This is a genomic window from Priestia sp. FSL H7-0729, from assembly GCF_038005685.1.
GTDB lineage: Bacteria > Bacillota > Bacilli > Paenibacillales > Paenibacillaceae > Paenibacillus.
The window spans coordinates 57672-115342 of record NZ_JBBOTQ010000009.1; the positions used below are offsets into that span (position 1 = coordinate 57672).

General features: G+C 46.2%; 51 protein-coding genes (1 of these 51 only partly in view). 6 read left to right on the forward strand and 45 right to left on the reverse strand.

Features of this window, described 5'->3' with window-relative positions; translation table 11 throughout:
• Positions 1-184, forward strand: partial view of an ROK family protein gene (locus MHH93_RS19650; protein WP_500055388.1) — the final stretch only. 983 nt of this gene lie to the left of the window's left edge; only the last 184 of its 1167 coding nucleotides appear in the window; the start codon falls outside the window, past its left edge; it ends in the stop codon at positions 182-184.
• Between the two features lie 147 nt (positions 185-331).
• The gene (locus tag MHH93_RS19655) at positions 332-529 is read left to right on the forward strand and encodes a hypothetical protein (RefSeq protein ID WP_440391984.1); all 198 of its coding nucleotides are present in this window, start codon (positions 332-334) and stop codon (positions 527-529) included.
• Positions 530-646: 117 nt separating this feature from the next.
• Here the strand turns inward: MHH93_RS19655 and MHH93_RS19660 are convergent, their stop codons facing one another.
• The 3 genes from MHH93_RS19660 to trxB all read right to left on the reverse strand — a co-directional run bounded on the left by MHH93_RS19660 (position 647) and on the right by trxB (position 4141).
• Entirely contained in the window at positions 647-2626 is a 1980-nt protein-coding gene (locus tag MHH93_RS19660) for an AraC family transcriptional regulator (RefSeq protein ID WP_500055389.1), read from the reverse strand.
• A 280-nt stretch (positions 2627-2906) separates the two neighbouring features.
• Complete coding sequence (locus tag MHH93_RS19665; protein WP_036668031.1) at positions 2907-3137, reverse strand: glutaredoxin family protein; 231 nt, start codon at positions 3135-3137, stop codon at positions 2907-2909.
• A 62-nt stretch (positions 3138-3199) separates the two neighbouring features.
• Entirely contained in the window at positions 3200-4141 is a 942-nt protein-coding gene (gene trxB / locus MHH93_RS19670; RefSeq protein WP_047841589.1) for a thioredoxin-disulfide reductase, read from the reverse strand.
• A 256-nt stretch (positions 4142-4397) separates the two neighbouring features.
• Between trxB and MHH93_RS19675 the strand changes: the two genes are divergently transcribed.
• Positions 4398-5129, forward strand: coding sequence for a ZIP family metal transporter (locus MHH93_RS19675; protein WP_253440965.1), 732 nt, complete (start codon positions 4398-4400; stop codon positions 5127-5129).
• Positions 5130-5252: 123 nt separating this feature from the next.
• Here MHH93_RS19675 and MHH93_RS19680 read toward each other — a convergent pair whose 3' ends face one another.
• The 24 genes from MHH93_RS19680 to MHH93_RS19795 all read right to left on the reverse strand — a co-directional run bounded on the left by MHH93_RS19680 (position 5253) and on the right by MHH93_RS19795 (position 39791).
• Positions 5253-6062, reverse strand: coding sequence for an alpha/beta fold hydrolase (locus MHH93_RS19680; RefSeq protein WP_017692232.1), 810 nt, complete (start codon positions 6060-6062; stop codon positions 5253-5255).
• Between the two features lie 142 nt (positions 6063-6204).
• On the reverse strand, positions 6205-8154 hold the full coding sequence (locus MHH93_RS19685; protein WP_500055390.1) for a heavy metal translocating P-type ATPase: 1950 nt from the start codon (positions 8152-8154) through the stop codon (positions 6205-6207).
• Positions 8155-8584: 430 nt separating this feature from the next.
• Complete coding sequence (locus MHH93_RS19690) at positions 8585-9892, reverse strand: homocysteine synthase (RefSeq protein ID WP_500055391.1); 1308 nt, start codon at positions 9890-9892, stop codon at positions 8585-8587.
• 239 nt (positions 9893-10131) lie between these two features.
• Positions 10132-10977 carry a sugar phosphate isomerase/epimerase family protein gene (locus tag MHH93_RS19695; RefSeq protein WP_500055392.1) on the reverse strand — a complete coding sequence of 282 codons (846 nt, stop codon included), beginning with the start codon at positions 10975-10977 and terminating at the stop codon, positions 10132-10134.
• Positions 10978-11014: 37 nt separating this feature from the next.
• On the reverse strand, positions 11015-11767 hold the full coding sequence (kduD, locus tag MHH93_RS19700) for a 2-dehydro-3-deoxy-D-gluconate 5-dehydrogenase KduD (protein WP_500055393.1): 753 nt from the start codon (positions 11765-11767) through the stop codon (positions 11015-11017).
• Positions 11768-11845: 78 nt separating this feature from the next.
• On the reverse strand, positions 11846-12604 hold the full coding sequence (locus MHH93_RS19705) for a DeoR/GlpR family DNA-binding transcription regulator (protein ID WP_500055394.1): 759 nt from the start codon (positions 12602-12604) through the stop codon (positions 11846-11848).
• A gap of 86 nt (positions 12605-12690) precedes the next feature.
• Positions 12691-13530, reverse strand: a complete 840-nt coding sequence (kduI, locus tag MHH93_RS19710) for a 5-dehydro-4-deoxy-D-glucuronate isomerase (protein WP_124118136.1) — start codon at positions 13528-13530, stop codon at positions 12691-12693.
• Positions 13531-13748: 218 nt separating this feature from the next.
• Positions 13749-14732, reverse strand: coding sequence for a zinc-dependent alcohol dehydrogenase family protein (locus MHH93_RS19715; protein WP_500055395.1), 984 nt, complete (start codon positions 14730-14732; stop codon positions 13749-13751).
• A 226-nt stretch (positions 14733-14958) separates the two neighbouring features.
• Entirely contained in the window at positions 14959-15288 is a 330-nt protein-coding gene (gene cyoD, locus MHH93_RS19720; RefSeq protein ID WP_091019256.1) for a cytochrome o ubiquinol oxidase subunit IV, read from the reverse strand.
• Positions 15289-15909 carry a cytochrome o ubiquinol oxidase subunit III gene (gene cyoC / locus MHH93_RS19725; protein ID WP_278298254.1) on the reverse strand — a complete coding sequence of 207 codons (621 nt, stop codon included), beginning with the start codon at positions 15907-15909 and terminating at the stop codon, positions 15289-15291.
• Complete coding sequence (locus MHH93_RS19730; protein ID WP_124118137.1) at positions 15910-17880, reverse strand: cbb3-type cytochrome c oxidase subunit I; 1971 nt, start codon at positions 17878-17880, stop codon at positions 15910-15912.
• A gap of 21 nt (positions 17881-17901) precedes the next feature.
• Complete coding sequence (gene cyoA / locus MHH93_RS19735; protein ID WP_500055396.1) at positions 17902-18876, reverse strand: ubiquinol oxidase subunit II; 975 nt, start codon at positions 18874-18876, stop codon at positions 17902-17904.
• Between the two features lie 319 nt (positions 18877-19195).
• Complete coding sequence (locus MHH93_RS19740) at positions 19196-19459, reverse strand: hypothetical protein (RefSeq protein ID WP_091038518.1); 264 nt, start codon at positions 19457-19459, stop codon at positions 19196-19198.
• Positions 19460-19817: 358 nt separating this feature from the next.
• Entirely contained in the window at positions 19818-21179 is a 1362-nt protein-coding gene (locus MHH93_RS19745; RefSeq protein ID WP_500055397.1) for a GH1 family beta-glucosidase, read from the reverse strand.
• A gap of 16 nt (positions 21180-21195) precedes the next feature.
• Positions 21196-23577, reverse strand: a complete 2382-nt coding sequence (locus MHH93_RS19750) for a glycoside hydrolase family 95 protein (protein ID WP_500055398.1) — start codon at positions 23575-23577, stop codon at positions 21196-21198.
• Between the two features lie 205 nt (positions 23578-23782).
• The gene (locus MHH93_RS19755) at positions 23783-25480 is read right to left on the reverse strand and encodes an ABC transporter substrate-binding protein (RefSeq protein ID WP_500055399.1); all 1698 of its coding nucleotides are present in this window, start codon (positions 25478-25480) and stop codon (positions 23783-23785) included.
• A gap of 321 nt (positions 25481-25801) precedes the next feature.
• Positions 25802-27505, reverse strand: a complete 1704-nt coding sequence (locus tag MHH93_RS19760; RefSeq protein ID WP_500055400.1) for an ABC transporter substrate-binding protein — start codon at positions 27503-27505, stop codon at positions 25802-25804.
• Between the two features lie 376 nt (positions 27506-27881).
• Positions 27882-29570, reverse strand: coding sequence for an ABC transporter substrate-binding protein (locus MHH93_RS19765; protein WP_500055401.1), 1689 nt, complete (start codon positions 29568-29570; stop codon positions 27882-27884).
• 187 nt (positions 29571-29757) lie between these two features.
• Positions 29758-30660: a carbohydrate ABC transporter permease gene (locus tag MHH93_RS19770; protein WP_036606894.1), complete on the reverse strand. Its 903-nt coding sequence runs from the start codon at positions 30658-30660 to the stop codon at positions 29758-29760.
• A gap of 15 nt (positions 30661-30675) precedes the next feature.
• Positions 30676-31659 (reverse strand): ABC transporter permease, encoded by a 984-nt coding sequence (locus MHH93_RS19775; RefSeq protein WP_036606891.1) that lies wholly within the window; start codon positions 31657-31659, stop codon positions 30676-30678.
• A gap of 278 nt (positions 31660-31937) precedes the next feature.
• Complete coding sequence (locus MHH93_RS19780) at positions 31938-34847, reverse strand: glycoside hydrolase family 2 protein (protein WP_500055402.1); 2910 nt, start codon at positions 34845-34847, stop codon at positions 31938-31940.
• A gap of 175 nt (positions 34848-35022) precedes the next feature.
• On the reverse strand, positions 35023-36624 hold the full coding sequence (locus MHH93_RS19785) for a response regulator transcription factor (protein ID WP_500055403.1): 1602 nt from the start codon (positions 36622-36624) through the stop codon (positions 35023-35025).
• Positions 36617-38407: a sensor histidine kinase gene (locus tag MHH93_RS19790; protein ID WP_500055404.1), complete on the reverse strand. Its 1791-nt coding sequence runs from the start codon at positions 38405-38407 to the stop codon at positions 36617-36619. The genes MHH93_RS19785 and MHH93_RS19790 overlap by 8 nt, the downstream gene beginning before the upstream one ends.
• Positions 38408-38612: 205 nt before the next feature.
• The gene (locus MHH93_RS19795; RefSeq protein ID WP_500055405.1) at positions 38613-39791 is read right to left on the reverse strand and encodes an MFS transporter; all 1179 of its coding nucleotides are present in this window, start codon (positions 39789-39791) and stop codon (positions 38613-38615) included.
• A 141-nt stretch (positions 39792-39932) separates the two neighbouring features.
• Here MHH93_RS19795 and MHH93_RS19800 point away from each other — a divergent pair, with 141 nt between their 5' ends.
• On the forward strand, positions 39933-40544 hold the full coding sequence (locus tag MHH93_RS19800) for a TetR/AcrR family transcriptional regulator (protein ID WP_500055406.1): 612 nt from the start codon (positions 39933-39935) through the stop codon (positions 40542-40544).
• A 96-nt stretch (positions 40545-40640) separates the two neighbouring features.
• On the opposite strand, the gene MHH93_RS19805 is transcribed toward MHH93_RS19800, so the two are convergent.
• From MHH93_RS19805 to MHH93_RS19825, 5 genes are all read right to left on the reverse strand, one after another.
• On the reverse strand, positions 40641-41063 hold the full coding sequence (locus tag MHH93_RS19805; protein WP_500055407.1) for an OsmC family protein: 423 nt from the start codon (positions 41061-41063) through the stop codon (positions 40641-40643).
• A 278-nt stretch (positions 41064-41341) separates the two neighbouring features.
• Positions 41342-42088: an amino acid ABC transporter ATP-binding protein gene (locus MHH93_RS19810; RefSeq protein ID WP_500055408.1), complete on the reverse strand. Its 747-nt coding sequence runs from the start codon at positions 42086-42088 to the stop codon at positions 41342-41344.
• Positions 42089-42104: 16 nt separating this feature from the next.
• Positions 42105-42749, reverse strand: coding sequence for an amino acid ABC transporter permease (locus MHH93_RS19815; RefSeq protein WP_017692207.1), 645 nt, complete (start codon positions 42747-42749; stop codon positions 42105-42107).
• A 32-nt stretch (positions 42750-42781) separates the two neighbouring features.
• On the reverse strand, positions 42782-43633 hold the full coding sequence (locus tag MHH93_RS19820; RefSeq protein ID WP_091019240.1) for a substrate-binding periplasmic protein: 852 nt from the start codon (positions 43631-43633) through the stop codon (positions 42782-42784).
• A gap of 162 nt (positions 43634-43795) precedes the next feature.
• Entirely contained in the window at positions 43796-44428 is a 633-nt protein-coding gene (locus tag MHH93_RS19825) for a TetR/AcrR family transcriptional regulator (RefSeq protein WP_500055409.1), read from the reverse strand.
• Between the two features lie 213 nt (positions 44429-44641).
• Here MHH93_RS19825 and bacA point away from each other — a divergent pair, with 213 nt between their 5' ends.
• A complete protein-coding gene (gene bacA / locus MHH93_RS19830) occupies positions 44642-45451 on the forward strand; it encodes an undecaprenyl-diphosphate phosphatase (RefSeq protein WP_315939421.1) in 810 nt (269 codons plus the stop codon).
• A 283-nt stretch (positions 45452-45734) separates the two neighbouring features.
• Here the strand turns inward: bacA and MHH93_RS19835 are convergent, their stop codons facing one another.
• The 6 genes from MHH93_RS19835 to MHH93_RS19860 form a co-directional block, all read right to left on the reverse strand.
• Positions 45735-45917 carry a hypothetical protein gene (locus tag MHH93_RS19835; protein WP_500055410.1) on the reverse strand — a complete coding sequence of 61 codons (183 nt, stop codon included), beginning with the start codon at positions 45915-45917 and terminating at the stop codon, positions 45735-45737.
• A gap of 211 nt (positions 45918-46128) precedes the next feature.
• Complete coding sequence (locus MHH93_RS19840; protein WP_145325850.1) at positions 46129-46455, reverse strand: thioredoxin family protein; 327 nt, start codon at positions 46453-46455, stop codon at positions 46129-46131.
• An 85-nt stretch (positions 46456-46540) separates the two neighbouring features.
• Entirely contained in the window at positions 46541-47449 is a 909-nt protein-coding gene (locus tag MHH93_RS19845; RefSeq protein WP_500055411.1) for an aldo/keto reductase, read from the reverse strand.
• A gap of 191 nt (positions 47450-47640) precedes the next feature.
• Entirely contained in the window at positions 47641-47811 is a 171-nt protein-coding gene (locus MHH93_RS19850) for a hypothetical protein (protein WP_190945097.1), read from the reverse strand.
• Positions 47812-48031: 220 nt separating this feature from the next.
• On the reverse strand, positions 48032-48775 hold the full coding sequence (gene gpmA / locus MHH93_RS19855; RefSeq protein ID WP_500055412.1) for a 2,3-diphosphoglycerate-dependent phosphoglycerate mutase: 744 nt from the start codon (positions 48773-48775) through the stop codon (positions 48032-48034).
• A gap of 63 nt (positions 48776-48838) precedes the next feature.
• Positions 48839-49411 carry a DUF420 domain-containing protein gene (locus tag MHH93_RS19860; RefSeq protein WP_017692198.1) on the reverse strand — a complete coding sequence of 191 codons (573 nt, stop codon included), beginning with the start codon at positions 49409-49411 and terminating at the stop codon, positions 48839-48841.
• A 379-nt stretch (positions 49412-49790) separates the two neighbouring features.
• On the opposite strand from MHH93_RS19860, the gene MHH93_RS19865 reads away from it, so the two are divergent.
• Entirely contained in the window at positions 49791-50981 is a 1191-nt protein-coding gene (locus tag MHH93_RS19865; protein WP_500055414.1) for a cation:proton antiporter, read from the forward strand.
• A gap of 359 nt (positions 50982-51340) precedes the next feature.
• On the opposite strand, the gene MHH93_RS19870 is transcribed toward MHH93_RS19865, so the two are convergent.
• The 7 genes from MHH93_RS19870 to MHH93_RS19900 form a co-directional block, all read right to left on the reverse strand.
• Positions 51341-51826, reverse strand: a complete 486-nt coding sequence (locus MHH93_RS19870) for a DedA family protein (protein ID WP_500055415.1) — start codon at positions 51824-51826, stop codon at positions 51341-51343.
• Between the two features lie 13 nt (positions 51827-51839).
• Positions 51840-52385 carry a CDP-diacylglycerol--serine O-phosphatidyltransferase gene (gene pssA / locus MHH93_RS19875; protein WP_278298231.1) on the reverse strand — a complete coding sequence of 182 codons (546 nt, stop codon included), beginning with the start codon at positions 52383-52385 and terminating at the stop codon, positions 51840-51842.
• 21 nt (positions 52386-52406) lie between these two features.
• A complete protein-coding gene (locus MHH93_RS19880) occupies positions 52407-54155 on the reverse strand; it encodes a sensor histidine kinase (protein ID WP_500055416.1) in 1749 nt (582 codons plus the stop codon).
• The gene (locus tag MHH93_RS19885) at positions 54152-54832 is read right to left on the reverse strand and encodes a response regulator transcription factor (protein ID WP_500055417.1); all 681 of its coding nucleotides are present in this window, start codon (positions 54830-54832) and stop codon (positions 54152-54154) included. The genes MHH93_RS19880 and MHH93_RS19885 overlap by 4 nt, the downstream gene beginning before the upstream one ends.
• Before the next feature lie 250 nt (positions 54833-55082).
• Positions 55083-55895 (reverse strand): bifunctional hydroxymethylpyrimidine kinase/phosphomethylpyrimidine kinase, encoded by an 813-nt coding sequence (thiD, locus tag MHH93_RS19890; RefSeq protein WP_433747375.1) that lies wholly within the window; start codon positions 55893-55895, stop codon positions 55083-55085.
• A gap of 105 nt (positions 55896-56000) precedes the next feature.
• Positions 56001-56699, reverse strand: a complete 699-nt coding sequence (locus MHH93_RS19895; RefSeq protein ID WP_500055418.1) for an ABC transporter permease — start codon at positions 56697-56699, stop codon at positions 56001-56003.
• Entirely contained in the window at positions 56692-57615 is a 924-nt protein-coding gene (locus tag MHH93_RS19900; RefSeq protein WP_500055419.1) for an ABC transporter ATP-binding protein, read from the reverse strand. Before MHH93_RS19900 ends, MHH93_RS19895 begins: the two co-directional genes overlap by 8 nt.
• Positions 57616-57671 lie beyond the last annotated feature (56 nt).

Genomic DNA, 57671 nt, shown 5'->3' on the forward strand with positions numbered 1-57671 from the left:
GCTCTCTGAAGCAGGTCCCTGGATTGAAACTGCGCTAAAACAGGTTGTTGAGGAACGTACATTACCTTATCACCGTCGAAGTTTGCAGATTGAATGGGCAGCTCTGGGCAGCCGTTCTACCCGTGTTGGTGCCGCTTACTCTGCAATTTCCCAGTTTCTAGGAAAAATTAGAGTTTCCGTCTAATAACAGATCAAAATTGACATCATTTCGCCCCATTTCCTCCCTTTTTGTTAAAGAAATCCAGATGTATAATGGGGTTATGTGATTTTTGTCATGGCTATGTGAATGAGGCTGTGTTAATTCCGATAACGAAACGGAGTGAAAAGAAGCGTGACCTACGTGGATACTTCAGATATCTCGGCGCCAGTATTTGTCACCGTCCTCCTGTTCCTGATTGTGCTTGCGCCCCTATTCAGCCTTGGCATACTCCGATTGTTTCAGAGCAAAAAGAAGGCTGGTTTCATGTACATGCTGTCAGGATTGCTGGTGTATGTTGTGTTTCAGACTTTCATGAGTATTTTTTTCTAAAGAATATATTTAATTTAATTGCAAAATCCCCTTTCGCAGTAATTCCTGGAGTCCATGTTACCATGTGCTCCACATTACAACGGCAAGGGGATTTTTCACGTTACCTAGTTTAAATCACTACTTTTTAGATTTTTCCAGAGCACGTTCTTCCATCATGTCAACAATATCCTGAATCTGACCCATGACTGAGATAGGGTCGGAGAAATAAAATTTGTAGCCATCAATTTCGTATAATTCATTATTTTTGACTGCGTCTAACGTCCCCCACACCGGATCGCTCGAATAGTCAAACGATTCCGCTTTGGCATCCACTGCCATAAACACACGATCACCGGCGTATGTCTCCACAATTTCGCTTGAGATTGTAGCCCAACCCACCTTCGGATCAATTTCTCCTTTCACCTTTTCGTTCATGGGGATACCCAATTCACCATGGATACCTCTGCCTGTATAAGCATTACCGTAGAGCGTAATGTTCTTGACAATTCCCCCGGCAAAGACCGTAGCCGTTTCTCCCTCTTTGATAATGCCGCTCAAACGTTCCTTGGCTGAAGCAAGATTCTTTTCAAACTCGACAAGCCATGCCGATGCCTCCGCCTCTTTACCAAGTATGACTCCAAGTTCCTTGACCTGATCACGAACGGGTGCCGAGTTGTCCATATAGACAGTTGGTGCAATTTTGGAATATGCCTCGTACGTTTGAGCATCGCCTGTAACAATTAAATCCGGATTCAGACCCGTAATTGCCTCCAGATTATCCGAAACATCCTCAATACCCGTAACTTTTCCCTCTAAATAAGGATTTTGCATGAACAGGCCATTACTACCCACGGGCTTAACGTTCAATGCCAGAATATGCCCCAAGAAGAAATCTGTTACGACACGCTGCGGATTAGCAGGCACTTCGACCTCACCCATGGAAGTATTCACTTTACGAGATATTGCTTGGGCATTTTCATTTGTATTATTTTCGCTTGAACTGTTGGCTTGGGAAGCTAGTGCTTCAGATTGAGCTGTCCTTCCATCTCCTGTTGCAGCCCCTGTATTCCCTGAAGAACCAACACTACATGCACTTAACAGCAACCCAAAAGCCATCAGCAAAGCCATCGGGACTCTCTTTATATTTCTTAACATTTCATCAGACCCTCCACCTATATATTGATAATAATTATCATTATCATATAATGGAATATAACATTGGTCTGGATTGCCAACAATATGATTTCTTCCTGCTAAGGATGTAACATCTTCCTCTACAAATTGCTTACGATATTTATGCGGGGAAAGCCCCATATACTTTTTGAAGGCATTGCTGAAATAGTACCCATCCTGATACCCAATAGCCGACGCAATCATTCGTAAGGGAAGCCTCGTTTCGGTCAATAGCTTGCACGCTTTTTGCATACGCAAACGGATTAGACAGTCAATGGGTCCACGATCGAGCACTTGTTTAAAACAATTCGAGAGATGCCCCGAACTCCGCCCCATTGCTGTCGCCAAAGAGTCCAACGTATGCGATTTGGCATAGTTCTGCAACAGGTACTCCAGAGTCTGGATAACCAACTCCACGGGGCTGGAGCCTTTCACACCCAGAGGCTGTAGATCATACTGCTCCACAAGGTGATAAACCCATTGGTAGAATGATGCTTTGAGTTGCAGCGGAACCGAATGTGACTCTTGCCGCTGAGCCTCTAGCATGCGCTCTGCAATTTCATATAAGATCAATGGCTGCGTAAGTGTCACACGATATGTAACGTCAGTTGGATATCTGTGTTCATCTACCATCATCGGCTCACTGCCGTGCGATGGTCCCGGTTCTGCTTTATACGAGATCAATATATACTCTGCTCCGTCTGGACCTGCGTTAACTTCAAACAGACTTTTGGAAGGAGCATGAATAATCTCAAAATGATGGATAGAATAGGTCTTCTGATTGAGCAATACTAGCAAGTCCCCTCGCTTCATACAGAAAAAACTGCTGGACTGCACCGTGAATAATGTTCTTTCCCCCTTTGCAAGAATGACTCTTTCAACATGGATGTCTCGTATACCCGCCTGCTCCCAGAAGCGAAAATGCTTCTGCTGATCTACAATCATGCTGCTTGTTCACCTCATTTATGCTCCGCGACTTAAGAAAAGGATATCGTACTTCTGGGCATTGGACAATTCCAAGCGATTATTCATTGTGACATCACCTTACAACTTCAAGGTGTCTGCGACCAGCTCCCAATCCATCCAATTTACTCAGAGTAAATGCACAAAAAACCGTACCCTTCCGGGTACGGTTCTTTCTATATCCTAACGGCTCGCGAAAACCGGAATTGCATATGAATCGAAACGTTCTTCAACACATTATGTCCCAGATCATCAGCCTAACTTAAGCGTCCAATGCTTTAGCGAATTGGGTTTTGTTCATACCCAGAATGCGGTGTTCACCAATTACAGTCAATGGCACGGCACGTACACCCATGTCCCACACTTGTTGTGCAAACTCATCGCTAGTTTCGATGTTGCGCTCTTCATAAGAGATCCCTTTGTCAGCCAGGAACGTTTTTACGGATTTGCAGTTCGGGCAGTTCGTTGATGTATATACAATTACGTTTTCCATGTTTCATTCACCTCATATGGTTTTATATTAATCTATAGTTTGGTTGGAATCAGCTCATTCTATTACAGAACAACTGCGCTGTGCTCCAAGCTTTCAATATATTTCTCAGTATCCATAGCAGCCATACATCCGCTACCTGCAGCTGTAATCGCTTGTTTGTAACGTGTATCCTGAACGTCACCACATGCGAATACGCCTGGAATGTTTGTCTCGGATGTACCTGGTGTAGTCAGGATATAACCGTGTTCGTCCGTAGTGATCTGTCCGCCAAGGAATCCCGTGTTTGGTGTGTGACCAATAGCTACGAATACGCCGCTTGCCGGAATCACTTCTTCTTCACCTGTTTCGTTGTTCAACACTTTCAGTCCGGTTACGCCGTTGTCGCCAGCAAGTACTTCGAGTGGTGTACGGTTCAGAGCCATTTCAACTTTTTCGTTGCTGCGTGCACGATCCTGCATGATTTTGGAGCCACGCAGTTCTTCACGACGGTGTACCAGCGTTACTTTGGAACCGAAACGGGACAGGAAGCTTGCTTCCTCCAGAGCAGAGTCACCACCGCCGATAACGATGATTTCTTTGTTACGGAAGAAGAATCCATCACATGTTGCACATGTGCTGACACCACGTCCTACGTTCGTTTCTTCACCAGGGATACCCAGGTATTTAGCAGTTGCGCCTGTGGACAGGATCAATGTTTCGGATACGAGTTCACCCATACCTTCAACTTGAATCTTGAATGGACGCTCGCTCATGTCGATGTTGTTCACCCAGCCTGTGCGGAATTCAGCACCGAAACGCTCCGCTTGTTTACGCATGTTGTCCATCAGTTCAGGACCCATAATGCCATCAGGGAAACCTGGGAAGTTCTCCACTTCCGTCGTTGTTGTCAGTTGGCCACCAGGTTGTGGTCCTTCAATAACGAGTGGATTCAAGTTAGCACGTGCCAGATAGATTGCTGCTGTCAGCCCTGCAGGGCCTGTTCCAATAATAATTGATTTATACATGTATAGTTCCTCCCCCGGGTTCTGCAAAAAGGTTAGTCCCTCCGGCATCAAAAGCTGTTGCTTTTGCATACACTAGAACGAAAAGCCCACATCATGTCCACAAGACCTGCCCGTGTAATGACAAATGCCCTATGCAGAAACGGAATTCTAATTTATAATCATTCTAATCTGTTGTTCATTATGATCTCTTTTATGTACGGTGTCAATGCTCGGCAGCGATTATGAAGAAGTCTTCATCAGGAGGGAAAATGGAAGCATGAACGATGCACTCATTGGCAGTATTATATCAGCCATGTCTACCGGCCTAGGGGCCGTACCGATTCTATTTATGCGCAAAATATCGCACCGTCTGCGTGATATCTTGCTGGCATACGCTGCAGGTATTATGACCTCAGCCTCGGTTTATAATCTCATTCCGGAAGCGCTCGGCCAATCGAATCTCTTTGTACTTGCATTTGGTATTATGCTCGGTAGCCTGGTTCTACTGGTGCTAGAAATGAAGATTCCACACGTCGATCTGGAAAATCCCGAGAAAATGCCTTTTAAAATTGAAGCCAAAGCCTTCATGATTATTGCAGCCATCACCATGCATAACCTGCCCGAAGGATTATCCGTCGGAGTCAGCTATGCAAGTTCGGATGAGAACCTGGGCAATCTCATTGCCTTCTCCATCGGATTGCAGAATGCACCCGAAGGATTCCTGGTCGCCCTCTTTCTAGTGAACCAGAATATTGGCCGCTTCAAAGCACTGGGCATTGCCACCCTCACCGGAGCAGTAGAGATTATTACAGCGATGATTGGTTATACATTAAGCAGTCTCGTATCCGGCCTTGTCCCTTATGGTCTGGCATTTGCAGCCGGTGCGATGATGTTCATTGTCTATAAGGAGCTCATTCCAGAGAGTCATGGTGACGGCAATGCACGTGTAGCGACCATCTCATTTTTACTCGGACTCATCACGATGATCGGTTTGACCGAACTGTTTTAATTGAAGACTAAAGAACCCGAGCGGACAGCCTAAAGCTGTCGACCGGGTTCTTTTTTTAGCCACAAATGAAGATTCCATGAAATTAATGGGATTGCCTGTCAGAGACCTTACGCCCTCTCCTGATCAGGATTGAATAAATCGAATCAGTTCCGAATTGAATTTTTCCAATTCATCATAGAAAGCACCATGACCACTCTCTTCAAAAGCAATCAATTGAGACGAAGCAATGCCTTTGTGCATCTGCTCTGCGAATTCGAACGGACAGATCTCATCCTTTTTCCCGTGCAAAATGGCTGTCGGCACCTGAATTGAACTCAGGTCACCTCGCAAGTCCTCATCCCGCAGAGCGATTGCACTGCGAATGGTACCATAAGATGAAGCCTCCATGCCAAGCGCGTGGAACCAATCCATGAATGGCTGGCTGTGTTTCTTCGCAAAGAACATGCCGCCGAATGTCTCCAGCAACTTCGGACGATCTGCAAAGATCGGCTCAATGATCTGCTCGTTTAGCTGCTCTGGAGTCAATCCATACGGATAACCTTCGCGCTGCGTGAACACAGGGGCTGCCGCAGATAACAAGGCCAGTTTGGAGACACCATGTCCCTTATGGCGAGCCATGTAATGTACTGCAATCGCTCCACCCATGGAGAACCCTGCGAGTACCGCGTCTTTCAGCTCCAGATCATCGATCACGGCACGAACATCGTCTGCCATGCGATCATAATCATATCCTGTAGAAGGCTTATCCGATAAGCCATATCCTCTAAAATCTATCGCAATGGCACGAATGCCATGGTTCGGAAGTACGTTCAATTGGTATTCAAACATTTTATAGTTAACAGGCCAGCCGTGCAAAAAGACAACCGGAGTGCCTTCACCGATATCTTCAACGTATACTTTTACATTCGGTTCCACTTGTACATAACGTCCCATCTTTCACAGCTCCCTTTATCCTCGATTGATTGCAACTTTCTCTTCGAATCATTACCCGCTGACCCAAGGTTCAAACGTGAGCCGTTCAACCAACCGCATACTAATCGCTGTACCAATAAACCATTCTTCTCTCCAAATCTGATTACCGTAGCAGCCTAAGTCCATTCAGGATAACCAGAATTGTACTGCCTTCATGACCTACCACACCCAGAGGCAATGCGACATCTTGGAGGAAGTTACCCGTGATTAAGGCCAGAATAACGGTGATGGCAAAACACATATTCTGTTTAACCGTCCGCTGTGCTCGGCGTGCCTGCCCAATCACCCAAGCGATCTCTTCGATATTGTCGTTCATCAACACCGCATCAGCTACCTCCAGTGCAGTTCCGCTACCCGATAATCCCATCCCCATACCCACAGTGGCTGCTGCAAGTGCCGGGGCATCATTCACACCATCTCCCACCATTAGCACTGGACCATACTGTTTGCGGAGCGCTTGGACCTGCTTCACTTTATCTTCTGGCAGCAAGTCAGCGTAAACCATACTTACTCCCGTTTCATGGGCAATTACAGAGGCCGATCTGGCTCGATCGCCTGTTAACATCGCAACTTTAACCCCCATCGCTTCAAGCCTTCTCACTGCAGCTGCTGCCTGAGGCCGTACCGTATCCCGCATGGCGATGAGCCCAGCCATTTCACCATCCGCCATAACAACGGATACCATTTTTCCCTCCCCCTCAAGACGGGAGCGCACTTCGTTCCATTCAGAAGACTCCATCGATTCCAATCCATTTGTTTTGCCAATACGCCAGAGCACATCGTTTACCGTTCCTTCGATACCCCAGCCTGTTAGCGCCTGTACATGCTCCGCTTCCTGAAGGGTAATGTTCTCCTTGTTCGCCTGATCTACGATGGCACGAGCCAAGGGGTGCATGGAGATGTTCTCAATCGCTGCTACCGCAGCTAACAGCTGGGCGCGATCTATATTTTCAGCCGTAATAATATCTGTAACTTGCGGGGTGCCCATGGTCAATGTACCTGTTTTGTCAAAAGCCACGACACGCGTACGAGCCATATTCTCCATATGGGCACCACCCTTGAAGAGAATGCCACGGCGCGCACTGCTGGACATCGCGGACAGCATGACAGGCATGATCGAAGACACCAGTGCACAAGGCGAAGCAACCACCAGAAATACCATTGCTTTATAAAATGCTTCATTCCATGTCCAACCAAGGAGTAGTGGAGCTCCTGCAATCACAAGTAAAGTCACCCCTACAACAATACGAGCGTATATGCCTTCAAACCGCTCCATAAAACGCTGGGAATCCGGCACTTCTGCCTGAGCTTCTTCCACCAGTTTAATGATTTTGCCGAACAGTGACCCTTCCGCCGATTTGGTGACCTCTACGTATAATGCGCCCTCCCCGTTTACCGTACCTGCATAAACTTCGTCCCCCGCAACTTTGTCCACAGGCAGGGATTCTCCGGTGATGGACGACTGATTGATAAAAGAACTCCCCCGGTACACGACACCATCTGCCGGGATGAGTTCTCCCGGTTTGACCAACAGTAAGTCACCCGGCTTCAGATCATCAATAGCCACAAGGCTCATCTGTCCGTCCTCAATCCGCAATGCAGTCTCTGGCTTAAGCGCCAGTAAAGATGAGATATCCTTATGGCTGCGCTCTGTCGCATAACTTTCCAATGCACCACTGAGTGCAAAAATAAAGATCAGCATGGCGCCTTCATTCCAGTAACCGATGGTTGCTGCCCCAAGGGATGCGGCAATCATCAGCAGATTTACGTCCAGATCACGGTCTTTGACCAGTGTCTCGATGCCTTCCTTCGCTTTGGTCCAACCGCCTACGGCATAAGCCACAATGTAGAGCATGATGGATAAGGTACCAAAATAAGGTGCGGTTCCCCAGGCAATCAACATCAACAACCCGCTGCCCAATGCAGATTGCATCTCTTTATTTTGCATCATGGCTCGGAAATCAGGCTTCTTGCCGCGATTGGGGCCAGGTGGCTGGGACGAGCGTTGTTCTGTTTGTTTGTGTCTGTGTAAGGGTTGATGTATCGCTTGCATATGAATCACGATCCTTTCGAATGTTAGGTTTGCGGGAGGGGGGGGGACGAGACTGCCCCATTCCGCTCCCGATAATGAAGTTGTATTGAGAATGAGAGCCATTGTTAATGCCCTAAAAATGACACATGCTGCTGCGGGAATCCCGCAGCAGCATGGTTTTGTGAATGATTTTGCAATAATTCTCGAATGAGAATGATAATCATTTTTGTACTTATGCAATTATTTTTACCCAATACAACTTTTAATCAGTATATGCCTGTGATCCGCATTTGTAAATGGGTATTTTTCGACGTTTACTCCTAAATGCGTGTTTAAAAAGGCAAAAAGCCGCTGTCCATGGGGACAACGGCTTAAACCATCTATTGATAGGCGTTTGACCATTTTTAGACATAACACTTAAGTGATTGTTTACACATCCACTCAATGCCATTTACGCGCCTACACTTGCTCCCTGACTTGCTTTGATCGCTTGCTCCAGATCATGGATAATATCTTGAATGTTCTCTGTGCCAATAGACAGACGAATCAACTCCGGATTAACCCCTGCGGCAGTTTGTTCTTCTTCGGTCAATTGCGCGTGAGTCGTACTTGCCGGGTGAATGATCAGTGACTTGGAATCGCCCACGTTCGCAAGGTGAGAGAACAGTTTAACATTTTCAATCAATTTACGACCGGCGTCCGCACCACCTTTGATTCCAAAGGTCAGAATGGCCCCCTGCCCTCTTGGCAGATACTTCTGTGCAAGCTCGTAAGAATCATGGCTCGGCAGACCTGCATAACTTACCCAAGACACATCCTCATGTTTCTCAAGGAATTCCGCAACCGCAAGGGCGTTGCTGCTATGACGCTCTACGCGCAGATGTAATGTCTCCAGTCCTTGCAGCAGCAACCAGGAGTTAAATGGAGAGATCGTTGCACCCAAGTCACGTAGAAGTTGTACACGAGCTTTGATAATATAAGCAATCGGTCCAACCGCTTCCGTATATACTACACCGTTATAACTGGCGTCCGGCTCCGTCAAACCCGGGAACTTGCCACTTGCTTTCCAATCAAATTTTCCGCTATCCACGATAACGCCACCAATGGATGTACCATGACCCCCAATAAATTTCGTTGCAGAGTGAACGACAATATCTGCTCCATGTTCGATTGGACGAAGCAGGTACGGGCTTGGGAACGTATTATCCACGATCAAAGGGATTCCATGTTCATGAGCGACCGCTGCGACCGCTTCAATATCGAGTACATTGCCTTTCGGGTTACCGATCGTTTCGGCATACAATGCTTTCGTTTTCTCCGTAATCGCTGCACGGAAATTTTCAGGATCACTGGAATCCACAAATTTCACGTCCAGACCCAGTTTCGGCAAAGTCGTCGAGAATAGATTGTATGTACCTCCATACAAACTCGCCGAAGACACGATTTCATCCCCTGCACCAGCAATATTCAGAAGTGAAAACGTAATGGCTGCTTGACCAGAAGCAGTAGCCAGCGCACCAGCTCCGCCTTCCAACGCAGCAATCCGTTGCTCAAACACGTCAGTTGTTGGATTCATCAGACGAGTATAGATGTTGCCAAACTCTTTCAAACCAAACAGATTAGCTGCATGCTCGGTGTCCTTGAAGCCATAGGATGTTGTCTGGTACAAGGGAACTGCTCGTGCGTTGGTAGTTGGATCAATCTCCTGACCTGCATGAATTGCCAATGTTTCAAATGAAAGCTCACGTTCGTTTGACATAAATCTGAATCCTCCCTTGATATATACGTTCTATAAGTTCATGATGTCTTGACATGGTGGCGTATGTTTTCCATATTCTCTCACAAGATGTCGCATTTGAAAAGACTTTATTTCCGATTTTTCCGATGAGAAATATTAAATATGTACATTATCATCTCTATACCAAAAAAACCTTTGCCCTCGCAAAGGTTTTTCGGCTGCTGCAGATGCGTTGCACCACTTTTCAATCCGGTAGTCTCTTAGACTCGAACTGCACTCCATACTTCACGCAAATGTTTGGCCGCAGGTACAGCTTGCTCCGCAGTTACGCCTTCAAGTGAAATATCGATATGTGGCTTATGCGTTTTTAGCAATTCAAAAAATAACGGGTAATCCAGTATCCCTGCCCCAGGTACCGGATTGTACTTCTCTCCCTGTGCATCAAAGGCTACATCTTTGGCATGGATCACAATCATGCGCTGATACAGCGATTCCATCACTTCGCGTAAGAAAGCCCCTTGATCTGCTGCATGTGGTTGCTTGATCAGATTACACGGGTCGAACAGCATCCCCAGATTCGATGAAGGAATCTCTTCAAACAAACGTGTCATATGTTCATAGGTATGAAGGGTATGTGTGGACACAGGCTCAATCGCCGCATGCACGCCCCATTTCTCCGCTTCCTCAGCCAACTCCTCAACCGTTTCTTTCAGCACACTCCACGCCTTCTCTTCATATCCATCCGGATGTGTATCCTGATAGGTGTCCAAGCTTCCGGTCTCCGTTGCTACCATGCTGCAACCGAAATCCCGGGCATAACGCAGATGTTCCTTGAATCGATCAATATCCGCACGACGGCTTACCGGATCAGGGTCAATCGGATTAATATAACAGCCCAGTACCGCAATCTTCACCCCGCGCTGTGCAAATTGATCTCCAATCTCATTCGCTAGCCCTGGGCTCAGTTTGCCATTCGATGAGTCCACATCGGATAATGCTTTGGCCAGCGCCAGCTGTACGGAATTAAATCCGTTATCCGCAATTGTCTGTGCAAGCTGTGCTGTAGGCTGTTTGCCAAATGTATGCGCCAGAATACCAAGTTTCATCTCACTGCCTCCTTATTCTAATCCAATGATCAAGTGATTAACGTGCCATCCAGCCTCCATCGACATTCAGCACATGACCATTCAGATAATCCGAAGCAGCGGATGCCAGAAAGACAACCGGGCCTTTCAGATCTTCAGGAGTACCCCAGCGTCCCGCAGGAATGCGGGCTGTAATATCCCGATAACGATTCTCGTCTGCACGGATCTGGGTCGTATTGTCGGTTTCCATATAACCAGGTGCGATACCGTTAATCTGGATTCCCTTACCTGCCCATTCATTGGCGAGTGCTTTGGTTAAACCCGCAACACCATGTTTACTGGCTGTATAACCAGGTACATTAATTCCACCTTGATAGGACAACATGGATGCAATATTGATGATCTTGCCGCTTCCGCGTTCAATCATATGTCTGCCAGCCAATTGGCTCAGGAAAAATACCGTGTTCAGGTTGAGGCCGATTACATCGTGCCAGTCCTGCCCTGCATGATCAGCCGCAGGTGTGCGGCGAATGATTCCGGCATTGTTGACGAGAATGTCAATTCTGCCCTGGAACGAAAGTGCCTGTTCGAACACAGCCGCCAACTCATCTTCACGACTTAAATCCGCTTCAATCACATAAGCTTTGCGTCCGAGTGCTTCAATCGCACTTGCCGTTTCCGCAGGTCTGGAATAAGAAACCAGCACCACATCAGCACCCGCTTCCGCCAAGCCAATGGCCATCCCTTGTCCAAGTCCTCCCGAGGTACCTGTCACCAGTGCAACTTGTCCGCTTAAATCAAATGGTTTCATGAGTGATTCCCTCCGCATGGTTGTAATATGCAATTCATCGATCTGTCCGTTCTTTAATCCCATGAATCATGAATGAGGTTAACTTTGATAATCCACTGTGACACCGCTCTGCTCGTATAAGGCAACTGTCTCTTCATCCAAACGATGATCACTGATAATATAGTCCAGTTCCGAACACTGGGCGAAAGTTCGCAGTGCAAATTGTCCGAATTTATAATGATCCACAACGCCATATACCTGCTGCGAGGCAGATATCATTGCTTTTTTCAAAGGAACCAGATCTCCCGTGTATATGGATAATCCAAATTCCGGATGAAGGGCTGTCGTGGATATAAAGGCTTTATGAATGTTAAGACCGGAGATAAAGGCAGCTGTATCATCCCCCACCAGCATATTCCGTACACGAGCCCCGCCAGGCACAACCAGTCGTACTTGCTCCTTCTTGGTAAGCTCCGCAACAATGAACAAGTCATTGGTCACCACCGTCAGCGGCTGATTGTCGAGACGTTTGGCCATCTCCAGCGTGGTGCTGCCACCATCAAGAGCAACGATATCTCCAGGTCGAATGTAAGCCAGAGCACGTTCAGCAATCTCCGTTTTCTCCGAATGATGCTTCTCGGTAACTCCGCGGCTATTCAGGATGCCATATTGGTCATTCTGGGCCAACATAGCACCACCATGGACACGTACGAGCAGTCCCATACTCTCCAACTTGTCGAGATCCTCTCGCACTGTTTTCCCAGTCACCTGCAACAATTCACTCAGATCACTGACGGTTACCTCCTGGCGCTCCAGAAGAGCCTCCATGATTTTTTCATGTCTTTTCAATGGATTCATCCTAATCAACTTCCTATACTACCTGAGTTAATTGAATGAGTGTTCTAGTGTCTACTCTGCCAATTAACTCAGACATCTGTAATTTATTATTTCAGGTCTTTCATCGCTACGCCGTCCATATCTTCGAACGTCTGGTTCTCACCAGCCATGGCCCAACAGAACGTGTAATTGCTTGTACCCACACCACTGTGAATGGACCAGCTTGGGGAGATGATTGCCTGACGGTCGCGTACAACCAGATGCCGCGTTTCGTCCGGCTCACCCATCATATGGAATACAACGCCATCCTCAGGCAGATTCCAGTACAAGTATACTTCGGAACGACGGTTATGGGTATGTGCAGGCATGGTGTTCCACATGTTACCCTTGTCGAGTTCGGTAATGCCCATTACCAACTGACAACTCTGAATTCCACCTTCTCCTTGGTGAATGTAACGATAGATTGTACGCTCATTGGAAGTTTCGATGCTGCCCAGATGATTCGGCTGAGCTTGTTCTTGTGTTGCTTTTACTGTTGGATAGGTGTGATGAGCCGGTGTGGATACAAAATAAAATTGAGCAGGTTGAGCCTTGTCACTGCTTGTGAACACAACTTCCTTCACACCTCTTCCAATGTAGAGACATTCCTTTGCTCCAATCTCATAACCTTGGCCGTCCGCTGTCACTGTTCCGTGACCACCTACATTAATGATACCGATTTCACGACGCTCCAGGAAAAAATTCGTTCCGATATCCTTCAGGTTCACTTCAAGGGTAATGTCTTTGCTCTCAGGTACAGCCGTTCCCACAATATAACGATCCACATGAGAATATACCGTTACCAATTCATCGGTTGCAAACAGTTGCTCCATCAAAAATTCCTCACGCAGGCGAGATGTATCATACGTTTTCACTTCATTGGGATGTGCAGCATAACGATTTTCCATTATTAATCCATTCCTTTCGTCATTTAAATTAGTTGGAATTGAGTTTGAACATGTTCATATAAGTTCATTTTAGTTCATTATGTATCTTTTGTGTACCTTTATTTTAAAAAAAAGAATTTATGTGATAAAAAGTTTATAATTCTAACCGTCTTCGAACAAGACATGGTCAGTCAAAGGAGAGAGGTACGCTATGAATTACCAATCGTGGATCGGAATAATTACTGTAATAAGAGAACCTTTCCCTCGATACCCGATTCAGCCGCTGCAATGGCCTGTTGTACATTCGTTAGTTCATACGTCGCCCCAATGTTTGCCATCACAAGCCTCCCTGTTCTGACCAGCTCCATCACCTCATGAAATACCTGTTCCCAGCGTTCTTGCGAACAGCGTTCCACCCAATGCTTTAACCAGAAAAGTTTCACATGTACTTGTGTTCCCCGGGTTACTTCATGCCATAACGGTGTAAACCCCGAAAGCAGTCCTACACTGATGACCGTACCATTTGGCTTCAGACAACTGACCAACTGTTCCCCATCTCTCCCTCCAATACAATCCACGGCTGCATCAGCACCGCACCCCTCTGTTAATTCCGCGATTCTATCCTGTAGCAACTCTTTCGTTGTATTGATAACAGAAACTGCTCCAAGATGATACAGTTCAGCAGTATGACGATCATCTCTCGTAAGCGCAATTAATTTAAATCCATTGATTTTTGAGATCTGTGCAAAGATTCGTCCGATTGCAGATCCCCCTGCATTCACAATCAGGGTATCACCGTACGTAAGCTTAAGCACCTCTGTACAGATCAACCAAGCCGTAACCGGATTAATATAGAGCTGACTGGCTGATTGATCATCGATATCATTCGGCATGATGATTGTATGTCGCTGCATGGTCTTCACGACGTCCTGCCAAGTATTCTCACCTTTTAGCGGCAAAACGCGGCGCCCCAACATTTGATTGGATACTCCCGGCCCTACTGCTTCTACTCTCCCCACACCCTCGAACCCGGGAACAGCTGGTAATCGGGTACGATGCGGGTAAGCTCCTCGAACAGGAATAATATCGGAGGGATTAATAGGCCGAGCATACATCCTCACTGCTAATTCACCGGGGCCAGGGGGTATCACATCTTTTTCTTCCATACATAACACTTCACTTGGTTCGCCAAAACGATAATAACGGATTACCCTAGCTTTCATTGGTACATCTCCTAGAATAAATTTGTTGAAATAGCTCTAACCAAAATATTGAATATATTTACAGAGTGTATAACAATAGTATCAATGGTAATTTATTTCATCAACGACTTATTATGATATAATCCAACTTTTTTTTCATTAAATTATGCGATAACTTCTGCTTAGAAAAAAAAAAGAGCCTCACAACCTTGAATTCCAAGGTCGTGAAGCTCTTTCATCCTATGAATTAATGTGCAACAGCGTTGTTAAGCATGATCCAGATCGAACCAATTACGATGGTCATCATAATCAGCAATCCGAAAATAAGTGCCATTACATTCCAGCGTGGTTTTTCTGTTTCACGGATATGCATGAAGAAGAAGAGTTGAACCACAAACTGAAGTGCTGCTGTACCCAGAATCACAATGAGTGTTCCTGTTTTGCCCATCATGTCGTTCAGAACCACCACAAGTGGAATGATTGTCAGTACGACGGACAGAATGAAGCCGATGACATAAGACTTCAGTGAGCCATGTTGTTCATGGCCGTGGGAATCATGTGAGTTGTGCTCTGCCATCTACATCACCCCCATGAGATAGACGATCGACAGGAGGAAGATCCATACGACGTCCAAGAAGTGCCAGTACAAACTGATAACGTTGATCTTACCGCGAGTAACGTCGGTAATCCCACGTTTTTTCAGTTGGAACATGAGTCCGATCATCCAGATCAGACCAAGCGATACGTGAAGTCCGTGAGTACCCACGAGGGTGAAGAATGCACCCGAAGCTGCACTCGTCGTGTAACTAAAGCCTTCGTGAACCATCTCAATAAACTCATAAACCTCCAGGGCGATAAAGCTTGCACCCAGAACAGCTGTAACAATCAGCCAGTTAATCAATTGTTTCACTTTACCCTGGTTCATTGCCAGAACGGCAAGTCCGCTCGTAAATGAACTCGTGAGCAAGATAAATGTCTCAGCGATAACGCCAGGCATTTTGATCAGTTCGGACAAAATCGGTCCGCCCGCCGTGTTGTCACGCAACACAATGAAGGTTGCGAACAATACGGAGAACAAGATAACGTCGGAAATCAGGAAGAACCAGAATCCGAGAATTTTCATTTCCTGTGGATCATGGTGGCCATGGTCATGACCATGCGCATGATTCTCACCGTGCTTAGCGGCTGCTTGAGCCATCTATACCGACCCCCTTAACGACGCTTCGGTACGCTTAATTTCGTCGACCGGAATGTAATAATCCGTATCGTAAGAGAATGAACGGGCGATCATACAGATGCCTACGCCAGCAAGTCCGAGAATCGCCATCCACAGCCATCCGAATACGAAGCCAAAGCCGGCTACAAACCAGAAGACAGACATAATGAACGGAATCGAAGAATTCTTCGGCATATGAATTGGTTCATATACAGGCTCAGGCGGATGAATGCCTTTCGCACGACGTTCTTTCTCTTCCCACCACTCATCAATATCATCTCCGCGCGGTGTAACAGCAAAGTTGTACTCTGGAGCTGGTGAAGGAATCGACCACTCGAGCGTACGACCATCCCATGGATCGCCGGAAGCTTTAAGTGTTTTGTATTTGCGAATACCGTCTGCAATTTGTGCAACTTGGAACAAGAATCCGACACCCATCAGGAATGCCCCGATTGTGGATACGAAGTTAAGTTCCCACCAGCCAGTATCCCAGCCGTATGTGCTCAGACGACGTGTCATACCCATCAGACCGACAGCGTACTGCGGCATGAAGCAGACATAGAAACCAATATTCCAAGTCCAGAATGCCCATTTGCCCAGTTTCTCTTCGAGTTGGAAACCGAACATTTTAGGCCACCAGTAATACAGACCAGCGAAGTATCCGAAGACAACGCCACCGATCAATACTTGGTGGAAGTGGGCAATCAGGAAGTAACTGTTATGGAACTGGAAGTCAGCAGGAGCAACGGATAACAGAACGCCTGTCATACCCCCGACAATAAAGCACGGGATAAAGGCAAGTGTCCACATCATCGGAGTCGCCATGCGAATCCTTCCTCGATACATGGTAAACAGCCAGTTAAATATCTTAACCCCTGTTGGAATAGCAATCAACATCGTAGTTACGGCGAAGAATGCATTCACGTCCGCTCCTGAACCCATCGTGAAGAAGTGATGCGCCCATGTAAAGAAGGACAGGAAGCTGATAATTAACATTGCAAATACCATTGACTTGTAACCAAACAGTTTTTTCCGCGAGAAAGTACTTACAATCTCGGAGAACACACCGAATGCCGGCAAGACGACAATGTATACCTCAGGGTGACCCCACATCCAGATCAAGTTGATATACATCATTGGGTTACCGCCCAGATCAAGTGTGAAGAAATGCGCCCCGGCAAACCTGTCGAGGAATAACAATGCAAGTGTCACGGTCAAGATCGGGAAAGCAAACAAGATAATGATACAAGTGGAGAATACCGACCATGTAAACATCGGCATTTTCATCCATCTCATGCCTGGCGCACGCATTTTAATGATGGTAACCAGGAAGTTGATACCGGTAGCCAGGGAACCGATACCCGATATCTGTATACCCCATATATAGAAGTTCTGTCCGACCCCCGGACTGTGTGACAGTTCCGATAGAGGTGGATAACTCAGCCATCCTGCATCCGGTGAACCACCGATAACGAAGGACAGGTTAAACAGCATTGCTCCCAGGAAGAATAACCAGAAGCTTAATGCATTCAGAAACGGGAAGGCAACGTCCCTTGCTCCGATCTGTAATGGCACGATAACGTTAAATAAACCAAACATAAATGGCATCGCCATGAACAGGATCATGATCGTGCCGTGAGTTGTAAAGACCTGATTATAATGTTCAGGATGTAAGAAATCCATGTTAGGCATAGCCAGCTGCAGACGCATCATCAATGCATCCACACCACCACGGAACAACATGATAATGGAAGCAATGATATACATAATACCGATCTTTTTATGATCGACAGTAGTTAACCAGTTACGCCAGAGCCAGCCCCATTTTTTGAAATAAGTCAGCACCGTTACGATCGTAATCATCGTAATACCGATGGCCACGTCTGCTCCATAGATCAGCGGGTCGCCAGTTACGAAAAACTCCGATGCAAACTCTTTAAGTCTCTCTAACATTGGGGGCCTCCTTTCGAATCTTTAGTTAGCACTCTTGTCCTCATCTTGTTTGGACACATCGGTTGGACTTTGAATGGCTCCAGAAGCTTCACTTGAACTTCCATGCTTACTGTGAGCACTTTGACCATCTACAACATACTTGGTCACGATATTTTGGAACAATCCTTCTGGGAACGCAGAATAATAAGCCACATTGCTCGTTCCTGGTTCAGCAAGCGCTTTGTAACCTTCTGTAGTCAATTCCTGAGAGTTCTGTTTCACTTCAGTTACCCATTTGTCAAAATCTTCGTCTGATGTAGCATTCACATCAAAACGCATTTCTCCAAAATGCTCACCTGTGAAGTTAGCGCCTGAACCCCAGTACTTGCCTTCATGATCTGCCTGCAGATACAAGGTCATCGCCATACCCGACATCGTATAAATCTGTCCTCCAAGTTGCGGAATCCAGAATGAGTTCATCGGTGAATCCGCAGTGAGTTCAAATTTCACGGGCCGGTCTGCCGGAATATTCAGCGTGTTAACCGTTGCAATGCCTTGCTCAGGATACATAAACAGCCATTTCCAGTCCAGTGAAGACACTTGGATGGTAATTGGTGCTTTCTCGTGAGCCAACGGCTTCGAAGGCTCCAGATCATACGTGTAACGAATCGTTACAATTGCTAGTATTCCAATAATGATAATTGGAACTGTCCACCAGATTGCCTCCGCCTTCGTACTATGAGACCAGTTAGGCTCATAAGCAGCTTTGTTATCCGGCTTGTCGCGGTAACGCCATACGATTACGGCAGACAAAATGAGTACTGGCACAATGATGACAGCACACAAAATTGTCGAGATGACAATCAAATCTCTCTGCGAAGCGCCAATTGGCCCCTTCGGATCCAGAACAACGTACTGCCCGCCTGCCAGCATTGGCCAGACAATCAATGCAATTGTAACCAACGTCAGGACAACCGGAATGATAATCCGGATTAGCGACCTAGGTTTCTTGTTCATTTTGATCCCCTCTCCTTAAATTCGCTCATACTGAAAAATCAGTATACTACTCTCTTCCTACTAAAGATATCAGAAATGAACAACTTTTTTGTTCTTGTTAACAAATTTGTCGATTTTACACCTTAAATGTGTGAATTTTTTCTCACAAATCGCTTGCATGGTTGATATTTGCTTATTGTAATCTTTACACGTCAAGTCACAAAATAAAACCCTTTGCAGTCCCCGTTGAACAGTGTCAACGAATCCGCAAAGGGCTTTATTGACTGGATTCCGGGTACTTATCCAGTCTTATTATGGACGAAATAACGCAGGATTATAATCAATCGGCGCCTTCGTCTTCCCGGCGTGTATGAACAAGGCCAATCGCTTTGGCAATAACGTAAATAAACACACTACCTACAAGGAATCCAATACCGACCATCAGACCAAGATTACGATCATTAAAGTCATTCAAATTGATTAGACACATGACCACTCCCGTAATGAGTGCGACCCATGCCAGAACTGTCATCGTCAAGACGGCGCGCCGCATATTTTTGTCTTTGCGCTCCAATTGGCTGACCATTGCTGTCTTCGATGCCATAGTAAACACTTCCTTTTCCCTTTTTGTAAGTGCTTTCCTTATACCAATATACCACATCAGTATGATTTTTAGTCAACAAATGTTCAAATTTCCTTCGCAATTTGGACACTTTATTTTCGAATTATCCGTTGACAAAACATTATCGAGTTCTTCCTTACTTCTTATAACCCAAAAACCGCCTCTTCATAACAGGAAAGACACTTGACCTGATGAAACCTTTATGAACTACTCATTTTCAACTGTAAAAAAATAAAAAAAGACGGTGCATTGGAATACTCCAATGCTCCCGTCTTTCCCTTCAATAATAAGGTATCCATATATAATGAGGACCTGCTTTTCCCTTTAAACAAGATTGCATCTATTGGGGATTATGTTCATTCCGTGTTTCCAGCCAATTATTCTTAATGACATTCTGATACCAGTAATAGCTCTCCTTCGGCGTTCTCACAAGTGAACGATAGTCCACATGAACGAGACCGAAGCGCATACGGTAGCCTTCTGCCCATTCGAAATTGTCCATTAATGACCACGCCATGTACCCTTTCAGGTTAATGCCGTCGTTAATGATGCGGTGAATTTGAGCCAAATGCTGTTCATAATAGGCAATTCGGCGATCATCATTAATTTTGCCATTTTCCAGATCATCATTGATACAAGCACCGTTCTCCGTGATGTATACATCCACATTGCCGTACTTTTGCAAGTAATGCATGAACTCATACAAACCGCGTGACTCCACTGGCCAGCCGATATCCGTCTTGGTTAAGCCCATATCCACTTCTTCCGATTGAAGAACACCAGCTTCCGGATTAAAGCGATTAATTCCCATCGTGTAATAGTTAATGCCGAGCAGATCGATCGGTTGCGAGATGATCTCCATGTCACCTTCTTGAATAGGTACAGTAGCCCCCGCATCTGCAAACCAATCCACCATAAATTGCGGATACGTTCCTTTGTAGATCGGGTCTAGGAACCAGTCGGTATTGAGCGCGATCGATCGGTCACACGCAGCCTGGTCCTCAGGAGATTTGCTGTACGGCTCAGCCCAGCAGACGTTCGGAGCAATACCGATCTGTCCCGTTATACCCATGCGACGGAAGGATTGGACCGCTTTACCGTGAGCAACCAACAAGCCATGAGCAACATTGATTGACGTTTGCAGGTCTTTGTTTCCTGGCGCATGAATCCCGAGAAGATTTGACAGGAACGCGATACACCATGGTTCATTGAATGTCAGCCAAAAGTTGATTTTGCCTGAGAATTCTTTGAAGATCACTTCGGCATATTTTACAAAAGCATCGACAGTTCTGCGGTTGCCCCAGCCACCGTCATCCTCCAACGTTTGTGGCAGATCCCAGTGGTACAGCGTGAGAAACGGTTCAATGCCAGCCTCCAGCAATGCATCCACAAAGCGGTGGTAGAAATCCAGCCCTTCCCGATTGATCTCACCATCCCCATCAGGAATAATACGTGGCCAAGCAATGGAGAACCGGTATGTATTAATCCCAAGTTTCTTCATCAGTTCGATGTCTTCCTCGTACCGATGGTAACTGTCGCACGCGACATCACCATTGTCTCCGTTATATACTTTGCCAGGAGTGCGAGCAAACGTATCCCAAATGGATACCCCGCGTCCGCCTTCCTGTGCGGCTCCTTCGATTTGATAGGAAGCTGTTGCTGTACCCCAGCGAAAATCTTGCGGAAATTTAAAAATCGTCATGGTTTACTCCTCCGTCTCATAGTGACACGCGGATCGTCTGTCCTGCGGCCATGGATAAATGAATTACATAATCGCCCTGAGGCGTGAGTTCTGCCTTCGCTTGTTCCTGTCCGTCCACCCGCAGCGGATAAGCACTGCGAAGAGACAGCGAGTCATTTCGGTCTGCCTTGATGACCGCTGAAGCAAGCTTGTGGTCTGCCCACGTTATGCCCACCGTATAACCACCTCTTGCACGAAGCCCTTCAACACGACCTTGAGTCCAGAGATCAGGCAGTGCCGGCAGTAAATGTAACTCGTTCAAGTGGCTCTGCAACAACATCTCGGCCATTCCAGCCGTGCCTCCAAAATTACCATCAATCTGGAAAGGCGGATGGTCGTCAAACAGATTCGGATGCGTAGATCGGGCCAGCAATGTGTGTACAAACTGATGTGCCTGGCTACTATCCAGCAGTCGTGCATACAGATTGATCAACCAAGCACAGCTCCATCCTGTATGCCCGCCACCTTGTGAGATACGACGTTCAAGCGATATTCGTGCTGCTTCCACCAGTTCCGGTGTGTGGACTCGATTGATCTGCTCCCCGGGATACAGTCCGTACAGGTGAGAGACGTGACGATGCCCTGGCTCGGATTCGGCAAAATCCTTAAACCACTCCAATAATTGTCCTTCGCTTCCAATTCGGAATGGATAAAGCTTCTCTAGAGCCTCACGCCAGTCACTTGCCAATGGCTCATCTATATTCAGTTGCTTCGCGGCTTCAATACAGCGGCTGAACAGCTCACGAATCAAGCTCATATCCATGGTTGAAGCCATCGATATACTCCGTGCCTCTCCAGCATCAGTGAGAAACTTGTTCTCTGGTGAAGTGGATGGAATTGTAACCAGATAACCATCCGGCCCTTCCACCAACCAGTCGAGACAGAAGAGTGCAGCCTCTTTCATGATGGGATAGGCACGTTCCTCAAGAAAACGCTGATCACCGGTAAATTGGTAATGCTCCCATAGATGCGAGGTCAGCCACACGCCACCCATCGGCCAGAATGCCCAGCTTGCATCACCGCCTGTCGGTGTCGTGGTTCTCCAGATGTCCACGTTATGATGCGCTGTCCATCCACGGGCTCCGTAGAGAATTCGCGCCGTTCTGCGCCCTGTATCACTGAGATCGGTCAGCATATCAAACAGTGGCTCATGACATTCACTGAGATTGCAGACTTCTGCCGGCCAGTAGTTCATTTCTGTATTGATATTGATCGTGTAATCACTGTGCCATGGCGGTTCTACCTGATGGTTCCAGATTCCCTGCAGATTGGCAGGCTGGCTGCCCGGACGCGAACTGGCCATTAACAGATATCTTCCATATTGAAAATAAATTGCCTCCAGTCCAGGGTCTTGTGCCCCTGCCTGATAGGCCTGTAGCCGCTCATCCGTAGGCAATTCAGCGTTAGCGGATACACCTAGATCAATAGATACCCTGTTAAATAACGTATGATGATCTTGTACATGTCGTTCACGAAGCACATTCGCGCCATGTGTGATCGCCTTGGAGATGACATCCACGCATTCCTCTTTAAGCGCCAGGTTATCCTTCACAGGCAATACATCGTAGCGTTCAAAAGACGTAGCCGCTGCCAGATAGAAAACCACCTGATCAGCACCCTGAATATGTAACTTGCCTTCCAGATTGGAGACCTTTGCCTGCTGGCCTATTGCCGTAACTGCCAAACGAACAGCGTAAGCGGTTCCCCGATCCTCTTCATAAAGAACAGATTCCGGGTGATCCCTGAAATAATTGGACTCCACATGACTTGGGCACCGACTGAACATGGTTAGTGCATCTCCTGTTGTCTCAATGCGATAAGGATGTGGACTGTCCAGAGTAACACTTACACCCACAGCGCCCTTCCGATCAGCAGTTAATGTGCAGACCATCAGATCATCAGAAGCACTGGAATACACTTCACGTACATAACGAGTTCCTGCCCATGAGTACGTTGTGGTCGCAATACCCAATTCCAGATCAAGCTCACGCTCAAATGCATCATACGAAAGATCATCCAGACCCTCATGGTGCAAAAGAAAATGACCCATCGGCTGGTAGGCCTCCACATCACGACCGAGCATTTCACGGTTCAACAAATCCTCAGCTTCACCATACTGTTCAGACATAATCAACTCACGCGTCTGCTTCAAATACCGTTGACTACTGTATTGAATCGTATCCCGTGGAAACCCTGACCATAACGTATCTTCATTGAGCTGTATTCGTTCATTCACTGCGCCGCCGTACACCATGCCTCCAAGACGGCCGTTTCCGATGGGCAACGCTTCTTCCCAGCGTTTTGCCGGTTGTCGATACCATAAACGGTTAATTTTAGTTTGGTTGTTGTGTTGGGACATGATTAGCTCCTGTTCCTCGATCGGCTTTAGAATGCTTAAGATGATTTCTTCATTTTATAAAACGTTTTCGGTAAGTGCTTACAATAAGGAAATTATATGTGATTTCCAAATTTGCGTCAATGCAAATCATCACACATCAACCACATAAAAAAAGGCCCTTCGCAGGGCCTTCCTTGTTTTAACCATGGATTGCAGACAATCCATATTATTTTACGTCTTTTCCAGTCCACAGGGAGACACGTTCCTTAACCCAAACCGTAAATTGTTTCTCCATTTCAACTGCACCAGCTTTGTCCAAATCAGCCAGTAAAGCATCATATGTTGCATCAAAGTTTGCTGGTGTAGTCAGAACAGCTTCCGGAATCCGCTTACGGATGATATCCTGCGTTTTCTGGAATGTTACCTCATAGTCTGTACCGGAAGGTACTGACATGTTATATGCAGCGCCCCAGTCCTTAACTGGCAGATCTTCTTCAGCCGGATAGAACTCTTTCCAGGTCGTGATTCCATAAGCTTTCAGTGTTTCTTTCTCGGCAGCTGTGTAACCAGCTACGATCTGCTCTGGGAAGTTCGTTGTGTAATAGTTATCCGTAGAATCTTTTACACCATCACCGTATCTTGCGCTAAATATGTTATACATCCCGATTCCTGTTTCTTTACTGAAATTGGCATTGTCATTTGTTTTACGATCTTGAACTTCATCTGGAATCACACGTTTTCCATCTTCTACGTTATAGTGTTCGCCTTCAATACCCCAGTTTCTCAGGACTTGTCCTTCATCGGAAGCAAGCCAATCCATGAATTTGATGATACGCACTGGATCTTTGGCTGAAGTTGTAATCCCGATACCATAACCGTCAAATCCTGCTGGTTGGAACGTGTGATCCACAATTTCATCGTTAAGTGATACAGAGAAGTGAGCATATGTGGCATCATCCTTGCCCGATGATTTGAGTGCGTTCTCCGCTTCTTGATAGTTCCACTCTTGGTCAATCAGACCGAGGACACGGCCACTGGCAATTTTAGACTTATATTGATCATCCTTTTGAACAAATGCATCTTTGTCCAGTAGGCCTTCATTGTACATTTTGTTCAACCAGCGGAAATATTCTCTTTCCTCTGGACGTTTGTAGTGCAGCTTTGCTTCATACGTTTCAGGATCAATGTAATATTCACCATCATCCGGTGCACCTGTTGCCTGGAAGGCCGGGTTCGTTACCGTGATCATGATCTTCCAGTCATCTGCATTTAATGTCAAAGGAATGGTTGGCTGACCATCGATCGTTGGATGTTTTTCATAATAAGCTCTCAGTACGTTCTCGTAATCCTCAAGTGTCTTCACTTCAGGGTACCCGAGCTCTTTTAATACTCTTTGCTGAATTTCGAATCCACCTGTAGCGTCAAATGTAACGTTATCGACACCCATATTGGTTGGAATGGTATAGATTGCTTGATCTTCGAGACTGTATTTCAAACGGTTCATCTGTTCCCCATAGATTTTTTTCAAATTGGGAGCATGCTCTTCAATCAGATCCGTGAGATCCAGCATCGCGCCCGCATCCACAAGTTTGGACAAGTTACCTTTAGGGTAGATCATATCAGGAAAGTCGCCACTGGCAGCCATCAATGCAATCTTCTGGTTACCACCATCGTTTACATCATATTCAGCTTCAATTGTAACGCCTGTTTGCTCTGTGATCTTTTTACCGACAGCATCTTGCATCTTGTTCCAGGTTGGACTTGCATCCGCTCCGAAGAACGTCACTGTTATTGGTTCGGTACCGCTGGACTCTGTAGTCTCTTTGGAGCCCGAATTCCCACAGCCAGCTGTAACCAACATTGCACTTGCGAGCATTAACATTGCAAACGTCTTGGGTGTATTACCTTTCATTTTGCCTCTCATTGTCTAGTTCCCCCTATTATTTATGAAGGTTTTATCTGTATAACAGGCTTTTTGCCTGAGGATACCACTTTTTTGAATGCGCTTACGATACGTGCTGTAAAAACCAGATTTTTGGAGCTCGACAGTCAGCAGCACTCATTTTAACTTTCTTCTTCTAACATACATAAAACGTTTTCGAAATATACTATAAAACGCTTACTGAAAGTGCTTACATGATAGATTATAGGCTATTCGACACCATACGTCAACAATAAAAAAAGCCCTTTTTCAAGGGCTTTTTTCGCTATGAAAACCATCACTTTTCCTGCTTGGTTTTCAGTCTTATTTCACATCTTTTCCAGTCCAGAGTGCTACACGTTCCTTAATCCAAATGGTGTATTGTTTCTCCATCTCCACTGCACCCGCTTTATCGAGTTCAGCCAGAAGTCCATCATATACGCTGTCGAAGTTCTCAGGTTTGGCAAGGATAGCCTCTGGAATACGTTTACGTACGATATCTTGTGTTTTCTGGAACGTTACGTTGTAATCCGTATCAGAAGGTACAGGCATATTGTATGCTGCGCCCCAATCTTTCAGTTTCAGATCATCTTCGGAAGGATAGAACTCTTTCCATGTTGTAATACCATACGCCTTCAGCGTCTCCTTCTCAGCTGCTGTGTAGCCTGCTTGAATCTGTTCAGGGAAGTTCGTTGTATAGTAGTTATCTGTGGCATCTTTCACACCATCACCGTATCTGGCACTAAAAATGTTATACATGCCTACGCCAGATTCTTTCGTAAAGGCAGAGTTATCATTGGTTTTGCGATCTTGTACGTCAGCCGGAATAGTGCGTTTGCCATTCTCTACTTGGTAGTGTTGGCCTTCAACACCCCAGTTTCTCAGAACCTGACCTTCATCAGATGCAAGCCAATCCATGAATTTGATGATACGTACCGGATCTTTGGCCGAAGTCGTGATTCCGATACCATAACCGTCAAATCCTGTCGGTTGGAACGTATGATCCACAATATCCTTGTTCAAGGAAACGGAGAAGTGGGCATATGTTTTATCGCCACCGTTAGACGATTTCAAAGCATTCTCTGCCTCACCATAGTTCCACTCCTGGTCGATCAGACCGAGGACACGGCCACTGGCGATTTTGGACTTGTATTGGTCATCCTTTTGAACAAATGTATCTTTGTCGAGCAGTCCTTCATTATACATTTTGTTCAACCAACGGAAATATTCTTTTTCTTCAGGACGTTTGTAGTGGAGAACGGCTTCATAGGTTTCAGGATTGATATAATACTCACCATCATCCGGTCCACCCGTAGCTTGGAACGCTGGGTTCGTTACCGTGATCATGATCTTCCAGTCATCTGCGTTTAATGTTAACGGAATAGTTGGTTGACCATCAATCGTTGGATGTTTTTCATAATACGTTCTCAGTACGTTTTCATAATCCTCAAGTGTTTTCACTTCAGGGTAGCCAAGCTCTTTTAATACTCTTTGTTGAATTTCGAATCCGCCTGTAGCGTCAAATGCAACGTTATCCACACCCATGTTGGTCGGAATCGTATAGATCGCTTGATCTTCCAAACTATATTTCAGACGGTTCATCTGATCACCATAGATTTTTTTCAAATTGGGAGCATGCTCCTCAATCAGATCGGTCAGGTCCAGCATCGCGCCTGCATCCACAAGCTTCGACAAGTTGCCTTTAGGATAGATAATATCAGGGTAATCACCACTCGCAGCCATCAAAGGAATCTTTTGATCTCCACCATTATTCACATCATACTCAGCCTCAATTGTAACTCCCGTCGCCTTGGTAATCTCTTGACCGACAGCATCCTTCATGTTATTCCAGTTCGGACTTGCATCTGCACCAAAGAATGTAAAGGTTACTGGACTGGTTGTGTCACCGGAATCAACCGGCTTTTCTGAAGCGTTAGATCCTCCTCCATTGCCACTGCATCCTGCTGTAATTGCAAGAGCACTGGCTAACAGAAGCATTGCGAATGTTTTTGGTGTTTTGCCCTTCATGTGTAATCCCCCTTATGGATATAATGAAGCTGTATATTTGTATAACAGGCTGACCTGCGCATACCGTGACCAGATGAAGCGAATGTCATTTTCTTGTTTTTATAACATTTGAAGCGTTTTCCGAAAAATAAAATTGTTCTTCTCTTGCCTTATTTCTTCTTCAGTCTTGTACCTTTTTACTTTGAGCTTCAGGTGATTATCACAAGCTGTACAAGTTAATGTAAGTGCTTTCATAATTGAATAATAATCGCTCCCATAGTCCTTGTCAATAGTGAATTTGTAAAATTGAAAACGTTTTTTAGAAAACGTTTTAGGTATAAGAAAAAACCCGGCTGCCCGGGTTTTTTCTCGGTTAAAATATGACTATTCAATACACTTACTTAGCCTCTTCACCGCTCCACAGTTGAACACGGTTTTGTACGAGCTCTGTATATTGTTTCTCCATATCTTCCGCGCCTGCTTGGTTCACTTCTGCAATCATGCCGTCATAAATCGCATCGAACTGTTCAGGTGTACTCAGAATGGCTTCTGGGATACGTTTCCGGATGATATCCTGTGTTTTCTTGAAGATGACGTTATAGTTAGAGTCACCTGGTGTTGGCAGATTGTATGCTGCTCCCCAAGGTTTGATTGGGAACTCGTCTTCACCCGGGAAGAGATCTTTCCATGTTGTAGCGCCGTAAGCTTTGAGTGTTTCTTTCTCTGCATCGGAATATGCCGCCACGATCTGTTCAGGGAAATTCGTAGTATAATAGTTATCCGTTGAGTCCTTCACACCGTCTCCATAATGACCAGACAAATTGGTGTACAGCCCAATACCTGTTTCTTTCTGGAATACGGCTGCATTATTGGTTTTCTGGTCTTGAATGTCGGCAGGAATGACACGTTTGCCGTCCTTCACTTCGTACTGTTTACCTTCAATTCCCCAGTTCATCAGCACTTGCCCCTCTTCAGAAGCCAGGTAATCGAAGAATTTGATCGTACGAACCGGATCCGGATTGGTCGTTGTAATCCCTACACCCCAACCGGATACAAAACCAGGATCCTGGAAGGTTTGATCCTTGATATCCTCGGACAGGGTAACCGGGAAGTGTGAATACGTTGCTTCAGACTTGCCCGCGGATTTCAATGCATTTTCTGCATCGGAATATCCCCAATCCTGGTCAATGACACCAAGAACACGCCCACTTGCAATTTTGGATTTGTATTGGTCTGTTTTCTGAATGAAGCTGTCCTGATCAAGGAGTCCCTCATTGTACATATGGTTCAACCAGCGGAAGTACTCTTTTTCCTCTGGACGCTTGTAATGCAGACGTGCTTCATACGTCTCTGGATCGATATAGTATTCACCGTCATCCGGTGCCCCTGTTGCCTGGAAGGCCGGATTCGTTACGGTAATCATGATTCTCCAATCATCCGCATCCAACGTTAACGGGATGGTTGGCTGACCATCAATCGTTGGGTGTTTCTCTTTGTACGCCTTCAATACATTCTCGTAATCCTGAAGTGTACGCACTTCCGGGTATCCGAGTTCTTTCAGTACACGATGCTGAATACCAAATCCGCCACCTGCATCAAAGTACTTCTGGTCTACCGCATAATACGTCGGCAGCACATAAATAGCCTGATCCTCATTACTGTATTTCAACCGGTCCATGTAATTACCATATAGCTTCTTCAGATTGGGAGCATATTGGTCAATCAGTTCCGTTAGATCGAGCATTGCCCCGGCATCCACCAGTTTGCTAAGTTCTCCTTTGGGTGAAACGATATCCGGATAGTCTCCGCTCGCCGCCATTAAGGAGATTTTATCCTGACCACCACTAACGGCAAATTCACCGTTAAGCGTTACGCCTGTTTTTTCTGTAAGGACTTTACCCACTTCGTCCTTCATCCCATTCCAGTTCGGACTAGGATCCACACTAAAGAAATCGAATGTAAGTGGAGTAGTCTCTGAACTTGTATCCTTAAACGACGTATCACCGCCGCTTCCACCACCACAACCTGCGAGCAATGACATCGCAAGCACTGGAGCCAGTGCAATCTTCATTTTGGAACTTGCCATAATGGTAATCCTCCCTGTTTCATATGTCTGTCTTATCCGGGACTTTTTTGTCCCTGTCTATAGCTTCATGAATACCACACCGCAGCCCTATACGGTGAAGCGCAGACCATATGGCTGCGCTTCGGGTATCCTGATGCTTCATTTGTAGATGTACGGCCGCTCTATGTGGCAGCCTGTACCCACTTGTTTAACCTTTTACTGCGCCCAGTGTCATACCGCCAACAAAGTACTTCTGAAGGAATGGATATACAATGAGGATTGGAACCGTTACAACGATCGTAATCGCCATTTTGATCGATTCCGGTGAAATCTGTGTCATTTGCTGCGCCATATCATTGGCATTTCGTCCAGCACCTGAGCCCTGCTGTGTACTTTGCAATACTTTCATCAGCTCGTATTGGAGCGTGGTCAGATGTGCCTTCGAACCATTATACAGGTACGTATCGAACCACGCATTCCATTGACCTACAGCCAGGAACAATGCGATGGTAGCAAGCACTGGTTTACACAATGGCAGGATGATTCTGTAATAGATTGTAAAGTCATTCGCTCCGTCCAGCTTCGCGGATTCCTGCAATGAGTATGGCAGGCCATCAATGAATGAACGGATGATGAACACGTTAAATGCACTGATCATGCCAGGCAATACATATACCCAGAATGTACCGATCAGGTTCAAGTCACGCATCAGAATGTACACCGGAATCAGACCACCGGAGAAATACATCGTGAGGGCGAGCGTTGTGGAAACAAATTTTCTAAGTCCAAAATCAGGTCTGCTCAGTGTAAAGGCGATCATGGATGAACTGATCAATCCGAGCACGGTACCTACAAGCGTACGCAGAATGGAGATCTGCAAACCTTGTAACAATCCATCATATTGGAAAATCGTTTTGTAGTTCTGTAATGTGAATTCGCGAGGCCACAAGTAAATTCCACCACGTACTGTATCTGTCGAGTTATTGAGTGAGATGGCTAGTACGTTAAGGAATGGATAAAGTGTTACAACCAGCACCATGGTCATCGCGAGGATATTGAATATATCGAACAGTTTATCGCCCCGAGTAGCATTGAATGCTTTGTTCGCCATAATGTCGTCCCCTCCCTACATGATGCTTTCTTTTGTGAATTTTTTGAACAAGCCGTTTGCAGTAAACAGAAGGATGATACTGACAACGGAGTTGAATATACCTATGGCTGTACCATACGAGAATCGTCCCATATTCAAACCATAATTGAGCGCGTATAGATCAAGTACTTCCGAGTAGTCTGTGACCAGACTGTTGCCAAGCAAGAACTGCTTCTCGAAACCGATACTGATAAGATGTCCAATGGACATGATGAACAGTACGGAAATCGTGGTCCGTATGCCAGGCAGCGTAATATGCCACATTTGTCTCCAGCGGTTAGCTCCATCTACACGGGAAGCTTCATACAGCTCATTGTCGATACCTGTAATCGCCGCCAGATAGATAATGGCATTCCAACCGGTTTCTTTCCACATATCTGAAGCGGTTACAATGTACCAGAACAAGTTCCCCTTGGCCATGAATTGGATCGGCTGATCGATAATGTTCAGCCCTACCAATAGATCATTGATAATCCCTCCATCGGTGGAGAGCATCTTCGTAATGATCCCGGCTACAACAACCCAGGATACAAAGTGAGGCAGATATGATACCGTTTGCACGGCACGTTTGAAGAACATGCCTCTCATTTCATTCAGGAGAATAGCGAAGAATATCGGTACGATAAAACCGACAACTAGTCCCATCAAGCTCATTGCAAGCGTATTCCGAAGTACCAGATAGAAACGATCATCACTGAACAGCTCTACAAAGTGTTTAAAACCAACCCACTCTTGATCACCAAACGATCTGGCAGGTTTATAGTTTTGGAAAGCCATCGTCCATCCCCATAGTGGCAGATAGTTAAATACGAAAACCCAAGCTACGAATGGCAATGACATGAGATAGAGATATTTCTGCTGTTTCATTCTGTCCCAAATTCCGTTCCGCCGATTCTTTAAAGGCGGTTTGGGGTCACTGCTTCTGTTCGCGGAAGCGGATTTTTTTGTTAGCGTTTCCATCTCCGTTCCCCCTCCTCTGTTTTATAAAATAATCATACTCGATAGAGCGTTTTCAAAATACCATCTGGATTTTAGAGAAAATCATATAAAAATTAGATATAGGCATATATAATCCGACATTAATTAGTTAAAATCAGTGATAAATTCTACTTTCAAAAACAATAAAATCAATATAAAGGGAAAATTGAGTTTAAATGGTTAATGACGAAAACGTTTTATAGTAATCGTTTACTTCAAATACATAACATGCAAAAGAGACCCTTGCGGGTCCCCTATGATTACAATGTAAATTGAATGGTCTGCAGTTTAACGATCCCAAGCAACTGGGCTACCGATATGGAGGTTGCTGGACGGAATTGATTCCCGTTCAGATACGCAAGTATCTGTTTAAACAAGTAGGCGGCTTCCGGGCGCTTCATTAACGCCAGATCAGCAAATGGAAGTGTGGATACCAGAATCTTGCCCTTCCCTACTTTTGCCTCAAAAGCATAAGCCAGCCGTTTGGCCCGATGGAAATGATCCACCACTTCAATCAGCGGTTCCACCCCCGGCAACGTATCTAAACAGATGGCTGGCGTACCGTTCACCAAGTGATACCAATGCCAATCTGAAGCCCTATCATGCGGGAAGGAGCCCAGTAGTGCTAACTGATCTCTCAAATACATGCCCATTGTTGCACCAGGCTGTGTAGCAAACATCAGGTAATTCCAGAATACAGGCAGATACTTGGTATCCACTGAATCATATAACCCTTCTGCGGTTGACTGTAGCCAAACACTCCCCCCGTTGACCACATAATCAACGACATTAGGTGTTAACGACTGAACAATAACCAAGTCAATCTCCCGATTTTTCAACAACTGGAATCCATCGATTCGATCTACGCAATCATCATGTGCTTGACCCAGGAATGGCTTCAACTCTGCCACGGTATTCCAGAACCGATTCGAACCCGGATGAGACTGATAAAAAGGAAACGACCAGCCATGCCATACATTCGCTACAGTTCTGTCCAAATCGCCTGATCGCAGCTCCGCTTCAATGCGAAAAGCTGCTGCCCCTTCATGAGGTGCGGTAGCGACGATGCTTCCCAGTGACTTGACGCACCCACATTGAATATCTCCGGTCTTCCATTCCCCTTCAGTAAGTATCACATCATCACTAATTAACTTCCACTGTATGGATACATCCTTGAGTGGGTCTTTACCGTAATGTGAGATGCCTACATCGACAAGAATAGGTTCTCCGGCGTAGAATGTGCGCTCCTTGCAGCTTAGCAACAGCACCACATCTGCGTTGAAACACATAAACTCTTCAGGTGTTGTAATGCCCTTGTCATCCCAAAATACATCCAGAATGCCCGTCGTAGCATGTCCCTGCCCTGGAAAATCGCGAATGTCCAGAAGCTGTACGCCCGCAGCGTCCGGTGTACGCCGTATTCGCTCCATGGCTTCTTTGAGGGAACGTAAAAGATGGGTACCACTGACCTGTTGAAAATGCTCCAGATCAGCCATCATGCCTTTGTTTGTCAACGATTCTTCGATCGGTCGTAACCAGCTAGGACGCAATACGCCAGTATACTTGGCTCGCTCTTGGGGCCGCACATACATGGTGTACTGTGCATGTTCGTGTCCTATAACAGGATGCTCCGCGAGCCGAGTGACTGCATGATAGTCTAGCGTGGTATCCGGCACAGCAGAATATGCGGATTCCAACGGGGGATGCCAGTTCAACGACTGAATATAATAATCACCTTCCCGCCCTTGCGGCGGAAGTTGCCCAAAACCTGTATTATCCGTATATAAGCGGGTCGGGTCCATATCCCTTGCTCTCGATACCAATGCATTGAGTTCAGGGTGGCCATTCGGACCAATGAGTTCATTTCCCATGGAGAACATAACGAATGAAGGATGTCTATGCAGCGACTGAAGCAACCCGTCCAGTTCTTGTGTCAGATAGGACAATACCTCAGCTGGCGCAGACTGATTCGATTGCTCAAAGAAACGAGACCAATGTGGGAGTTCAGCCTGCACCAGCATGCCAGCTTCATCAGCCGCGTCCCAGAAAGGCTCAGGCGCGCTCCACCCATGCAGACGGACGTGATTGAAGCCGTATGTTCTGGCGATTCGAAACTGCTGAAGATAATGTTCCTTATCCCACACAGGATAACCTGTCAGTGGAAAGATACAGCAATCAACGTATCCGCGCAGATATACTGGTGTCCCATTCAATTCAAGCTGCTTCCCGTTTGTTGCAAAGGAGCGTACACCAAATGATTGGTCCAGCCGATCCAGCTCCTGTTCACCGTTATGCAGACGGATCACTGCCTTATATAATTCAGGAGATTCATCCGACCATCTTGCAATAGACTTGCCTTTCCCCAGATCCAACCGCATCTGATCTATTAAAGTGTTGCTTTCAGTTAAACCTGCTGAACTTGTATCCCCATTTGCTTGAACACTCAAATTCACATGACAACTATACCGATCAAGCCATGTGCCGTCTGGATGCCGGATATCCACATGCACTTGCATCGATTCAGCCGATTCATTTGCGGGAGCGCTTACAGTACAATCAATCAGAAGCATTCCATTCTCAGCATCTGGTTGAATCCGTAACATCTGTAATCGGCATGGAGGCAGAATGTCCAGATAAACACCACCCGTTATTCCACCCCAGGCTGTGGCCGTATGCAGTGAATGAATATGGCTACCCGCCAGCGGAAGTTTCATCGTATTATCCACACGGATCTCCACCCGATTCACTTCTCCCTGCTTCATCAACGAGGTAACATCCCACTTTTGTTGATTCACCAGACTATCCTGCTGCCCGGCATACTGTCCATTGATCCAGAGATTCGTTGTCCATCGGACCCCTTCCAATCTGAATACATAGTGACATCCGGGATCGTCTGATGGAACATGAACATCCTGAGCATACCAGGCTGAGCCTTCATACTCGCGTACCTTGGTCCAGGTATCTAGCCTTTCGTATTCCGGCTCATCTCCGTATCCTTGCTCTTCCCATGAACCGGGAATCTGAATGGTCTCCCATGATGTATTTCCACACTGTGAAGGCGGTATTCTCTCTTGTTCAACGAGTTCAATGGACGCCGGATCCAAACGAAACTGCCATGTTCCGTTTAAGTTCAATGTACGACGTGCAGAACTTATATCAGACAAATTCATATCGTATAGCCATCCCTTCCTCTGGATTCTTGTAAATCCAGTCTAAGATGTGAAGCATGCCGTGACCATTGCTTATCATGGGAAGTGCATGGACAATATAATGAATCTGTACATTTACCAGGGTTAACGAAAACGTTTTACACAATAGGCAAGGGCAAGGCCCATTACTCCTTACTTATTCCTCGTTGGTACCTGTATTCATCCCTTTAGGAGAGGATTGGGTTCTGGCCTGTTTGTAAGCCGAAGGGGATTCCCCTACATATTTCTTGAACTTACCGTGGAAGTAGTCCACATTCGCATAGCCCACTCTCGCCGCGACCTGATGGACCTTCAGTCCTTCATCCAGCAATTCCTTGGCCTTTTCCATACGGACCTTGTCCAGAAATGCATTGAAATACTCTCCTGTATGATTCTTGAACAACTTACCCAAGTAACTGCTGTTATAGTTAAACACTTCAGCAAGGACCTCCAGCTTGAGATTTTCGCCAGGATTACGCTGGATGAATTCAATCATCTGTTTCAATACAGTATCCTTGCTTCCCCCACCCATACGTTGAATAAGTCGATTAAAATGTTCCGCGGCTATAACTTTGAGGTCAGACATCGTAAATTGATGATAGACTTCGTTAATCAGAACCGAATGTTCCTGCATGATGGAGTGCATATGTTGGTTCGTCGCTGCAAGCTTGTTGAACGCCAGGGAGAATACCTGTGAGAAGGCCGTTTTGATCGCTTGCTCTGTTCGGTGATACGGGACCAGGCGCTCTTCCATCTCACTCAGTACTCGCATGACTGACTCACTGCTGCGGATGTCTAACGCATAATACAGCTTGTCTGCAAGTTCGTCCTCAACTGGCTCATGTGGTGCTCCGTCGACAGCTTCAACTTCTGCCTTAACAACGCCCTCGCCTTCACTACCTTCAGTCCACAGCATGATGCGGTGCTCCGTGAACAGGAAGCGTTCACCGAGTATACGATTCGCCTGCGTATATGACCGCGCAATTTCAGAAGTGGAATGTACGGGTTCACCTGCAGCACCATACATGTGGACCTCCCATTCTCCCAGAAGTCCTTCCAGCTCATCATACAGATTTCTTGCAGAGGACTCGGATGTGATTGTTTCCTTGATTAACAGCCCCAGACCGGAATGGAACGAGAACACAATACCTCGGTCCTTCTGGTCAAATGCTTCAATCAGTTTGCGTTTCATTACACTTCCCCGCTGCAGATCTGGGGCCGCATGCATCTCAAGCAGTACAATCTGATAGTGAGGCCAATGCAGCCCCAGGCTATCTTCTTCCATGCTGCCCGCGCCCTCTAGACTGTCAAAGAGCAAAGCCTCAATCTGATGCTCCCTAAAGACGGTATCCTCACCAGCTTGTCGAGCCATTGTCTCCCGTTCACGGTTCAAAATCGTAGCAATCCGTTCCAGCTCACCAATCATCTCTTCTTCATCCACCGGTTTGAGCAGATAACCATCCACACCGAAACTGATAGCTTTCTTGGCATAATCAAAATCCGCATAACCGCTCAATATCAAAAAGTGTGAATCCGGATGATTCCGGCGTACTTCTTCAATCACATCCAGCCCGGTCATACCGGGCATGCGAATATCAATAATCGTCAGATCAGGCTCCAATTCTTCAAACCGGGAGATGGCCTCACGCCCGCTGGCAGCTGTAGCAACGACCTGGAATCCGTATTTTTCCCACTCAATAATGGTAGTCAGTCCCTCACGTATGCTCGGTTCATCATCCACCAAAAACACTTTATACATGTTGGTCCCCTCCTGCTGGCAAAGTGAAAGAAACCTCTGTTCCTTCCCCATATACACTCTTAATCTGCAATCCATATGGCTCCCCGTACGTCAATGTTAAGCGTTGATGTACATTACGCATGCCGATCCGACTCTTCTCCTGTTCCTCCGGTCCGCAGATAAACTGAATCACCTCAACCAGTCGTTCTGGCGTTATGCCTGCACCATTGTCATCCACACGGATCTGCACAATGTTTTCTACTAAACGAATACTTATATGAACACGGACTGTACCCTCTTTATTTTCCAGACCATGGACAATCGCATTCTCAACCAAAGGTTGAATAATCAGAGGCGGAATGTACATCTTCTCCACCTCGGGATCGATGTCGATCTGGAATGCAAGGCGGTCGCCATAACGGAATTTCTGAATTTCCAAATAGGAACGTACCATTTCAAGTTCAGCCCGGAAGGTTGTTTTTCCACTGCCAATCTCCAGACTCTTACGCATCAGCTTGCCCAGCAACCTGACGATGTTGGCAATCTCTGCTTCTCCCTTAATATGCGCTTTCATCCGAATGGACTCCAGTGCATTAAACAAGAAATGTGGATTGATCTGGCTCGCCATCATTTTCAGTTTAATCTCTTTTTGGGCGATTTCCAATTGATTGTTCTGTTCTGTCGCTTCTACCACCTGCGTCATGAGTTCATTGATACTTTTCACCATATAGTTGAACTGTCGTGACAATTGTCCAATCTCATCGTTTCCATCAATCCGCGAGGTCACGTTCAGGTCACCTAATGCCAGCTTGTTGAGGTGTTTGCTCAGCCGGAGCAATCGGTTCGAAGTGAGGAACGAGATAATATATACGAATAATAGGGCGATAACGAGCACAAGGATAATGAAAATCATGCCGATCATGCTCACTCTATTGGCATCCTTGACTATATTTTTGGTGGCAAAAACTGAAATAACCTTCAGGCTGTTCATACTCGACCCAGGTCCCAATTCATCAATAACAATATTGGATGGCTCACCGCGAAAATCAGCTTCAATGGTGCCTTTGGCCTGACTCTGCAGATCAACGCCAAAATCAAGCTTGTCCAGCGTTTTTCCTACCAGTTCGGTATTCTTGGCTGCAACCACATAACCCTGCTCATCCGTAATCATCGTCTCGAACTGTTCCTGACGGAGCAATCCATTCAGCTCATCCTGATTGATCACAATCATCAACACGCCCTCGGTCCGATATTCGGCAAAAGGTACTTTGCGTACCAAACTGAGCTTGTGTACAGGATTATCTTCCTTGTCCGGAATGTAGAACCACCCGATGCTGGTTGTTTTCAGTGCCTGTTGGTACCAGTAGCTCTCTTCCGTTTGCTTGTCTACTGGAATGAATTCAAGGTTGTTAATCAATGTTGGGTTAGTGGAGTAAAAGCGAATACCCGCTATCTCACGGTACAAACGCCTGTATTCCTGAAAATCTTTGTATGCAAGATAAGCCGAGGTTAGTTCCACAACGCTCTTATACCGTTTATTCACGATCTCCTTGAGATCCGCATTGAACATCAAAAGGTTGGATATATCTGTCGGTACACGTAACATCGTCGCCGTCTGGCTCTTAATCTTGTCCACATTGATGATGGTCTGTCCTATCGCATTGTCCAAAGCTTGTTGGCGAAAATAACTGGTCACAGCCAGACCTACAATCAGGACCGGAATCATGACGACCAGGACATAGGAAATAAGCAATTTATGCTTTAATTTGAGATTATTAGTAGTTCGTATCAACCTTTTAAACATGTCGCACCTTCCGTCATCTGTATAAGCGCTTACATATAAAGAGCAGGATTAGGATGTTCTGTCCTCTGAATTAATCATACCACATAACCGCCAGAATTCGGATTGTCTTGAAATGGATATATCTATTGCCGGGGCATAACCTCCAACAAAAGGCCGCCATTTACATGGCGACCGGGCTAACCGAGTTATTTTTGTTGACAGATGTTTAGTGACTCCTGGATGGGCGAAATCCATATCCTTTGGCACGCCATGCAACAAACAAAGCCACCAATGTTAAAGCCAAGATGGCCCAGTTAAATGACGAAGCTCCCCATTGATTCAGAAGAACACCTCCCGCCATTCCCCCAAGGGCAATAGCCAGATTCCAAACGGTTGTATTAATCGGCATGACAAGATCAACACCTTGTTCGCCCGTAGCTTGAGCAAGTCCGGTCTGCAACAGGGTAGCCGCACCGCCAAATGTCAGACCCCACAGCGCAACAGAACCGAAGATGACTATAACATGCTCACTCCAAAGACCTAATACAAGGGAAATCAAAGCAAAGCCCGCAAGGCTCAGGAGAACCAGCCTACGTAACCACCGATCAATGAAAATACCTGTAATCCAGATGCCCACCAATGCCATCAGACCAAATACAAGTAAAATGAGTCCAACCTTGGATTCCAAACCAACATCGGTGAGAAAAGGAGCAATATACGTATATAAAATATTATGAGCCAACATCCAGGCTAAAACGACAGTTAAAATGGGAATTACACCGGGGGTGAACAGGACTTGCTTGACGGAGATCCGCTTATCCGCTGACTGCCCCGGATAGTCGGGTACTTTCCAAAGCACCCAGAAAATCAGTATAAACGCCAGCAATGACATCAGCCAGAACACCGAGCGCCAGCCCATAAATGAACCAAGCAGCGTACCTGCCGGAACACCAAATGATAAGGCAATCGGCGTGCCAATCATAGCCACAGCCATCCCCCTTCCCTTGAGATGCTCAGGTACCATCCGTAATGCATAGCCACCGATCAGGCCCCAGGAGACACCCGCTGCAACACCGGCCAAGAAACGAGCGAAAAGTGTCAGCACATAGTTTGACGAGAGGGCAGTAATGGTGTTGAAGACAAGAAAACCGATAATGGACAGGAGTAAAAGCGGACGCCGCCGCCAGCCCTTGGTCAGCACCGCCACTGGTATGGCAGCGACCAGCGACCCAACAGCATAAAAGGTGACAAGCTGCCCCGCCCCTGCCTCAGAGATCTGTAGCCCTTCTTTAATTTGCGGCAGCAACCCCGCAGGAAGTGTTTCGGTCATAATAGCTATGAAACCCGCCATAGCCAGGGCCAGCAACCCTAACCACGGAAAACGATGAGAAGATATATTCGACATCTGTACAGCTCCTTTTAAGGTAGTGTAGAATGAGTAATCAAATTATGGATCGATCATTCCTTATATTATTCAGACTACTTCACCTTGTCAATGACTTTTGGATCGATTAGTATATAATTAATAAAAAGGGGGGAATCTCTTATGGCAAGAACGGGACGTCCGCGCATTTTTGATCGGGATGAAGCCCTATTACAGGCGATGATGCTCTTTTGGGAGCAAGGATTCGAGGCCACTTCATTACTTCAGCTCCGAGCAGCCATGGGGGATATTTCAGCAGCCAGCTTTTATGCAGCCTTTGATTCCAAAGAAGCGCTGTATAAAGAAACAGTAGAACGATATATGAATACGTTTGGACGTGTGACGGAAAGTTTCTCGGATCTCACGCTGTCACCAAGAGAAGCGATTGAAACAACACTAAGAAGTACCGCAAAAATGCAAACAGACAGCACGCATCCATCCGGCTGTTTAATTGTGCTGTCAGCCAGCACATGTTCTTCCAAAAACAATCATATCCGTGACATTGCCGCTGAGAAAAGAAAGCTGACGCGCAACCGCCTGCAGGATTGCATCCGGCGTGCCGTGGATAACGGTGAAATTCCTGCTTCCACGAATGTAGACATGCTAACCACCGTATTTGATACCTTTATGCAAGGTATATCTACACAAGCCCGCGATGGCGTTCCTTTTGCAACGATCGATGAGGCTATCACGGAATTCATGGGCATCTGGAACCTTGTTCAACATTCAGCCTGACTTTATCTACGAACTATATGGATCGGTTAAAAAAGCCAAAAAAGGCACTCCCACAATTGGAAGTGCCTGCTCAGTATAAATTTTATGCGCGTGCTGTTAAGGACGAGGTGTGCTTACGCCGTTCAGGATCAGCTTCGGATGAATGTCGGCGTTCAGTGAAGCGGAAACTGCACAATATTTTTCCTCAGCCATCTGAATGGCTTTCCAGATACGGTAATCCGGGATATCCCCATCGACTTTGAAGATCAGATTAATGGATGTGAAGCCTTTCGGCATCTCTTCGCTGCGTGTCCCCTGCGCTTCAATCTCAATCGACTCAATTTTGTCCAGGAATGCGTCCAGAATCATCGTAATATCGATTCCCATACAGCCGCCGAGACCCGCCAGTAACAATTCCATCGGGGTCGCACCCTTGCTGTCACCACCATAAGCAGCAGTGGCATCCATGCCAACGGCATAGCCAGAGGGTCCTTCGGAAGTAAATGCGCGTTTGCCTTTCCATACGGTTGTTACATTCATGATGTTATCCTTCTTTCTTAAAATAGGTTAAGTTCAAGCGAAAAAGGTTTGCACTTGCCACTCCGATGACAGAACAACCTTCCGATCGCTGTTATCCCCAGATTTTTTTGATTCCCTTCTTCAAGGGGAAAATCAGGGGATAAAGGCGCACGCTCCGCTTCTTCAGGTTTCTTCTGTCCTCTCCGTTCTTGTGCAAAAAGTTTAGTTGAACTGATATCGTTCACGACCTTAAATAGCGGCTCCGGGTACGTTCTTTCTTCCGATCGCTATCATCTTCATCAAAATTCAGTAATTTGTTGCAAGAAACGGCGGGTGCGTTCTTGCGTCGGATGTTCAAAAAAGGCCTGTGGACTTGCCTCTTCCACTATCGATCCATCTGCCATAAATACGATTTTGTTCGCCACATTACGGGCAAACTTCAATTCATGGGTCACGACCAGCATGGTCATGCCTTCCTCAGCCAGTTCCTTCATGACGGAAAGTACCTCTCCAACCAGTTCGGGATCAAGGGCAGAAGTTGGCTCATCAAACAACATCACTTCCGGCTCCATCGCGAGTGCACGTGCGATGGCAACCCGCTGTTGTTGCCCACCGGACAATCGGGACGGATACTGGTCTTGCTTGTCCGACAGACCCACCCGATCCAGCAGAATCCGGCCACGTTCGGCCGCTTCGTCACGCTTGATTTTTTTCACCGTCACAAGACCTTCCATTACATTGCCCAGCACCGTCTTGTGCGGATACAGGTTGAACTGCTGGAAGACCATGCCGGTCTGGCGACGAATCTCCAAGACCCGGGCACGCTGGACCCGCAGCGGATCAGCACTGTTCACCACTACACCGTTCACTTCGATCTGTCCGCCAGACAGCTCTTCCAGTCCATTCAAACAGCGAAGCAAGGTACTCTTGCCTGAACCACTTGGGCCAAGCAATACAACAATATCTTTCGCATCGACATGCAGATCTATATTCGCGAGCACTTCATTTTGTCCAAAACGTTTGGTAAGTCCGGTTGTTGTAATCATCGGTTCTCTCCTCCCATTAGTAAGCCCGGGCCAGCCGGCGCTCCACTTGTTCCAGAATGGCCGAGAAGCCGATACTCATAATCCAGTAGATTACACCGATGGCCAGATAAAACGGCATGTTCAGTGCATACTGCGACACCAGCAGCTGTGCGGAACGCAGCAACTCGGTAACACCAATCGCAGCCACAAGTGACGTTTCCTTCAACATGCCAATAAACGTATTCCCCATCGGCGGGATGGCAATGCGCACAGCCTGCGGGAAAATAATCCGTCTCATCGCTTGAGCCGGGGTCATACCCGTTGCATATGCAGCTTCGGTCTGCCCTTTAGGTACGGCCTGTATGGCTCCACGGAACGTCTCCGACAGAAACGCACCTGCATTCAGACTCAGTCCCAGACAGGCAGCCGTGAGCGATCCCAAGGTCACTCCATAATCAACCAATCCGTAATAAATGACGAATAATTGCACCAGCAGCGGGGTTCCCCGCATGATGGATACATAAAACCTTGCGATCAACCTGAGCCACATCGGTCCCTTCAAACGAGCGATTGCTACGAGGACCCCGATAATAAACGCAAAAAACATGGAGATCACAGTTACGTATAACGTATAGTAAGCCCCCTTCAGAAAGAAGGGGATATTCTCAAATACCAGTTCCATGGGTCAAATCTTCCCTTCGCCTTGCCAGTTCATTATTGCGCAGGCTCTTCACCAAACCATTTTTTAAAAATGGTATTGTACGTGCCATCATCCTTCATGCCTTTGAGAGCATCATTCAGCGCTGCTACGAGTTCCGGATTGTCTTTGCGAACAGCGATACCTGCCTGGTCACTCTTGATTGCTTCGCCCACAGCTTTGATCTTTAATCCGTTGGCATCAACAATCGGTTTCAGTGCGTACATGTTGTTGATTGTGGCGTCAATCCGTCCAGCATTCAGGTCTTTCAGTGAAGAGATGACATCGTCATAGGTTTTAATCGTGAAGTCTCCCACTTTAGGCAACACTTCATTACGCAGATATGATTCATCGTTCGTACCCAACCCTACGCCAATTGTTTTCCCTTTGAAATCTTCCAGCTTGGTAATATCGTTATTGTCTTCTTTGACAATAATTTTAACTTGGTTCGTAATATACGGATCACTGAAGTCGAGTACTTTCTTACGATCATCAGTAATCGTCATCTGGCTGATAATGGCATCCAGCTTTTTGGCTTGCAGACTCGGTGTCAGACCAGAGAACTCCTGGGATACAAATTCAACTTTAACCCCAAGACGTTTCGCAACCTCACGTGCGATATCTGCATCGTAGCCGTCCATTTCTTTTTTATCGTTCAGGAAGTTGTATGGTGCATATGTGCCCATCATGCCTACTTTGATCACGCCAGCAGACTTGATCTGCTCCAGTTCATTGCTTGCCTCTGCACCATTCGTACTTCCATTGTCTGTCGCCTTACTACCACAAGCACTAAGTACCAGCACGGTCATCAGCAGAATCGCTGTCAGAGACCAGCCTTTACGCGTTTTCGATCCATATGTTTTGTTCATTACGTTAACTTCCTCTCAGTCATGTATTGTTCTGGATGTACATTTGGTTACTTTATTGTGTGACTAAACTGCAGTTGTACCCATTATTCCCTGCTACCTGTTTAATCATGTGAATCTCTGGTCTCTCGTTTGAAAAATAAAGCTGCGAACTCTGCACATGACTTATGTGCCCAATAGTCCGTAAAACTCAAAGCTTGCTGCCTCAGCTGCTAGCGAAGATGCTGTCATGGCTAAGAACTTGCTGTGCAACTCATCGGAACCGAACAACCAGCGCGATATCATGCCTTCAATCATGCTTACCAACAGCGCTGCTCGAAGCGGTACATCCATGCTCTTAGGCAACATGCCGAGTTCGATGGCACGTTCCATATTGTGACGGAACGCCGTCTCGACAGCATTACGTGTCTCCTCAACCAAGCGTTGTACGGATTCTTCCGTCACGATGCCTTTCAGCAACAGCTCCATAAAATAACGATTCTGCGCGGCGAACATGAACAGGTCAGTGAACAGCCTTTCCGATGCCTTCACCATATCTTCTACCGATCCAGCATCCTTGCGATACCCTTGTCCAATCGACTCAAGTAGCTCCTCCTTGCCGGTTAAGACAATCTCCGAAGCAATCGCTTCTTTACTCTTAAAGTGCCAGTAGAACGTTCCTTGCGCCACACCAGCTTCACGAACGATATCGGAAATTTTCGTCTGATGGTAGCCTTGGGTTGCAAACCGCTCCATCGCTATGCGAATGATCTGGTCCCGGCGTTCTTCACCGGGTTCCAAACTGTTGATTTTGGTCATTCCTGTACCCTCCCGATTGATCAGTCAGTCAGTTAAGTTATATCCTATGGGATAACTAGGTTTTTGTCAATATAGTTTTAAACAAATGATTACGAGCATAAGTTGAAGTTGAGTGCATTTGTGATCATAATAGGGGATAGCCTTGTTCAAATGAACAGGCATGGTCAAGCAGGACAGCCTGTGCTGTCACCTGCATTTCAAGGAGGAAGAGAATTGGACATTATATCATCCATTATTATGGGCATCATCGAAGGTTTGACTGAGTTTTTGCCCGTGTCCTCTACTGGACACATGATTCTGACTGCCCACTTGCTGGGTTTATCGGAGGACAACGAGTCAGTCAAAACGTTTGAGGTGGTTGTTCAACTCGGAGCTGTACTTGCTGTTGTTGTACTGTACTGGAACAAATTCATTGATATGTTCCGCTTCACCGGAGGTAGTAGACCTTACTCCCGCCGCCTCAATCTGGGACATATCTTCCTGGCGATGGTTCCTGCCGTAGTTATCGGACTTGTATTCCGTGATTGGATCAAAGCACATTTGTTTGGTCCGGAAACAGTGCTGTACAGCCTCGTTATAGGTGGTATATTGATGATCGTTGCCGAACGCTGGAGCCGTAAGAGTGAACGAATTACTACCCATGATGTCGATGATATTTCCTACAAACAGGCATTCGCGGTAGGTCTATTTCAGATCTTGGCATTGTGGCCAGGCTTCTCCCGTTCCGGGTCAACGATCTCAGGCGGTCTCTTTGCAGGGGTAAGCCGTGTAGCCGCTGCAGAGTTCACATTCCTCGTGTCTGTGCCGATTATGATTGGTGCTACGGGATATGACCTGTACAAAAGTATCGATCACCTGAACGGTAGTGATTTCCCGATCTTCGCGATTGGATTCATCGCTGCTTTCATCGTCGCCATGCTTGCGATCAAGACGTTCCTGTCCATTTTGAAAAAATTGAGCCTGACCGTCTTTGCTGTGTATCGCTTTGTCTTGGCAGCCGTGTTCTTTATTATTTTGATGTAATCATTAGAATCAAATAAACTGCACAGGCAAAATCAATGGCGGCCTCAAGTTCCATATGGAACGAGGCCGCCATTTTTATGTGTTATACTATACTTCCTTTACATCAAGATTCTGTTGATTTAGGTTTCCTTTTGCTGCCTAGACACAGGAATATCTGTAATTAGAAGAAGTCTTACTCCTCATGACTTCCTTCTAAGCTGGGTTGAATCATTGGTGATGCCGACTAGGTAACTATGTATCATGGACATTCAGATGTATATTCACTTCTAGAGAACTTACTGGGTTAGGACCATTCTTTCACTTGAAAGTTCCGGTGTCTCTTTCGATATTTCAATCTCTCACGCAGATTATATCTATTCTCCTTTTGCTCCTGCAACAATTGCTTTACCCCGATCATCAGCAATCGGTATCTCCGGTCATCATTGTGGCTTAGTTGATGCATTTCCTCAAAAATTTCATTCTTCATACGGATCTTGTTCACTCCAAATATTCAGTTTGTTCTCACAGTATACATGGGAGCACTGAACAAATTCTAAACAAGCGTTGGTCCTCAACTTCAGTTCTTCGAATGCACATTATATGTGCTGAAATGAAGCAGAAAAACCCCTTCCTGTCGTAAAACAAGAAGAGGTCTCCGTAGATAAGGTAATGATCAAGCTGCTTTTGCCCTCTTACGCTTAAACTTTGGATTCAAGCGTCTCCAGATACTCGGAGATTTGAGCAGGTGTTTTAGCCCATTTGCTATGCAGATGTGCGATTTTCTTGCCGTTCTGGAAGACGAGCAGGCTTGGAATGCCGCGTACACCATTCTCATCAGCAAACGGTTGGAATTTTTCTGCATCCAGGGCATAGAAGGTTTTGTCCGTATGTTGGTCAATAACATCCCCAATAAAACGATCCAGGTTTTTGCAGTCCGGACACCAAGTTGTATCAAATTTAATGACGGTAAAACCATCAGAGTTGATTGTATCCAGATATTGCTGTTCACTTTGAATTCTTTCCATATGTCTTCTCTCCCTTATATGTTCCTTTAATGGCTGATCTTCATTGTACCTTGTATAGTTACAATTGAAAATAGGCTTAATGGCGTTACCTATGCTGCTTGTACAGATTAGCGGGACTAAGTTCTCGTATTTCCTGAATTTCTGTATTGGTAAGTGCAGGTGAATTCGAAGCGGCAATATTGTGTAGCAACTGGTCTCTCGAACTGGCACCAGGGACAACTGCTGCTACCGCAGGATGGGATAACGCATAACGAATTGCCGTCTGAGCCATGCTGCGTTGGTCCGTAACAAGACGACTTAACCCTTGCCGAATGGTATATAGTTGCTCTGGCGTATAGTCCAGATAACCTTTGTCTGCCTTGGCAGAACCGGAATCGGCAAGCACACCGCTGGCTACGGGCCCACGGGCAATTACACTGATCCCCTTTTGTTCCAATAAAGGCAGCACTTCTTCTTCCGCTCTGCGGTCAGCAACACTGTACTGGTTCATCACACTGACGATGGATGCCCTCTTTACATACTCCCGAATCACATTGGGACGAATGGAGGAAATTCCGTAATATCGGATAAGTCCTTCCTTCTTCAGTTCCTCAAATGCTTCAATTGTCTCTTCAATGGGGTCGTCTAAGGTCCCCCCATGCAGCTGATACAGATCAATGTAATCGGTCTGCAACCGCTTCAAACTTTCATGTACAGCCTGCTTGATGTAGGCTTTGGACGGGTCCCATGACCAGCCCTCTTTGCCAGGCATACGACGATTACCTACTTTGGTCGCCACAATGACTTGGTCTCGACGGCCCTTAATAGCTTGCCCCACAATTTCTTCATTACGCCCTGCGTCGTACAGATCGGCTGTATCCAGCAGATTGACCCCTAGATCCAGCGCCTCATGAATCAGGCCCATAGCAGGCTCCACTTCGGTTCCAAGGGACATACATCCCAGCCCAATCTCCGACACCATTAGTTCGGATGTACCCAGACGATTTTTCTTCATATGTGCATCTCCCTCCATACATTCTGCAAGTATCCATTGTATCATTCTTGCTGGCAAAAATCGCATTACACATGAAAGCAAGGGTTTGCCTTCGATGGCACAAAAAAACCTGGATTGACTTCATCTCCAGGTTTCTCATAATCATTTTAATTCAACCGATTTAATTCAATCGATAAACGAACGCCCGATATCTATTTCACTTCCACGCGTGGTCTGGCTTTACTGGTTCCATTGGACGAATTGGAGCTTTTCATCATACCCGATACCGTGCTAAACAGCTTATCTCTTGCTTGTTTGTTCCTCATCAGATAAGTTACACCTGCGCCGATAGCTGTCATCAGTATTCCTCTTCTTTTAGACATGTGCTTCTCCTCCTTCAGGATAAATGTACATCGTGTCTTGTTTGACAATTACCCTGTGGGAGCAAAACGAAACGAAGTCCAAGCTTGATTGGTCAAAAAAAGATGACCTCCGAATTAAAATTCAGCGGTCATCTTCCAATCATCCTGGTTGAAACATCAACTGAACGAGATGAATCAAACAACAAGATTTCGTACAATCAAGACCTATATTCAATACCCATTAATCCGAAGGTGTTGCCACATGGGTCATTTCTTCATGTTTATAGGTCGAGCCATCGGCGGTCAGATAGAAATGACCGATGGGATGCAGGTCTTCGTCCAATTCGTAGACAAGCGGAATGCCCGTCGGGATATTGAGCGCCATTACGTCTGCCTCGGACAGTTGGTCCAGATGCATGACGAGTGAACGAAGCGTGTTACCATGCGCAGAGATCAGCACTCTTTTGCCAGCCGATACCATCGGTTTAATCTCCGCATTCCAGTACTCCAGCACTCGCTTCGATGTATCCATCAGGTTCTCCGTAAACGGGATCGTGCATCCTAGCCGCTTGTACTTGTCTAAATCCTGCACATATCGTTCATCGGTTTCATCCAATGCGGGGGGAGATACGTTAACGGAGCGTCTCCATTCCTTGACTTGGTCCTCCCCATACTTCAGCGCAGTCTGCTGTTTATTCAGTCCTTGCAGCGCGCCATAATGGCGTTCATTCAGCTGCCAGGTCTTTGTAATAGGAATCCACATGAGGTCCATCTCATCCAGCGCGATGTCAAGTGTACGGATGGAACGTTTCAGGACGGAGGCATAGGCATAATCAAAATCAAACCCCTGTTCCTTCATGATCTTGCCTGCTTTACGAGCCTCTGCGTAACCATCCTTCGTCAGATCCACATCTGTCCAACCGGTAAAACGATTCTCTACATTCCACATGCTCTGTCCATGGCGAATCAAAACAACTCTGTACATAACCGTGAACCCTCCTTCCATGGAAACATTACCCGCAAGTCGAGCAAGATATGCTTAATTACATTAATAATACGGTGCCATCATCAGGTATACCACGACACCTGTGGAACTGACATACAGCCAAATTGGCATCGTCCAGCGTGCAATTTTGCGGTGTTTCTTCAATTGATTCGTCCAACCCCATACAAGTGTGAACAACGCCAAAGGAACGATCAGGGCTGCCAATATACTATGGGTGATCAGAATGAAGAAATAAATGGAACGAATGATGCCCTCGCCGCCGTATTTGGACGTCTCTGGTGAGAGGTAATGAAACGTCAGATAGGTCACGAGGAATAACAAGGTTGTAGAGAATGCAGCAAGAATAAATCGTTTGTGCAGCTTCACATTCCGCTTGATAATAGCAATAAGCGCTGCGAGCAGGAAGATGAAGGTAAAGCTGTTAAACACGGCATTAAACCGTGGCAACACCGTAATATCAAAGGTCACATCACCTTTGTAACCAATGGACGGTGCGAAGAACAATAATAAAATAATGACATTAGCGAGAATGGAAATCGTGATAATGATGCCTGCGAAATTTTTATTGCTCGTCGGGGATGGAATGTTCGGTTCCCCTTTGTTATTTTTGCCCAATGCAAAATCCTCCTCATATCCTAACTTCTATGTTCTATATCATTATATCTCGGCAATTCCGGGCTGTTAAGTGACAACACTCTGAACAAAAACCGCTGCACTCCCCTATAAAATGCCCCTTTGCGGCTATTTTCAATCAAATCTACACCAGCTCCCATTTACCCAAGTCTTTAGATGTGGTATAATTAATGCAATTAATCACATACGCGTTGAAACTGGAGGAGCCTGTCACCAAGGGCCCCTCTTTGTCTTTTTTAGGCATATAAGCGGCACTCTTAACAAGTGCTGTTTTTATGCCTTTTTTTGTTCTAAAGGCTTGGAATGATCCCCCCTTGGGCAGGTAAACCTATAAACGCTACTGCTGGAGAGGAGCACACTTATGGAATTTATTTTGGTTCTTGCACTTATTTTAATCTTTACCAAACTTGCCGGTGATCTATCCGTCAGATTGGGCCAACCTTCGGTACTGGGGAAACTGATTGTGGGTGTCATCCTCGGACCTGCTATTCTCGGTTGGGTTCAGCAAAGTGATTTCGTCCACTATATGGCCGAAATCGGAGTACTATTGTTGATGTTCATCGCTGGATTGGAGACCGATCTGGAACAATTGAAGAAAAACTGGAAAGCAGCCTTTGCCGTTGCTGTGGGTGGTATTATTTTACCATTCATCGGAGGATACAGTTCGGCCATGGCGTTCGGTATGTCACAGACACACGCATTGTTCTTTGGACTATTATTCTGTGCCACGTCCGTCAGCATTTCCGTTCAGACACTCAAAGACATGGATCAACTCAGCTCTCGAGAGGGTACAACAATCCTTGGTGCTGCTGTCGTCGATGATGTCTTGGTCGTTGTCATTCTTGCCGTTATGATGAGCTTGCTGGGTACAGGCGGAGGTGACACTTCGATTTCTCTGCTTATCGGTAAGAAGCTGTTATTCTTTGTTATTATCATCGCTGCCAGCTGGTTCCTTGTTCCACGCATCATGAAGTGGATGGCACCGTTAAAAGTAACCGAGACCGTCATTACTGCGGGGCTGATTATTTGCTTTGGATTCTCCTACTTTGCGGAGTGGATGGGTGTTGCCGGTATTATTGGTGCATTTGCCGCTGGGATCGCCATCTCCCAAACCAACTTCAAACATGAAGTTGAAACCAAGCTGGAACCGATCGCCTACGGAATTTTTGTTCCGGTGTTCTTTGTCAGTATTGGTTTGAATGTCACGTTCGATGGTGTGGGTTCGCAAATTTGGTTCATTGTCGTTATAAGCCTCATTGCTATTGTAACCAAGCTCATTGGTGGCGGAGCTGGTGCACGACTGACTGGATTTAATATGTCATCTTCACTGGCCATTGGCTCAGGAATGATTTCAAGAGGTGAGGTTGCTCTCATTATCGCATCAACCGGACTTGCTTCCGGATTGCTTGATTCGGAGTACTTTACCAGCGTCGTGATCATGGTTATTGTGACTACGTTGGTCACTCCACCTCTGCTCAAAATCACCTTTGCACGCAAAAAGGGTGAAAAGCGAGTCGAAAGAGGAATTGAAGAATCACATTTAAGCGGGTAAGGGTATGCCACCGTTCAAAAAGATTCCAGAATAAGACGTCTGAGATTCCTTAGCTCTTATTGCTGCCGACCAAGGCTTGAGATATGGTCTAGTTAAAAGGTATTGTAATCATTCCATATTGAAAGCTATACTTGATCTAGAAATGTAATATATCGGTCGTGAAGCACACGCCGCTTTGATCTATTCTTCCCCTTCGACATGAAGGTTGGAGATGGTCAGAGCGGCTTTTTTCGTATTTTTACAAGTCATACGTATTCGTTACTCATTCAAGTTCGCTATATCGTAGAAAACAAAAAAAGACCACCTTACACTCAAGAGGTCTTCCATCTTTGCCCGTTGTTACAACAGGCTGTCCCATTTTAAGTTAACACGCCAACATAAAAACCAATTGAGATAAAGACAACACACCAGACGAAGGCACCGATGCTGGATACAACTACGTATCTGCCAATCGCCATGCGGCTAATCCCGGAGAAACAACACATCAGATGGCGAATACCCGGAATGAAATAACCAAGGATAATCGACCAGGATCCATATTTCAGAAACCACGACTCCACCCTGCTAAATCGTTTGGCATTCACACCAATCCACTTGCCATACTTATCGAACAGCGGCCTGCCCGCTTTCTTGCCAATCATGTAGCTGAGCAACCCACCGGTAAAGGCGCCACCGAAACTGACGGCGATGGAAACGGAGTAATTCAATACCGAGATGGAGGCGAGATAACCGACAAACGTCATCATCACCTCATCCGGAATCGGCATACCAATAACGCCAAGAGCCAGTAGTCCGTATATTGCGAAATAACCATATTGACCAATAAATTCTTTTGCAAATTCCATACTGACTCGCTCCTTATTTCGGTTCCACAATATCCTTCTCATGTGAAGCTAGCACTTGTTTTAGAGATGGGAATCGGATTTGGCTCACCATGAGACCGGATAATACAATAATGACAAGATAGGCTACACCATGTGTGAAATAAGGACTCCAGAGCGCGAAAAAGGACATCAGACCCCCGGCAAATGTAATCGGCATTCCAACAAAACCGCTGCTTGGTGTCTTCTGACAGTTATAACGGGCCAGGCGCAATGCACCGCACACCGGAAACAATGCGGTCAGTGCCATCCCCAGCACACTCACTTCATTCATGGAGTTCAGATACAGAATCAGCACAGGAGCTGTTCCGAACGAAACTACATCTGCAAGCGAATCCAGGGCTTTACCGAACTCACCCTCACAATGCAATTTACGGGCTGCATAGCCATCAAACAGATCAAAAAACATCGCTACCCATATCATCATCACAGCCAGGGCAAATTCACCATGAATAGCCATAATGACTGCCAGCATGCCTGAACTCAGATTCCCCAAGGTTAAAATCGATGGTAAAGACTTCATAAGATTTGACTCCCTTTCGTACTAGGCTTTAGGAAATATAATATAAAAACGGACTCCATCCAGTGTATTCTCCACTCCATAATTGCACCCGTGCAGATCAAGAATCTGCTTCGCAATGGCCAGACCGAGCCCGGTTCCCCCCATTTTGCGATTGCGTGAGCGCTCTACCCGATAGAACCTCTCCCATATATACTGACGCTCAGCTTCAGCAATTTGCTCGCCCTTGTTCTCAATGGAAATATGGACAAAACCTTCACGCCTGCTGATCTCAATAGTTATATCGGTATGCGGTATCGCATGACGTATAGCATTCATCATGATGTTGAAAATAACTTGCTCCAGCTTGCTTCGGTCACCCTCAACCGTCTGTTCTGTTGTGGATACAAGCACCACATCCAAACCTTTATCCTTCAGTTGCGGCCCCAGACGGCCGGCGATATCTTCAATCATGTCAGCTAGTGCAACAGCATCCGTATTCAATTGAACCGCTGAGGATTCCAGTCGCACCAGATCCAGCATCTCTTCAACCATCGTTTCCATTTTGATCGCCTCATCGGCAATGATCTCAATATAACGCTCCCGTTTGCTCTCACTCACGCCATCCTTCAGCCCTTCGGAATATCCCTTAATAATACTGATTGGTGTCTTGAGTTCATGGGATGCATCGGCAAAAAACTTGCGCTGACGCTGTTCAATCTCCTGCTTCATTTCCATGTCTGTGCGCATCTGCGTGTTGGCCTGCCTCAGCTCTTCCAGTGTCTGACCCAAGGTTCCCGATAAGGCATTCAGACTATTGGACAGGCTGCCGATTTCATCATTACGCCGAATGGGTGATTTCACTGTGAAATCCAGCGTAGACATTTTCTTGGCGACATGGTTCAAGGCCAAGAGTGGCTTCGTTACAATTCGGGACAGGAGCAACGCCAGCAACAGAATCAATATAAATGCGCCGATGCCAAAATACCCATAGAACAAACGTGTTGCTTCATTCGCTTCCCTCATCTCCTGAAGAGAGGTGAGCGAGAAAATCAGTTGCTGCTCGGGTCCGGAACGATGCACTGGAGCAATAGTGATGACATTGCGAACACCACTCCAGCTATCCATCCATTCTTCATTGAGCATTTTGCCATTGGCCAAGGCAAGTTGGTCTTCCGTAGACAAAGGGAACCGGCTATCCAGTGCTTGCACCAGCAATCCCTGTCTCTGACTCCACGTTGCCAGATTGGGAAGAACCACCTCGGTCAACACACCTGACCATTCCTTTACTGGCTCAATGGATTCCTGAAAGCTTTCTGTTCCCCAGGCGGCAGAAGTGGCATCCTGGATTTTGAATGGGTAGACCATGGACCCGCTGGCCGGGCCTTTCACCGTCAGTTTCTGTCCGTATTTCAGATGGGATGTAATCCAGCCAGCGTTCTCACTATTGATAAACAAGGACAAGGACACTTTCACGTGACTCCCATCATCCTGAAGTAACGTAATGTGGAATGGGTCATCAACCAGTCTTCCAGTATTCGTCAGAATGACCAGATGTGACTGGTTCTGACGCATGAATTTGCCAGTCTCCTTAGCGAGCTGTAAATCACTCCAATGCCCATTCGAATATTGCTGTTCGAACTTGGACAGCTTTTTCTTCATACTGCTTACCTTCTGGTGCTGATAGAAGTCGGGAAACCAGACCAACTGGGCAAATACCGTCGTCCCATATAGAAGAACCAGACACCCTGCCATCACCAGGAAAAGCTTCATCGTTACGCCATTTCTTCTCATGCTTCTGCCTCGAAACGATATCCGGTGCCAATCACTGTCCGGATACACTTGGCTTCGTCACCCAATTTGCTACGCAGCTTCTTGATGTGAGTATCCACAACACGTGAGTCTCCTTCAAAATCAAATCCCCAGATCCGATTCAAAATGGCATCCCGGGATAATACAATGCCTGCATTTCGAACCAAATAGAGCAACAGATCATATTCCTTTGGGGCAAGCTCCACTTCAATTCCGTCCTTCTCCAGCCGCCGAGCCCATGGATCAAGAGTTACCTGTCCGAAGCGAACCACACCCTGCTCTCGTCCCAATGCGCCTTCAACACGCTTCATTAATGTCTCTGCACGTGCAACTAGCACACGTGGACTAAACGGCTTGGTGACGTAATCATCAACGCCCAGCTGAAATCCATGAATTTTATCGTCATCCTCGGACCGTGCAGTCAGCATGATAATAGGTACGGTGGATTGGGATCGAATATGCCCACATAACGTCCATCCATCCATTTCAGGCATCAAAACATCCAGAATGACCAGATCCACCTCATGCTGAGCCAGCAGTTCCAATGCCTGTACTCCATGTTCTGCTTCTATGACGTTCCATTGTTCTTTTATGAAATAATCGGCCACAATCTCACGAATGCGGCTTTCATCTTCCACCAGAAGCACTGTTCTGATCATGACCGACTCTCCTTTTAAGTTTCTGATCATAACATACCTATTCCATGTGTCGTTCATGTGTCCAGACATGTTTTGGAATGAACTCCATGATATATACGATTAATATAAGCCAAAAGTTACTAATTTTTATCAAAATTCGCACAAAAAAGAAGCCGTCAACGAGCAAAATCCTGCTCATTGACAGCTACTTGAATGAAATCGAGTTGTGTTATCAAGAAGTGATGCGCTACTGCGCACTCACTAGTAACACTTAGCGTTGTTGTTCCAGACGGTGAGCCACATGAAGTGTAGGACCAACAAAACGATTCAGCGGGAATCCGCCGGCAATCGCTTTGGTCACGAAGGCCTTACCTTCACGAACAGCCTCTTTCACTGAAAGACCACGAGCTAACCCTGCAGTAATTGCCGCAGACGTTGTGCAGCCCGCACCATGCGTATATCCGGAACCGACAACATCGGCTTCAAACCATTCGTAGTTAGTTCCATCATAGAGTAGATCCATTGCTTTACCCGGGCTAATTACACCTCTGTCCTTAATCAGAACGTGTTTCGAGCCATGGGCATGAATTGTTGCTGCCGCTGCTTCCATCTGTTCCTTGGAACGAATCGGTCCACTCTTCGCCAGCTGAGATGCTTCGAACAGATTAGGTGTAACCAGATCCGCACCTGGCAACAGGAATTCGATCATCGCTTCCGTATTTTCCGGTTGCAGTACTTCGTCAGTACCTTTGCAGACCATTACCGGATCGATAACGATCTGTGGCAGACCGCTGCGGCGAATATGTTTTGCTACCAGTTCAATAATATCTACAGAACCGAGCATACCTGTCTTCATGGCATCAAAACCGATGCCGTCAAGAACAGTGCGAAGCTGCGCTTCAACTACATTTAATTCCACAGGAAAGACCTGGTGATCCCATGTTTCGGGCTCCATTGCCACAACCGTAGTCAGTACGGTCATGCCATACACACCCAGCTCCTGAAAAGTTTTCAAATCAGCTTGAATACCTGCACCGCCGCTCGTGTCCGAACCAGCTATTGTTAATGTCTTTGGAATCGTCATGATAGTTGCATTCTCCTTCGTGTCTCAGTTGACATTATCCTATCCCTTGTACGAGCGGATGTCAATGGCATCTGAAGCCATACGGAGCATGGTTTTCAGGATGATTCAGTTCACATCTTTGGTCTCCAGACGAATCATGGACATGAAAGCAATCCATATCCCAATAGCTCCAAGGGCCAGAGGGATAATAATAAGTGAATGAATGGAAACTTCCGACCCGTTGAATCCGGAGCAGACAATCAAAACCAGCAAAATGGACGAGACCATCGTAGTTGTAACCGATAGCTTCCGCATACCGAAGAATAGGGGAATGAGTGCCATACACGCAGCCGATAAAGAACTCATACTGTACTTCACCAGAAGTCCCAATATATCCTGATTCGTCAATGATCCAGGAATAAAGGAGTAGAAATGATTAACAATCAACAGCAGCGAACCCATTAACAGGTCGGTAACCATAATCATCACAAATGTAAAACCAAACACGATAATCAATTTGGCAGCAATGATTTTATGACGCTGGATCGGATAGGTGAACATGACGTTCATCGTTTTATTTCTATATTCACTAATCACCAGCTTGGATAATAAAGCTCCTGCAAATATGATAAAGGTCGCTCTCACAAACGTATCGATAATCATAAAGGCGGTCTGGTAATCAGCATAGGCATAATCTTCTGCTCCCATGTCCACAAATCCAATCATGATCAGAAAAAGAAGAACAGCTATATTGGCAATACCTGCACTTGCAAAATTTCGTGTAAAACGGTGCTTCCGCATCTCAAGCCTGATCAGTTTAAGCAACGTCTTCATCCCCTTTCACAAGCTTCATGAAGTGTTCCTCAAGGGAATGAGACCGTTTGGATAAGGATTCGATCTCAATGCCATACTGGATCAGCTTGGTGTTTAGTTCCGAAGGAATAATTCCCGGATCATAGATACGTAACGTATGGTCATCGACTAGTTTATAATTACTCAAACCAAGCTGATGTTCAATGACATAGGTCGCTTTGCGGATATCTACAGCCTGTAACTCGATGTACTCATTTTGACTTCCACGAATGCTCTCCATCGATACTTCTTCGACCAAGCGACCGCCGCGAATAACACCAACTGTGTCAGCAATCTGCTCTATCTCGCCAAGGATATGACTTGAGACCAACAGGGTGATGCGATACTCTTTGCTAAGGCGCTTGAACAAATCTCGCATCTCCCGAATCCCTACAGGGTCCAATCCATTGATCGGTTCATCCAAAATGAGCAGTTCGGGTGTGGTTATGAGTGCACGAGCCAGCCCGAGTCTTTGCTTCATGCCCAGAGAGAAGTCCTTCACAGATTTCTTGCCGGTGTCCTTCAAACCTACCATTTCCATCGTGTTGTCGATGATCTTTTTGTTATAGAATCCCATGTATTCACAGTGAAGTTCCAGATTCTCCCGAGCTGATAAGCGATCGTAGAAAAAAGGATATTCAATGATGCTGCCCATTCGCTTCAGCACTTCATAGGAGGTCGGCGTAAGCTTCTCTCCAAAAAGTTCAATCTCTCCTGTCGTTGGTTTGACGAGATTGGTCAGCATCTTCATGATGGTTGTTTTGCCTGCACCATTCGGACCAAGAAATCCATAGATCTCACCTTGCTTAATATTCATATTGACGTTGGATACAACCTCTGCCCCTTCATATACTTTGGTTACATCTATCGTTCGTGCGATATAAGTCATCGTCTTATTCTCCTTTACGTCCCCCGACCGGGTTCCTATATCTGTATTGTAAAGAG

Coding starts and splice junctions, on each gene's coding strand:
- MHH93_RS19660 (WP_500055389.1), bottom strand. CDS start 2,626: ATGATTGTAGATCAGCAGAAGCATTTTCGCTTCTGGGAGCAGGCGGGT.
- MHH93_RS19665 (WP_036668031.1), bottom strand. CDS start 3,137: ATGGAAAACGTAATTGTATATACATCAACGAACTGCCCGAACTGCAAA.
- trxB (WP_047841589.1), bottom strand. CDS start 4,141: ATGTATAAATCAATTATTATTGGAACAGGCCCTGCAGGGCTGACAGCA.
- MHH93_RS19675 (WP_253440965.1), top strand. CDS start 4,398: ATGAACGATGCACTCATTGGCAGTATTATATCAGCCATGTCTACCGGC.
- MHH93_RS19680 (WP_017692232.1), bottom strand. CDS start 6,062: ATGGGACGTTATGTACAAGTGGAACCGAATGTAAAAGTATACGTTGAA.
- MHH93_RS19685 (WP_500055390.1), bottom strand. CDS start 8,154: ATGCAAGCGATACATCAACCCTTACACAGACACAAACAAACAGAACAA.
- MHH93_RS19690 (WP_500055391.1), bottom strand. CDS start 9,892: ATGTCAAACGAACGTGAGCTTTCATTTGAAACATTGGCAATTCATGCA.
- MHH93_RS19695 (WP_500055392.1), bottom strand. CDS start 10,977: ATGAAACTTGGTATTCTGGCGCATACATTTGGCAAACAGCCTACAGCA.
- kduD (WP_500055393.1), bottom strand. CDS start 11,767: ATGAAACCATTTGATTTAAGCGGACAAGTTGCACTGGTGACAGGTACC.
- MHH93_RS19705 (WP_500055394.1), bottom strand. CDS start 12,604: ATGAATCCATTGAAAAGACATGAAAAAATCATGGAGGCTCTTCTGGAG.
- kduI (WP_124118136.1), bottom strand. CDS start 13,530: ATGGAAAATCGTTATGCTGCACATCCCAATGAAGTGAAAACGTATGAT.
- MHH93_RS19715 (WP_500055395.1), bottom strand. CDS start 14,732: ATGAAAGCTAGGGTAATCCGTTATTATCGTTTTGGCGAACCAAGTGAA.
- cyoD (WP_091019256.1), bottom strand. CDS start 15,288: ATGGCAGAGCACAACTCACATGATTCCCACGGCCATGAACAACATGGC.
- cyoC (WP_278298254.1), bottom strand. CDS start 15,909: ATGGCTCAAGCAGCCGCTAAGCACGGTGAGAATCATGCGCATGGTCAT.
- MHH93_RS19730 (WP_124118137.1), bottom strand. CDS start 17,880: ATGTTAGAGAGACTTAAAGAGTTTGCATCGGAGTTTTTCGTAACTGGC.
- cyoA (WP_500055396.1), bottom strand. CDS start 18,876: ATGAACAAGAAACCTAGGTCGCTAATCCGGATTATCATTCCGGTTGTC.
- MHH93_RS19740 (WP_091038518.1), bottom strand. CDS start 19,459: ATGGCATCGAAGACAGCAATGGTCAGCCAATTGGAGCGCAAAGACAAA.
- MHH93_RS19745 (WP_500055397.1), bottom strand. CDS start 21,179: ATGACGATTTTTAAATTTCCGCAAGATTTTCGCTGGGGTACAGCAACA.
- MHH93_RS19750 (WP_500055398.1), bottom strand. CDS start 23,577: ATGTCCCAACACAACAACCAAACTAAAATTAACCGTTTATGGTATCGA.
- MHH93_RS19755 (WP_500055399.1), bottom strand. CDS start 25,480: ATGAGAGGCAAAATGAAAGGTAATACACCCAAGACGTTTGCAATGTTA.
- MHH93_RS19760 (WP_500055400.1), bottom strand. CDS start 27,505: ATGAAGGGCAAAACACCAAAAACATTCGCAATGCTTCTGTTAGCCAGT.
- MHH93_RS19765 (WP_500055401.1), bottom strand. CDS start 29,570: ATGGCAAGTTCCAAAATGAAGATTGCACTGGCTCCAGTGCTTGCGATG.
- MHH93_RS19770 (WP_036606894.1), bottom strand. CDS start 30,660: ATGGCGAACAAAGCATTCAATGCTACTCGGGGCGATAAACTGTTCGAT.
- MHH93_RS19775 (WP_036606891.1), bottom strand. CDS start 31,659: ATGGAAACGCTAACAAAAAAATCCGCTTCCGCGAACAGAAGCAGTGAC.
- MHH93_RS19780 (WP_500055402.1), bottom strand. CDS start 34,847: ATGAATTTGTCTGATATAAGTTCTGCACGTCGTACATTGAACTTAAAC.
- MHH93_RS19785 (WP_500055403.1), bottom strand. CDS start 36,624: ATGTATAAAGTGTTTTTGGTGGATGATGAACCGAGCATACGTGAGGGA.
- MHH93_RS19790 (WP_500055404.1), bottom strand. CDS start 38,407: ATGTTTAAAAGGTTGATACGAACTACTAATAATCTCAAATTAAAGCAT.
- MHH93_RS19795 (WP_500055405.1), bottom strand. CDS start 39,791: ATGTCGAATATATCTTCTCATCGTTTTCCGTGGTTAGGGTTGCTGGCC.
- MHH93_RS19800 (WP_500055406.1), top strand. CDS start 39,933: ATGGCAAGAACGGGACGTCCGCGCATTTTTGATCGGGATGAAGCCCTA.
- MHH93_RS19805 (WP_500055407.1), bottom strand. CDS start 41,063: ATGAATGTAACAACCGTATGGAAAGGCAAACGCGCATTTACTTCCGAA.
- MHH93_RS19810 (WP_500055408.1), bottom strand. CDS start 42,088: ATGATTACAACAACCGGACTTACCAAACGTTTTGGACAAAATGAAGTG.
- MHH93_RS19815 (WP_017692207.1), bottom strand. CDS start 42,749: ATGGAACTGGTATTTGAGAATATCCCCTTCTTTCTGAAGGGGGCTTAC.
- MHH93_RS19820 (WP_091019240.1), bottom strand. CDS start 43,633: ATGAACAAAACATATGGATCGAAAACGCGTAAAGGCTGGTCTCTGACA.
- MHH93_RS19825 (WP_500055409.1), bottom strand. CDS start 44,428: ATGACCAAAATCAACAGTTTGGAACCCGGTGAAGAACGCCGGGACCAG.
- MHH93_RS19835 (WP_500055410.1), bottom strand. CDS start 45,917: ATGAAGAATGAAATTTTTGAGGAAATGCATCAACTAAGCCACAATGAT.
- MHH93_RS19840 (WP_145325850.1), bottom strand. CDS start 46,455: ATGGAAAGAATTCAAAGTGAACAGCAATATCTGGATACAATCAACTCT.
- MHH93_RS19845 (WP_500055411.1), bottom strand. CDS start 47,449: ATGAAGAAAAATCGTCTGGGTACATCCGAACTAATGGTGTCGGAGATT.
- MHH93_RS19850 (WP_190945097.1), bottom strand. CDS start 47,811: ATGTCTAAAAGAAGAGGAATACTGATGACAGCTATCGGCGCAGGTGTA.
- gpmA (WP_500055412.1), bottom strand. CDS start 48,775: ATGTACAGAGTTGTTTTGATTCGCCATGGACAGAGCATGTGGAATGTA.
- MHH93_RS19865 (WP_500055414.1), top strand. CDS start 49,791: ATGGAATTTATTTTGGTTCTTGCACTTATTTTAATCTTTACCAAACTT.
- MHH93_RS19870 (WP_500055415.1), bottom strand. CDS start 51,826: ATGGAATTTGCAAAAGAATTTATTGGTCAATATGGTTATTTCGCAATA.
- pssA (WP_278298231.1), bottom strand. CDS start 52,385: ATGAAGTCTTTACCATCGATTTTAACCTTGGGGAATCTGAGTTCAGGC.
- MHH93_RS19880 (WP_500055416.1), bottom strand. CDS start 54,155: ATGAGAAGAAATGGCGTAACGATGAAGCTTTTCCTGGTGATGGCAGGG.
- MHH93_RS19885 (WP_500055417.1), bottom strand. CDS start 54,832: ATGATCAGAACAGTGCTTCTGGTGGAAGATGAAAGCCGCATTCGTGAG.
- thiD (WP_433747375.1), bottom strand. CDS start 55,895: ATGACGATTCCAAAGACATTAACAATAGCTGGTTCGGACACGAGCGGC.
- MHH93_RS19900 (WP_500055419.1), bottom strand. CDS start 57,615: ATGACTTATATCGCACGAACGATAGATGTAACCAAAGTATATGAAGGG.